The organism is Pseudomarimonas salicorniae, assembly GCF_023156535.1.
Lineage (GTDB): Bacteria > Pseudomonadota > Gammaproteobacteria > Xanthomonadales > Xanthomonadaceae > Pseudomarimonas > Pseudomarimonas salicorniae.
The window spans coordinates 1-51,469 of sequence record NZ_JALNMH010000017.1; the positions used below are offsets into that span (position 1 = coordinate 1).

At 69.4% G+C, this 51,469-nt stretch carries 46 protein-coding genes and 1 tRNA gene; 26 read left to right on the plus strand and 21 right to left on the minus strand.

All coding sequences use genetic code 11. From position 1 onward, the window contains the following. Window positions 1-213: 213 nt before the first annotated feature. Genes M0G41_RS17060 through M0G41_RS17080 form a run of 5 tightly spaced genes read right to left on the minus strand, consistent with a single transcriptional unit; the run spans window position 214 to window position 3,586 of the window. On the minus strand, window positions 214-1,029 hold the full coding sequence (locus M0G41_RS17060) for a DUF4097 family beta strand repeat-containing protein (RefSeq protein ID WP_248211266.1): 816 nt from the start codon (window positions 1,027-1,029) through the stop codon (window positions 214-216). 28 nt (window positions 1,030-1,057) lie between these two features. Then, window positions 1,058-2,020 carry an ABC-2 transporter permease gene (locus M0G41_RS17065; protein ID WP_248211269.1) on the minus strand — a complete coding sequence of 321 codons (963 nt, stop codon included), beginning with the start codon at window positions 2,018-2,020 and terminating at the stop codon, window positions 1,058-1,060. Next, window positions 2,017-2,874 carry an ABC transporter ATP-binding protein gene (locus M0G41_RS17070; protein WP_248211270.1) on the minus strand — a complete coding sequence of 286 codons (858 nt, stop codon included), beginning with the start codon at window positions 2,872-2,874 and terminating at the stop codon, window positions 2,017-2,019. Before M0G41_RS17070 ends, M0G41_RS17065 begins: the two co-directional genes overlap by 4 nt. After that, complete coding sequence (locus M0G41_RS17075; protein WP_248211272.1) at window positions 2,871-3,245, minus strand: GntR family transcriptional regulator; 375 nt, start codon at window positions 3,243-3,245, stop codon at window positions 2,871-2,873. Before M0G41_RS17075 ends, M0G41_RS17070 begins: the two co-directional genes overlap by 4 nt. Then, entirely contained in the window at window positions 3,242-3,586 is a 345-nt protein-coding gene (locus M0G41_RS17080) for a hypothetical protein (protein ID WP_248211274.1), read from the minus strand. Before M0G41_RS17080 ends, M0G41_RS17075 begins: the two co-directional genes overlap by 4 nt. Window positions 3,587-3,758: 172 nt before the next feature. Here M0G41_RS17080 and M0G41_RS17085 point away from each other — a divergent pair, with 172 nt between their 5' ends. After that, window positions 3,759-4,322, plus strand: coding sequence for a glutathione peroxidase (locus tag M0G41_RS17085; protein ID WP_248211276.1), 564 nt, complete (start codon window positions 3,759-3,761; stop codon window positions 4,320-4,322). Window positions 4,323-4,505: 183 nt separating this feature from the next. Here M0G41_RS17085 and M0G41_RS17090 read toward each other — a convergent pair whose 3' ends face one another. Then, window positions 4,506-5,006, minus strand: coding sequence for a nuclear transport factor 2 family protein (locus M0G41_RS17090; RefSeq protein WP_248211279.1), 501 nt, complete (start codon window positions 5,004-5,006; stop codon window positions 4,506-4,508). A 125-nt stretch (window positions 5,007-5,131) separates the two neighbouring features. Between M0G41_RS17090 and M0G41_RS17095 the strand changes: the two genes are divergently transcribed. After that, entirely contained in the window at window positions 5,132-5,290 is a 159-nt protein-coding gene (locus M0G41_RS17095; RefSeq protein ID WP_248211281.1) for a hypothetical protein, read from the plus strand. A 6-nt stretch (window positions 5,291-5,296) separates the two neighbouring features. Here the strand turns inward: M0G41_RS17095 and M0G41_RS17100 are convergent, their stop codons facing one another. Beyond that, window positions 5,297-6,184: a tetratricopeptide repeat protein gene (locus M0G41_RS17100; RefSeq protein WP_248211284.1), complete on the minus strand. Its 888-nt coding sequence runs from the start codon at window positions 6,182-6,184 to the stop codon at window positions 5,297-5,299. A gap of 127 nt (window positions 6,185-6,311) precedes the next feature. After that, window positions 6,312-8,351 (minus strand): elongation factor G, encoded by a 2,040-nt coding sequence (gene fusA / locus M0G41_RS17105; protein WP_248211285.1) that lies wholly within the window; start codon window positions 8,349-8,351, stop codon window positions 6,312-6,314. Window positions 8,352-8,490: 139 nt separating this feature from the next. On the opposite strand from fusA, the gene M0G41_RS17110 reads away from it, so the two are divergent. After that, entirely contained in the window at window positions 8,491-10,302 is a 1,812-nt protein-coding gene (locus M0G41_RS17110; protein WP_248211288.1) for a DUF885 domain-containing protein, read from the plus strand. A 657-nt stretch (window positions 10,303-10,959) separates the two neighbouring features. On the opposite strand, the gene M0G41_RS17115 is transcribed toward M0G41_RS17110, so the two are convergent. The 3 genes from M0G41_RS17115 to M0G41_RS17125 all read right to left on the minus strand — a co-directional run bounded on the left by M0G41_RS17115 (window position 10,960) and on the right by M0G41_RS17125 (window position 15,742). After that, complete coding sequence (locus M0G41_RS17115; RefSeq protein ID WP_248211289.1) at window positions 10,960-13,122, minus strand: M3 family metallopeptidase; 2,163 nt, start codon at window positions 13,120-13,122, stop codon at window positions 10,960-10,962. A 647-nt stretch (window positions 13,123-13,769) separates the two neighbouring features. Continuing rightward, entirely contained in the window at window positions 13,770-14,417 is a 648-nt protein-coding gene (locus M0G41_RS17120) for a DUF924 family protein (protein WP_248211292.1), read from the minus strand. Beyond that, window positions 14,417-15,742 carry an HD-GYP domain-containing protein gene (locus M0G41_RS17125; protein ID WP_248211294.1) on the minus strand — a complete coding sequence of 442 codons (1,326 nt, stop codon included), beginning with the start codon at window positions 15,740-15,742 and terminating at the stop codon, window positions 14,417-14,419. The genes M0G41_RS17120 and M0G41_RS17125 overlap by 1 nt, the downstream gene beginning before the upstream one ends. A gap of 227 nt (window positions 15,743-15,969) precedes the next feature. Between M0G41_RS17125 and M0G41_RS17130 the strand changes: the two genes are divergently transcribed. Both M0G41_RS17130 and M0G41_RS17135 read left to right on the plus strand, forming a co-directional pair. Further along, a complete protein-coding gene (locus M0G41_RS17130; RefSeq protein WP_248211297.1) occupies window positions 15,970-17,991 on the plus strand; it encodes an amidohydrolase family protein in 2,022 nt (673 codons plus the stop codon). Next, complete coding sequence (locus M0G41_RS17135; protein ID WP_248211299.1) at window positions 17,988-18,599, plus strand: DNA-3-methyladenine glycosylase I; 612 nt, start codon at window positions 17,988-17,990, stop codon at window positions 18,597-18,599. The genes M0G41_RS17130 and M0G41_RS17135 overlap by 4 nt, the downstream gene beginning before the upstream one ends. Window positions 18,600-18,608: 9 nt before the next feature. Here M0G41_RS17135 and M0G41_RS17140 read toward each other — a convergent pair whose 3' ends face one another. Both M0G41_RS17140 and cysS read right to left on the minus strand, forming a co-directional pair. Beyond that, a complete protein-coding gene (locus M0G41_RS17140) occupies window positions 18,609-19,073 on the minus strand; it encodes a SufE family protein (protein WP_248211301.1) in 465 nt (154 codons plus the stop codon). Then, a complete protein-coding gene (gene cysS, locus M0G41_RS17145) occupies window positions 19,070-20,437 on the minus strand; it encodes a cysteine--tRNA ligase (RefSeq protein WP_248211303.1) in 1,368 nt (455 codons plus the stop codon). Before cysS ends, M0G41_RS17140 begins: the two co-directional genes overlap by 4 nt. Window positions 20,438-20,638: 201 nt before the next feature. On the opposite strand from cysS, the gene M0G41_RS17150 reads away from it, so the two are divergent. Next, the gene (locus tag M0G41_RS17150) at window positions 20,639-21,196 is read left to right on the plus strand and encodes a glycine zipper 2TM domain-containing protein (protein ID WP_248211304.1); all 558 of its coding nucleotides are present in this window, start codon (window positions 20,639-20,641) and stop codon (window positions 21,194-21,196) included. Window positions 21,197-21,208: 12 nt separating this feature from the next. Here M0G41_RS17150 and M0G41_RS17155 read toward each other — a convergent pair whose 3' ends face one another. Beyond that, on the minus strand, window positions 21,209-21,688 hold the full coding sequence (locus tag M0G41_RS17155) for a TerB family tellurite resistance protein (RefSeq protein WP_248211305.1): 480 nt from the start codon (window positions 21,686-21,688) through the stop codon (window positions 21,209-21,211). Window positions 21,689-21,821: 133 nt separating this feature from the next. Here M0G41_RS17155 and M0G41_RS17160 point away from each other — a divergent pair, with 133 nt between their 5' ends. Continuing rightward, window positions 21,822-23,234, plus strand: a complete 1,413-nt coding sequence (locus M0G41_RS17160; RefSeq protein ID WP_248211306.1) for a wax ester/triacylglycerol synthase family O-acyltransferase — start codon at window positions 21,822-21,824, stop codon at window positions 23,232-23,234. Between the two features lie 65 nt (window positions 23,235-23,299). After that, window positions 23,300-24,085 carry an alpha/beta fold hydrolase gene (locus M0G41_RS17165; RefSeq protein WP_248211309.1) on the plus strand — a complete coding sequence of 262 codons (786 nt, stop codon included), beginning with the start codon at window positions 23,300-23,302 and terminating at the stop codon, window positions 24,083-24,085. Between the two features lie 466 nt (window positions 24,086-24,551). On the opposite strand, the gene ypfJ is transcribed toward M0G41_RS17165, so the two are convergent. After that, a complete protein-coding gene (gene ypfJ, locus M0G41_RS17170; RefSeq protein ID WP_248211311.1) occupies window positions 24,552-25,418 on the minus strand; it encodes a KPN_02809 family neutral zinc metallopeptidase in 867 nt (288 codons plus the stop codon). 126 nt (window positions 25,419-25,544) lie between these two features. Between ypfJ and M0G41_RS17175 the strand changes: the two genes are divergently transcribed. The 15 genes from M0G41_RS17175 (at window position 25,545) to M0G41_RS17245 (ending at window position 41,020) form a co-directional block, all read left to right on the plus strand. After that, window positions 25,545-25,619, plus strand: a tRNA-Val gene (locus M0G41_RS17175). 166 nt (window positions 25,620-25,785) lie between these two features. Beyond that, complete coding sequence (locus M0G41_RS17180; protein ID WP_248211314.1) at window positions 25,786-26,538, plus strand: Lcl C-terminal domain-containing protein; 753 nt, start codon at window positions 25,786-25,788, stop codon at window positions 26,536-26,538. Then, entirely contained in the window at window positions 26,535-29,045 is a 2,511-nt protein-coding gene (locus M0G41_RS17185) for an Lcl domain-containing protein (RefSeq protein WP_248211318.1), read from the plus strand. Before M0G41_RS17180 ends, M0G41_RS17185 begins: the two co-directional genes overlap by 4 nt. A 98-nt stretch (window positions 29,046-29,143) precedes the next feature. Next, a complete protein-coding gene (locus M0G41_RS17190) occupies window positions 29,144-29,497 on the plus strand; it encodes a YerC/YecD family TrpR-related protein (RefSeq protein WP_248211321.1) in 354 nt (117 codons plus the stop codon). Window positions 29,498-29,507: 10 nt separating this feature from the next. Continuing rightward, window positions 29,508-30,407, plus strand: coding sequence for an ATP phosphoribosyltransferase (hisG, locus tag M0G41_RS17195; protein WP_248211323.1), 900 nt, complete (start codon window positions 29,508-29,510; stop codon window positions 30,405-30,407). Further along, on the plus strand, window positions 30,404-31,717 hold the full coding sequence (gene hisD / locus M0G41_RS17200) for a histidinol dehydrogenase (RefSeq protein WP_248211325.1): 1,314 nt from the start codon (window positions 30,404-30,406) through the stop codon (window positions 31,715-31,717). The genes hisG and hisD overlap by 4 nt, the downstream gene beginning before the upstream one ends. Then, window positions 31,714-32,784, plus strand: coding sequence for a histidinol-phosphate transaminase (gene hisC, locus M0G41_RS17205; protein ID WP_248211327.1), 1,071 nt, complete (start codon window positions 31,714-31,716; stop codon window positions 32,782-32,784). Before hisD ends, hisC begins: the two co-directional genes overlap by 4 nt. After that, complete coding sequence (gene hisB / locus M0G41_RS17210; protein WP_248211329.1) at window positions 32,781-33,881, plus strand: bifunctional histidinol-phosphatase/imidazoleglycerol-phosphate dehydratase HisB; 1,101 nt, start codon at window positions 32,781-32,783, stop codon at window positions 33,879-33,881. Before hisC ends, hisB begins: the two co-directional genes overlap by 4 nt. Further along, window positions 33,878-34,468: an imidazole glycerol phosphate synthase subunit HisH gene (hisH, locus tag M0G41_RS17215; protein ID WP_248211332.1), complete on the plus strand. Its 591-nt coding sequence runs from the start codon at window positions 33,878-33,880 to the stop codon at window positions 34,466-34,468. The genes hisB and hisH overlap by 4 nt, the downstream gene beginning before the upstream one ends. Beyond that, window positions 34,465-35,193 (plus strand): 1-(5-phosphoribosyl)-5-[(5-phosphoribosylamino)methylideneamino]imidazole-4-carboxamide isomerase, encoded by a 729-nt coding sequence (locus tag M0G41_RS17220; RefSeq protein ID WP_248211335.1) that lies wholly within the window; start codon window positions 34,465-34,467, stop codon window positions 35,191-35,193. The genes hisH and M0G41_RS17220 overlap by 4 nt, the downstream gene beginning before the upstream one ends. Then, window positions 35,187-35,963: an imidazole glycerol phosphate synthase subunit HisF gene (hisF, locus tag M0G41_RS17225; RefSeq protein ID WP_248211336.1), complete on the plus strand. Its 777-nt coding sequence runs from the start codon at window positions 35,187-35,189 to the stop codon at window positions 35,961-35,963. The genes M0G41_RS17220 and hisF overlap by 7 nt, the downstream gene beginning before the upstream one ends. Then, window positions 35,953-36,558, plus strand: a complete 606-nt coding sequence (hisIE, locus tag M0G41_RS17230) for a bifunctional phosphoribosyl-AMP cyclohydrolase/phosphoribosyl-ATP diphosphatase HisIE (RefSeq protein ID WP_248211339.1) — start codon at window positions 35,953-35,955, stop codon at window positions 36,556-36,558. The genes hisF and hisIE overlap by 11 nt, the downstream gene beginning before the upstream one ends. Before the next feature lie 960 nt (window positions 36,559-37,518). After that, window positions 37,519-38,565: a GGDEF domain-containing protein gene (locus M0G41_RS17235; RefSeq protein WP_248211341.1), complete on the plus strand. Its 1,047-nt coding sequence runs from the start codon at window positions 37,519-37,521 to the stop codon at window positions 38,563-38,565. Beyond that, entirely contained in the window at window positions 38,562-40,127 is a 1,566-nt protein-coding gene (locus tag M0G41_RS17240) for a calcineurin-like phosphoesterase C-terminal domain-containing protein (RefSeq protein WP_248211344.1), read from the plus strand. Before M0G41_RS17235 ends, M0G41_RS17240 begins: the two co-directional genes overlap by 4 nt. Continuing rightward, entirely contained in the window at window positions 40,124-41,020 is an 897-nt protein-coding gene (locus M0G41_RS17245; protein WP_248211346.1) for a glycerophosphodiester phosphodiesterase family protein, read from the plus strand. Before M0G41_RS17240 ends, M0G41_RS17245 begins: the two co-directional genes overlap by 4 nt. A gap of 448 nt (window positions 41,021-41,468) precedes the next feature. On the opposite strand, the gene M0G41_RS17250 is transcribed toward M0G41_RS17245, so the two are convergent. From M0G41_RS17250 to M0G41_RS17265, 4 genes are read right to left on the minus strand one after another with little or no spacing between them, the layout of a single operon-like run. Then, the gene (locus tag M0G41_RS17250) at window positions 41,469-42,908 is read right to left on the minus strand and encodes a C13 family peptidase (protein WP_248211349.1); all 1,440 of its coding nucleotides are present in this window, start codon (window positions 42,906-42,908) and stop codon (window positions 41,469-41,471) included. Then, entirely contained in the window at window positions 42,889-43,587 is a 699-nt protein-coding gene (gene mtnC / locus M0G41_RS17255) for an acireductone synthase (protein ID WP_248211352.1), read from the minus strand. Before mtnC ends, M0G41_RS17250 begins: the two co-directional genes overlap by 20 nt. Then, window positions 43,584-44,138: a 1,2-dihydroxy-3-keto-5-methylthiopentene dioxygenase gene (locus M0G41_RS17260; protein ID WP_248211354.1), complete on the minus strand. Its 555-nt coding sequence runs from the start codon at window positions 44,136-44,138 to the stop codon at window positions 43,584-43,586. Before M0G41_RS17260 ends, mtnC begins: the two co-directional genes overlap by 4 nt. A gap of 35 nt (window positions 44,139-44,173) precedes the next feature. Next, a complete protein-coding gene (locus M0G41_RS17265; protein WP_248211355.1) occupies window positions 44,174-44,815 on the minus strand; it encodes a methylthioribulose 1-phosphate dehydratase in 642 nt (213 codons plus the stop codon). Between the two features lie 153 nt (window positions 44,816-44,968). Between M0G41_RS17265 and M0G41_RS17270 the strand changes: the two genes are divergently transcribed. After that, a complete protein-coding gene (locus tag M0G41_RS17270) occupies window positions 44,969-45,307 on the plus strand; it encodes a high-potential iron-sulfur protein (RefSeq protein ID WP_248211356.1) in 339 nt (112 codons plus the stop codon). A gap of 96 nt (window positions 45,308-45,403) precedes the next feature. Beyond that, window positions 45,404-46,897 (plus strand): DNA recombination protein RmuC, encoded by a 1,494-nt coding sequence (locus M0G41_RS17275; protein ID WP_248211357.1) that lies wholly within the window; start codon window positions 45,404-45,406, stop codon window positions 46,895-46,897. A 605-nt stretch (window positions 46,898-47,502) separates the two neighbouring features. Here M0G41_RS17275 and M0G41_RS17280 read toward each other — a convergent pair. Both M0G41_RS17280 and nhaC read right to left on the minus strand, forming a co-directional pair. Further along, complete coding sequence (locus M0G41_RS17280) at window positions 47,503-48,864, minus strand: sodium-dependent transporter (protein WP_248211358.1); 1,362 nt, start codon at window positions 48,862-48,864, stop codon at window positions 47,503-47,505. 52 nt (window positions 48,865-48,916) lie between these two features. Beyond that, window positions 48,917-50,389 (minus strand): Na+/H+ antiporter NhaC, encoded by a 1,473-nt coding sequence (gene nhaC, locus M0G41_RS17285; protein ID WP_248211359.1) that lies wholly within the window; start codon window positions 50,387-50,389, stop codon window positions 48,917-48,919. Between the two features lie 68 nt (window positions 50,390-50,457). Between nhaC and M0G41_RS17290 the strand changes: the two genes are divergently transcribed. Beyond that, window positions 50,458-51,024: an NUDIX hydrolase gene (locus tag M0G41_RS17290; protein WP_248211362.1), complete on the plus strand. Its 567-nt coding sequence runs from the start codon at window positions 50,458-50,460 to the stop codon at window positions 51,022-51,024. Window positions 51,025-51,469 lie beyond the last annotated feature (445 nt).

Genomic DNA, 51,469 nt, shown 5'->3' on the forward strand with positions numbered 1-51,469 from the left:
CGCCTCCGCGGTCGCGCCCAAGGGCACTCCCACAGTTTGACTACGGCAGGGCCTGCTTTGCGGCGCCAACCGGACCTGGCAACGCCGTTGCGTGTGTAGGAGCCAGCTTGCTGGCGATCGTCCCATCCGGGGCGACTATCGCCAGCAAGCTGGCTCCTACAGCGGGACCGGGGCGAATGCGAACTTCGCGCCCGAAGCCGTCTTTCGACCTGCTCAATCGTCGGGGAGGGTCACCTTGCCTGCGACGTTGCGATGGTCGACATCACCTGAGCCGATGTCGTCGACGACCAGGTCTCCGGCGAGATCGCGCACCGAGAGGTCGCCCGAGCCGATGTCCTCGACGTGCACGTTGCCGGCGACGCCATCCAGCTTGATGTCGCCGGAGCCGAGGCGCTCGATGCGGACATCACCGCGCACCCGCTCGGCTTCAAGGTCGCCCGAGCCGACCCGGGTCACCAGCAGCTGGCCGGCGTCGCGGATGATGGCGTCGCCCGAACCGACCTCGACCACCACCTCGCCTGCGATCCGGATCAGCTCGGCATCGCCCGAGCCGACGCCCAGCCGAACGCGGTCGGCCTCGCGCACCGCAAGGTCGCCCGAGCCCACATCGGCGTCGACCTGACGGATGCCTTCCAGCGTGGCATCACCGCTGCCCAGCTCGATGGCCACGGGCAGGTCGGCAGGCAACTCGGCGTTGATCCGCAGGTAGGCGTAGGTGCGTCCGAAGAAGATGCCGGAGAAGTTCGACTCGGTGCGCATCTCGACGCGCAGCTCGTTGCCGACCCGGCGCTGTCGCAGGACGATCCCGTCGAGCCGGTCCGGGTCCGAACTGCAGGCCTGCCCCGCTACGACGGGTGCGCCCTTGGCTGGCACGACGACCAGCTCGCCGTTGCCCACTTCGAAGCGCACCGATTCGACGTCGCGCAGGTCGAGGTCGAGCGTGCGCGGCGCGCTGTGCTTGCAATCGTCGGCCAGGGCCAGGGCCGGAGCCAGGGCGAGCAGGGCGACAGCGGTCAGGTTCGCTTTCATCTTGGAATCTCCGGAAACAGGGGAGGGCTCAGCCCTCGTCGCGCCAGCGGCGCAGGCGGGTGGCGGCAAACAGCATGGCGATGCCGACGATCACGCCTACCCACAGGTGCGGACTGGCCATCGACGCATACACCGTGCCGAGGTTGACCAGTTCGGCCAGCTGCTCGGGCGATTCGACGTCCTCCATCTGCTCGAAGCTGCCGTTGAACCAGGTGCCCGGGAACATGCTGAACAGGGCGCGGGCGACCACGTGCTGCCAGAACCAGGAGTCGGGCACCGAGACGGCCTTCATCAGGTCGAACCAGCTGACCGCGATGCCGGCGCCCACCGGGATGCCCACCGCCCAGAGGAAGGGCTTGCTGCGGGCGAAGGCCGAGCAGAGCATCAGCCAGCCGACCGAGGGCAGGGCCCACAGTGCGGCCACCGGCAGGCTGGCGAGCAGCATGAACATGGCGCGCAGCGGGCTGGCATTGCCGAACAGGATGCCGAAGAAGTTCTGGCCGTTGAAGGCGAAGAACACGCCGATCACCAGCAGGGTCAGCAGGGCCGTGACCATGCCGGCGGCCATGCCGATCAGCGGGGCGACGACCAGGGCACTGGCCACCTTGCTGAGCACGGTGTCACGGTCGGAGATCGGCAGCGACTTCCAGAACAGCACGCTGCGGTCGCGGCGGTCGTCGTAGAGCGCGCCCAGGCAGTAGAAGAAGACCACCACGGCGGTGACGATGCCGACCATCGAGGTGATCATCATCAGGGTCAGGTCGATGCCGGCGGCCAGATGCTCCTGCGCTTCCGGCGGCATGTTCTTGATCACGCCGTCGAGCTTCACCAGGCCGATCTTGATGTGATTGCGGTCGGCCGCTGCGCTGGTCACGGCCAGGGCCATGATGTTGAGCAGGGTGAAGATTCCGCCGGCGACGATCGGCGCCCAGAAGAAGCCGCCCTTGTTCTCCCAGAACTCGCGCTTCAGCAGCCACTTGATGCTATTCATGCGTAGGCTCCCTTCATGGTGGCCACGAACAGGTCCGAGACGCTCGGCGTGCGGGTTTCTCCGATCGCCGCCAGCTCGCCGCGCGGAACCCCGTCGAACAGGAAGACCGACTTGCCGAACACCTGACGCTCGTCGATCGGCTTCAGGGCGCGGGTCGCCTCGGCGCGGTCGGCCGGGACCATGACCTCGCAGAAGCGGTCCGCCACCGCATCCATGCTGGCATCGAGGATGATCTTGCCGTCGCGGATGAACAGCAGGTCGGTGAGGATGTGCTCGATTTCCTCGACCTGGTGGGTGGTGATGATGATCGTCTTCTCTTCGTCGAAGTAGTCGTTGAGGAGGTTCTGGTAGAACTCCTTGCGATACAGGATGTCGAGGCCCAGGGTCGGCTCGTCCAGCACCAGCAGCTTGGCGTCGATGGCCATCACAAGAGACAGGTGCAGCTGCACGATCATGCCCTTGGACATCTGCTTGACCTTCATCTCGGGCTTGAGCTTGGTCTTGGACAGCAGGGCCTGGCAGCGCGCCCGGTTGAAGCGGGGGTGCACGCCCTCGACGAAGTCGACCGCCTCGCGCACCCGGATCCAGCGCGGCAGGACGGCGACATCGGCGATGAAGCAGACGTCCTTCATCAGCGCGTCGCGCTCGGTGCGGGGGTCATGGCCCAACACGCGCAGATCGCCGTCGAAATGGGCGAGGCCGAGGATCGCCTTCAGCGCGGTGGTCTTGCCGGCGCCGTTCGGGCCGATCAGGCCGACGATGCGGCCGGCCGGGATGTTGAAGTCCGCGCCGTCCAGGGCCGGTTTGCCGTTGTAGCTCTTGCGCAGGCCGCGCGCTTCGATCACGCCGCTCATTGCGCGGTCTCCTTGGGCTGGGGGGGAATGCGCAGCAGTTGCTCGGCCGACAGGCCGAGGCGTTCGATCCGCACCAGAACGGCCGGCCACTCCTCGCGCAGGAAGCGCTCTCGTTCGCTGGCCAGAAGTTTCTCCGGTGCCCCGTCGGTCACATACATACCCAGTCCCCTGCGTTTTTCGACCAGCGACTCGTCGGCCAGCTCCTGATAGGCGCGCGAGACGGTGATCGGGTTGAGTTGGAAGTCGGCGGCCACCTGCCGCACCGAGGGCAACGCATCCCCGGGCTTGAGCACGCCATCGAGCATCATCGCCACCACCCGCTCCTTGAGCTGCAGGTAGATGGGCGTGTTGTCATTCCACTGCACGCTCATGCACCGGGCTCCGGACGGCGGGCCGCCTTGGCGGCGAACGAATAGAACGGCATCCGCACCGCCGAGAGGACGCGGCGCGACGGCGTTTCGTGACGGGCCCCCTCCGGCTTGTCGGCAGCCTCGCGGGCGGTGTCGACCGCGGCGTCGATGGTCAGGGCGGTGAGGGTGACGGCGAGCTGGTAGGCGGCGCGCTCCTGCTCGCTGCTAAGGCCGGTGAGGCCGTACAGCGGGCTGGCCGGCTCGACGGCCTCGACCGCAGGTTCAGCCACGGCCATGAAGCTCAGGACCAGTACCGTCGCGACCAGGGCGGTCAGAAGCGAGCTTTTCAGTCGGTACCACATGAGGCCTCTCCCTTGGTGAGGTATTGCGTCGGTGTTGTAGCGAACTATAACACCAAAGACGGCGGGCGCAAGCCCCCGCAGCAGGGCGTTGTCGGCCGTTCAGTCGCCCCGGCTTCACACCGGCCGGATCGCCCGCCGGATAGCCTTGCTCAACCCAGACCGGAGACCGCCCATGAATTCGCCCGCCCGCCTGATCGGCCTTGTCCTGGCCGTGTGCCCTGCCGCCGCTTTCGCAGACTGCGCGCCGCTGCTGGACCACAGCTACCGCCCGCTGGCCGGCAAGCAGCCGGTGCACCTGTGCGAGGCCTATGCGGACAAGGTCGTGCTGGTGGTGAACACGGCCAGCAAGTGCGGCTTCACGCCCCAGTACGAGGGTCTGGAAGCCCTTCATCAGGAACTTGGCGAGCGTGGCTTTGCGGTGATCGGCTTCCCGTCCAATGACTTCATGGGCCAGGAGCCGGGCAGCGAGGAAGAGATCCGCGACTTCTGCACCAACACCTACGGCGTGAAATTTCCGATGTTCGAGAAGGTCAGCGTCACCGGCGACGAGGTCACGCCGCTGTATCGCGCGCTTGCCGAGGCCTCCGGCGAGGCGCCGGGGTGGAATTTCCACAAGTACCTGATCGACCGCGACGGCAAGTTCGTGGCCAGCTACGGCTCCCGCACCAAGCCCGACGACGCCGCCCTTCGCGAGCGCATCGAGGCACTGCTGGCGGCGCCGGCGGCGAAGGACTAGGGCCGAGCTTCGGCACCCAAGCTCAGCGGGCTTAATGGGCGCCAATTGGACGTTACGCAAATCCCGCCTGTAGGAGCCAGCTTGCTGGCGATCGTTCCATCCGGGGCGCCCATCGCCAGCAAGCTGGCTCCTACAAGGGGACCGGGGGAGCGCGAACTTCGCGCCCCCTCCTTCCGCCGCGGCTCAGAGCCTGCGCTTGATCGCCCGGATCATCCAGCCGAGTACTGGAATGTGCTGGAAGAGGCCGTCGGCGGCGTTCCAGTAGTCCTGGTGGTAGATGACCCGCCCCTCGGCGTCGAAGCGCAGGTGGCTGGCGCCGATGGTCCAGGTCTCGACACCGCGGCGGAAGCGCTTGAAGCGGATCATCATCTTCCAGCGGACGATGAACTCGCCGGGCTGGACCGGAGTGCTGGAGACGATCTCGACCCGGCAGTCCTCGACGGCCTCGGCACTTTCCGAAAGATAGAGGATGAGAGGCGCGCGGCCGCGCACGGATTTCAGGGTGTCGTTGAAATACACCGCGTCGGCATAGGTCTGCGGCACCAGCCGTTCGACGCGGTCCGGGGTGAAGCTGGAGAAGAAGGTCGCGAATCGCTCCAGCGCCTCGCGCTCGGCGTCGCTGCCCGGAGCGGGCACATCCGGATGGCTGCGACGCAGTTCGTCCAGGACTTCGAATGATTCCATGCTCGACACTCCGTTGGGACTGGCCTCACGATAGGGCAGGTGGAGTGAACGTGCTGCGCGCGGTCACGTCGCGCGCGCGGCTGCGTCCCCTCCACTGACCGGTTGGCCATCCCAAGGAAGACCGCATGATCCGCATCCTCATCCTGCTGGTCCTGCTCAGCGTGCTGGCGCTTTCGCTGCGGGCGATCTTCGCCGATAGCGATCCCCGCCGGCTGCGCGCGGCCGGCTGGGGCGCGCTGTCCGGCGGGCTGATCGTCCTGGGCCTGTGGATGATCCTGAGCTGAGTCGGTTCAGCCCTTGGCACTGGCCAGGCGCTTGAGGTCGGCCTCGGCCATCTGCTTGACCGAGGGATCGGCCTTGCCCAGTTCGTAGGCAGCGCGGGCCTCCTCGATGCGACCGAGCTTCTCCAGCAACTGGCCGCGGCGCCAGTGGGCGGCGGGCAGGGACAGCTCGTCCGGCACCTCGCCGGCGGCGATGAAGGCGTCGATCAGGGCGAGGCCCTCCTCGATCTTGTCGTCGCGGATCGCCGCCAGCCGGGCCAGCTGGTAGCGCGCCATGGCATCTCCCGGCACGCGGGCCAGGCGCGCGCGCCACAAGGCCTCCGACTCCGCCCATTTCTCGCCGCGCTGAAGGGTGCCGCTGTAGGCGAGCAGGACGCGGCCGTTGTCCGGAGACAGCTCGGCGGCCTCGCGCTGCAGCGCTTCGCCGCGGGCGGCATCCTTGTCGGAGAACGCCAGGATCGAGGCGGCGAGCTTGCCAAGGCCGGCGTCGCGCTGACCGATGGCCGCCACCTGGGACTCGGCCTTGTCGCGCCCACCGCCGAGGAAGCCCGGCGCCTGCAGGTAGTACTGGATCAGGTCGAAACGTGCATCGAGCATGTCCGGATCGATCTCGACGGCGCGCTCCCAGGCATCCCGGGTGCGTCCGGCCCACTTGGCCTGGGTAAACACGCTGGCCTGTACCGCCTGGCGGCCGTAGGCGCGGCCGGCCCAGACCAGCACGCGCGCGTCCTTCGAGTCCTCGCTGGCGGCCTCGGCGATCTCCACCGCGCGGTCGAGGTCGTTGCCGCGCAGCGCCTCACGGATCTGCTGGGCCTGTGCGGGCAGGGTATCGGCGAAAAGGGCGGGCGAGGCGAGGGCGAGCAGCAGACAGCAGGCAGCGCGGTGCAGCGTGGGCATGAACGGTTCCCCTTGGTTGGTGGGCGCATTGGAGCCGAGACCCGGGGGGCGCCGTGTAAAGGAATCGTTGCGCGGGAACGGGGAGTTGCAACCCCGTTCATCCGCGTCCCGCCACGCGTGATGGCGCTCAGTCCTCCTCGTGGCGCGGCCGGTAGGCCTCGGTCAGCTGCTTCTGCACGGGCGGCGGCACCGGTTCGTAGTGGCTGAACTCGATGGTGTAGCGGCCCTGGCCGGCCGTCGCGGCCTTCAGCTCGTTGGGATAGTCGCCGAGCTCGGCCAGCGGCACCTGCGCCTTGATCACCAGTTCGCCGCCGCGCAGCGCGTCGGTGCCGTTGATGCGTGCGCGCTTGCTGGCGAGTCCCCCGGTGATGTCGCCGACCGCGGCCTCGGGCACGCTGACATCGAGATTCACCACCGGTTCGAGCACGATCGGTCGGCCCTTGCCGATGGCGTCGAGGAAGGCCTTCTTGCCTGCGGTGACGAAGGCGATCTCCTTGCTGTCGACCGGATGGAACTTGCCGTCGTAGACGATCACCCGCACGTCCTGCAGGGCATAGCCGGCGACCGCCCCGGTCTCCAGCACCATGCGCACGCCTTTCTCCACCGCCGGGATGAACTGGTGCGGGATGGTCCCGCCCTTGACCTCATCGACGAACTCGAAGCCGGTGCCGCGGGGCAGCGGCTCGATGCGCAGGAAGACCTCGCCGAACTGTCCTGCGCCGCCGGTCTGCTTCTTGTGCCGATGGTGGCCGTCGGCGCGGCTGCTGATGGTTTCGCGGTAGGCGATGCGCGGGGGGCGGGTGGTGACGTCGACGCCGTAGCGCTCCTTCATCCGCTCCAGCATCAGCTTGAGGTGCAGTTCGCCCAGCCCGCGGATCACCGTTTCATTGAGCTCGCTGTGGTGTTCGACGCGGAAGCAGGGGTCCTCCTCGCCGAGCTTGTGCAGGGCGTTGGCGAGTTTCTGTTCCTGGCCCTTGCTGGCTGGCTCGATGGCGAGGCCGAACATCGGCTGCGGCAGGTCCAGGGGTTTCAGGTGGATGTGGTCCTCGTCATGGCTGTCGTGGAGCACGGCGTCGAAGTGGATCTCCTCGACCTTGGCGACGGCCGCGATGTCACCCGGGATGGCGTCCTCGATCTCGATGTGCTCCTTGCCGCGCAGCTTGAACAGGTGACCGACCTTGAACGGCTTCTTGCCGTCATCGACGAACAGCTGCGTATCGCGCCTCAGGGTGCCCTGGTAGACGCGGAAGATGCTGAGCTTGCCGACGAAGGGATCGTTGACGATCTTGAAGACGTCGGCGATGACATGCTTGTCGGCGTCCGGCTCGGCAAGGAACGGCTCCCCGTTGCGCTGGAAGGGTGGTGGGTTGGCCTCGTAAGGATTCGGCATCAGGTGCTCGCAGAGGTCGAGCAGTTCGGCTACGCCCACCCCGCTGCGCGCGGAGACGAAGCAGATCGGGACGAGGTGCTGTTCGCGCAGGCATTGCTCGAAGGCGTCATGCAGCTCCTTTCCGGAGAGCCCTTCCTCGCCCTCCTCGAGGTATTGGCCCATCACCTCTTCGTTGATCTCAACCACCTGGTCGATGATCTGCTGGTGCCAGTCGGCGACCGGCCCCAGATCGCTGTCGCCTTCGGCTTGCCGGAAGCAATCGACCACCTGGGCGCCGCTGGCGGCCGGCAGGTTGATCGGCAGGCACTCGCGGCCGAAGGTCGCGCGCAGCTCCTCGACCAGGGCTCCGAGATCGATGTCCGCGCTGTCGATCTTGTTCACCACCAGCAGCCTGCACAGCCGGCGTGCCTTGGCGTACTCCATCATCCGCTGCGTGCTGTACTCGATGCCGTTTGCGGCGTTGACCACGATGGCGACCGTCTCGACTGCGGCCAGCGCCGACAGCGTCGGCCCGCGGAAATCGGGATACCCGGGGGTATCGATCAGGTTGAGATGGGCGCCGCCGTGGTCGATCGAGGCGATGGCGCTGTTGATCGAGTGGCCGCGGCTCTTCTCCTGAGGGTCGAAGTCGGACAGGGTCGAGCCCTTCTCCACGCTGCCTGCCATCTGCAGGGTGCCGCCGGCATGCAGCAGGGCTTCGAACAAGGTGGTTTTGCCGGCGCCCGCGTGGCCCGCCAGGGCGATATTGCGGATGTCCTCGGTGGTGTAGCTCGGCATACGTGTTCCCTCCCCAGAGTCGACGTTGGCAGGACAAGCATGCACCCGTCGTCGGCGGGCCGCCACCGCGGCGGCGCGGGCCCCTGGCGCTGCCGGGGGTGCTACCTTTGCGCCTTTGATCCGGGGAAAGGAGTGGGCTATGTGGCGATGGTTGCGTTGGCCGGTCCGGCTGATGGCGCTGCTGCTGGTGGTTGCGGCGGGTCTGGTCTGGCACCAGTGGAACTTCAAGCCATGGTCGCTGGACCTGTTCTATCAGCGCGCCTTCCTGCAGTACGCCATCGACGACCCGCAGATGCTCTCCAGCATGCGCATCCTGCCGCCCTGGCTGGACTGGTACAGCGATGAGCTGACCGACGTCTCCCTGGAGCGCCAGGACGCCCTGCGCGAGAAGCTCAAGGACGATCTCGCCACGCTGCGCAGCTATGACCGCGAGGCGCTGAGCGAGGACGAGAAGCTCAGCTATGACGTGCTGGAGTATTTCCTCGCCATCCAGGCCGAGGGTGAGCCATTCCGCTTCCACAACTACCCGGCGAACCAGCTGTTCGGCTTCCAGAGCGGGTTGCCGACCTTCATGGCGACCCAGCATCCGGTGCGCTCGCAGGGCGATGCCGACGATTACAACGCGCGCCTCGACCAGTTCGACACCTTCTTCGCTCAGCAGATGGAGGGCGTCCGCCTGCGCGTGGAGAAGGGCATCGTGCCGCCGAGCTTCGTGGTCGAGAAGGTGCTCGCCGAGACCCGCAACTTCGTCGCCACGAAGCCCGAGGACAACATCCTCTACACCGCTCTCGCCGAGAAGCTCGACGCCATCGAACCGAGGGTCGAGGCCGGCCAGCGCCAGCGGATCCTGGCCACCACCCGGCAGCGCATCGAGCAGGTCGTCTATCCGGCCATGCAGACCCTGGTCGACTACTACGCCCAGCTGCTGCCCTCGGCGCGGCCCAACAACGGCGTCTGGGATCTGCCCCAAGGATCCGAGTTCTACGCCTATGCGGTGCGCCAGCACACCACGACGGACATGACACCCGATGAGGTCCATGAGCTGGGCCTGGCCGAAGTCGCGCGCATCGAGGCGGAGATGGACGCCATCCTGCAGGGCGAGGGTCTGGTCGAAGGCACCATCGGTGAGCGCGTCGACCAGATCGCCAGCCGTCCCGACCAGCTTTACCCGGACACCGAGGAAGGTCGTCAGCAGATCCTGGCCGACTACCAGGCGATGATCGACGAGATCGACGCCGGGATCGCCCCCTATTTCGGCAAGCGGCCAAGGGCCGGCGTGATCGTCGAGCGGGTGCCGGTGTTCCGCGAGAAGACCGCCCCGGGTGCCTATTACAACTCCCCGGCCTTCGACGGCTCGCGCCCCGGCGTGTTCTACGCCAATCTGCGCTCGGTCAAGGAAATTCCCCGGTTCGGGATGCGCACCCTGGCCTACCACGAAGGCATTCCCGGACACCATTTCCAGAAGGCCCTGCAGCAGGAAGCCACCGGCGTGCCGTTCTTCCGCAAGGTGCTGGGGTTCACTGCCTTTGCCGAAGGCTGGGCGCTGTATGCCGAGCGCCTGGCCTGGGAAATGGGCTTCCAGGACGAACCGCTGAACAACCTGGGTCGCCTGCAGGCAGAGATGTTCCGCGCCGTGCGCCTGGTGGTCGACTCGGGCATGCACCACAAGCGCTGGACCCGGGAGCAGGCGATCGACTATATGCGCGAGAAGACCGGCATGCCGCCCACCGACGTGACGGCCGAGATAGAGCGCTATCTGGTCAACCCTGGCCAGGCCCTGGCCTACAAGGTTGGCATGAATACGATCCTGCGCCTGCGCGAGGAGGCCAGGGCCGCGCTCGGCGAGCGCTTCAGCCTGAAGGATTTCCACGACGTGGTGCTGACCGGCGGCGACATGCCGCTGACCCTGCTCGAACGCCGGGTGAAGCGCTGGGTGGCGTCGCAGGGGTAACAGGCCGGGGCGCGCCCTTCGCTGGCAAGGCGCGAGGGGCGCCTTTGCGCGCAAAGCAGACATTCATAGGGTGCGGCTGGCCGCACCGGGCATACCGTTCGAACGCCCGAATCGGTGCGCCCAAGCCACACCCTATGAGGCTTCGCTGAAGCCCAACGAAGCCCGACTGCAGGAGCGCACATGGGCGCGACCGCGGCGTTCCGCTCTGGCCGCGGTCTGTGGTGAATCCGTAGCGCTGCGGTCGCGCCCAAGGGCCGTCCCACAATCTGACTCAGGCAAGGCCTACTTGGCGGCGCAAACCGGGCCTGGCAACGCTGTTGCACGTAGGAGCCAGCTTGCTGGCGATAGGTGCCCCGGAAGGGACGATCGCCAGCAAGCTGGCTCCTACATTCGGGCTCTGCGGAAGGTCTGCTTCGCGCCCGAATCGCGCATTGCCTGCTCCCTGCATGTGGCCGCGGACTTGCCCGCGACCGCGGCGGCGCCGTTCTGCCGGAGACGGTGGCCGGAGCACATCCTGGCGGGCGCGCCCGAGTGCACTCCGACAGGAGGCACCCGGGCGGGGCCGGGCCCGGCGAGCGGCTGCAATGCGCAGTCTAGGACCTTTCGCCAGACCCCCTCCGGCATCGCGCCGCGCGATGCCGGAGGGGGCGAGGGCGACTACGGCTGGGCCGGCTTCTTCGGCTCCAGGCCGCGGCGCTTGAGCAGCGGCGCGATGTCCGGGGCGCGGCCACGGAAGTCCTCGAACAGCTCCATGGCCGGCTTGCTGCCGCCGCGGGAGAGCAGGGTCTTGCGGAAGTGGTCGCCGTTCTCGCGCTTCAGGCCGCCGTTCTCCTTGAACCACTCGACGCTGTCGGCGTCCAGCACCTCGCTCCACATGTAGGAGTAGTAGCCGGCCGAATAGCCGCCGGCGAAGATGTGGTTGAAGTAGGTGCTGCGGTAGCGCGGCGGCACCGGCTCGAAGTCGAGGCCAAGCTTCTTCAGCGAGGCCGCCTCGAAGGCCAGCACGTCGGTCGGTACCTGGTCGGCGGTGATCTGGTGCCAGGCCTGGTCAATCACCGAGGCGGCGAGGTACTCGGTGGTCGCATAGCCCTGGTTGAACTGCTCCGCTGCCAGCACCTTGTCCAGCAGGGCCTTGGGGATCGGCTCGCCGGTCTGGTAGTGCACCGCGTAGTTGGCCAGCACCGACGGCCAGGTCGCCCACATCTCGTTGACCTGCGAGGGGTACTCGACAAAGTCGCGGGGAACCTGGGTGCCGGCGAAGCGCGGATAGTGCACGTCGGAGAACATCCCGTGCAGGTTGTGGCCGAACTCATGGAACAGGGTGGTGACCTCGTCGAAGGTCATCAGGGTCGGCTCGCCTTCGGTCGGCTTGGGAATATTCAGGTGGTTGCCCATCACCGGCTGGGTGCCAAGCAGGCCGCTCTGCAACACGTAGGAGTTGGCCCAGGCGCCGCCGCGTTTGCTCGGCCTGGCATAGAGATCAAGCAGCAGGATGGCCAGGCGCGAGCCGTCCTCGTTGAACACCTCGAAGACGCGCACGTCGGGGTGGTAGGTCGGCAGGTCCTTGCGCTCCTTGACGCCGAGGCCATACAGCTCCTTGGCGGCGTGGAAAACGCCCTTGAACAGCACGTTCTCCAGCTCGAAGTAGGGGCGCAGCGCGGCCGCATCGAATTCGAACTTCTGCTGGCGGACCTTCTCGGCGTAGTACGGCCAGTCCCAGGCGGCCAGCTTGAACTCGCCCCCCTCGGCCTCGATCACCTGCTGGATGTCGGAGGCTTCGGCGCGCGCATTGGCCACGGCGGCGGGGGAGAGGTCGGAGAGCAGCTTGTTGACCGTGTCGACCGAGCCTGCCGTCTGCTCTTCCAGCTGATAGGCGGCATGGTTGGCGTAGCCGAGCAGGGCCGCACGCTGGGCGCGCAGGCGGACGATGTCCCGGACCAGCTCGCGGTTGTCGTGTTCGCCACCCTGGCTGCTGCGGGTGATCGAGGTCTTCAGCAGGGTCTCGCGGAGGCTGCGGTCATGCAGGGAAGACAGCGCCGGCTGGCTGGAGGTGTTCTGCAGGGTGATGAGGTAGGGCGCCTCGACGTCCTCGGCCTGCTTGGCGGCCGCTTCGGCTGCCGCGATCGCGCCGCTGGCGAGGCCGTCCAGACGCTTCTTGTCGTCGACCGCCACGGCCGAGGCATTGGTCGAGGCCAGCACGTTCTGGCCGAAGGCGGTCTGCAGCCTGGCCAGCTCGGCGTTGTAGGTCTTGAGGGTCTCCTTGTCCCCGGCGCTGAGCTGGGCGCCTGCGCGGACGAAGTCGGTGTAGTAGCGCTCGATCAGCTGCTTCGACTCGGCGTCGATGTCGAGCGTCTCGCGGTTCTCGTGGAGGCTGCGCAGGCGCTGGTAGAGCTTGTCGTTGAGGGTGATCGCATCCTGGTGCGCGGCGAAGCGCGGCGCGAACTCGCGTGCGACCTTCTGCAGCTCGGGATTGGTGTGGGCGCCATTGAGGTTGCCGAAGACGGCGCCGACCCGGCGCAGCACGTCGCCGCTGCGCTCCATGGCCACCACGGTGTTCTCGAAGCTGGGCGGCTCGGGGTTGTTGGCGATCGCCTCGATCTCGGCCAGGTGCAGGCGCATTCCATGGTCGAGGGCCGGGGCGAAGTGCTCGTTGCGGATGCGGTCGAAGTGCGGCATGCCGAGCGGCAGGGTGCTCGGCGCGACCAGCGGGTTGGCCTCGATCGATTCGCCGGCGGCGACGGCTGGCGCGGTGTCCTCCGCCAGCAGCGGGGGTGACAGGGCGAGGGCGATGGCGAGGGCAAGCACGTGGGTCGGTTTCATCATCGGCAGGTCCGCGTTGGGGAAGCGGGCAGGATACCCGTGCAGCCGGGCAAGGCCGCGTGCAGGCGGGATGATCGACAGGAGGCTGCGATGGATCGCGCGCCGGGCGCGACGAGCCGACCCGGGTGGCCCACCGGCAAGACGGCCGTTCGCCCTGAGGAATCGAAGTGCGAAGCCGCGTGCCTGTGTGGGCCGTTCGTGCTTCGATACCTCAGCACGAACGGGTTCAGGCGGAACCGGGCCTTGGGGTTTGAGGCGGATTGGCGCCAGCGATCCGCCAACCTGCAAGCCCACCGCTCGCCCTGAGGTATCGAAGGGCGAAGCCGCATGGTTGCGAGCGCCGTTCGTGCTTCGATACCTCAGCACGAACGGCTTGGGATCTCATCGCGGACGGCTCCTATCCCGCCGCAGAAGCAGCTTCGGTACGAACCGGACGTCGGGGGCCTGAGGCGGGCTCGAATCATCCCGGGGGCGAGGTGGCCTCATACGCTCCACCCGTGCGCCAACCTGCAAGCCAACCGTTCGCCCTGAGGTATCGAAGGGCGAAGACGCATGATTGCGATGGCCGTTCGTGCTCCGGCACCTCAGCGTGGAGGGCATCGGGCCGGGCAGGGTGGCTACGCGGCGATGCAGGCTCCGGTGCCTGCTCAGAAGCCGGCGGGATGCGCCTCCAGCCAGCGCGCTTCCTCGGCGGTGGTGGTTCGCCCCAGCACCCGGTTCCGGTGCGGGAAGCGGCCGAAGCGCTCGATCGGCTCGGCGTGCCGGCGGGCGTAGTCCAGCCAGCCGGCGGTGTGCGTGGCCAGTTCGGCATCGGCTGCCTCGTGCAGGGCGCCGAATGCAGCTAGCGAGCGGGCCTGCATGGACCGGTCCTCGGCATGCTCGAACGGCAGGTAGCAGAACAGGCGCGTGGCAGCGGGCAGGGCGGTATCGAATCCGGACGCGCAGCCGCGCAGGGCCGCGCGCTGTGCCTGCGGGTCGTGGGCGAAGGCCCGGGGGCTGCCCCGGTAGAGGTTACGAGGGAACTGGTCGACCGCAATCAGCCAGGCGAGCCAGCCGACCGGGGTATCGAGCCATGCGGCGCGCTGTTCCTTGACCGCGGCCTCGACGACCCCGGTGAAACGCTCGGCGATGATCCGGTCGACCGCGGCGTCGGAGGAGAACCACAGCGACTGCCGCTCGCCGGCCCAGCGGGCGTCGTAGGGGCCGTGGCCGAGCCAGAAGGCGAGCACCTCGGCGGCTTCGGAATCGGGTGCGCGATCGGGAAGCGGATCTGCGGGCGGGCCGCCGGGCTTCATCAGAAGCTGGCTTCCGACTCGCGCTCCTCCTCGCCCCAGCAGCGCCATTCGGGCGAAGGGGCCGGCTCGAAGAAGAAGGCCGCCCGGGCCAGCTCGCGCGAGCGTTTCGCCCAGAGCGGATCCAGCTGGTCCGGGCGCACGCTGCGGTTGATCTTGAACGGAGCGTCGGCGTCGATGTCGATCGCGGGGGACAGCTCCTCGGCATCGGGGCGGACTACGATCCGGACCCGTGGCGTCAGGGCCGCACCCGGCCGCGAGGCGACCACCAGGGCGATGCGCCGGTCGCTCAATTCGACCAGGGTGCCCGGAGGGTAGACCCCCAGCAGGCGGACGAAGCGGGCCAGCAGCGAGGCGTCGAAATGCGCGCGCTCCTGTCCGTACATCTGCTGCAGGGCCTGGTGCGGGGTGATGCCCGCATCGGCCTGCGCCGGGCAGACCAGGTTCATGTAGCGATTGGCGATGGCCAGGACCTGGCCGGGCAGGGAAAGCTGCTCGCCCCGCAGACCGGCGGGCAGCCCGCTGCCGTCGGCGTGCTCGCGATGCTCGGCAATGCCGCGCAGCACCGACTCGTCCAGACCCATCTGCCGGGCCAGTTCCACGCTGTCGCGAATCCGTCGCGAAAGCGCTTCGCGGGCGGCCGGGGTGGACGGGTCGGGCGGACGCGACTCGGGATCCTCCCCGCGAATCCGCCCGATGTCGTGGAGCAGCCCCGCCATGGCCAGCGGTCGCAGCGCCTCCTCGTCCATGCCGGCATCGCGGCCCAGAAGCAGGGACAGGGCGACGACGGCGACCTCGTGCCCGGCTTCTTCCTGCCCGGCCTTGTCGGTCAGCAGGCGCACCGCCGGACGGTCGCACTCGCTGACCGCGGTGCTGACCATCTCGGCCAGCTGCTCGGCGGGCTCGCGCGCAGCGCCCGGGTCCTCACGCAGCGTCTGCAGCAGGGAGGCGTGGCGGCTGGCGACATCGTCGTACTCGTTCTCGATCCAGTGCTCGGAGAGGCTTTCCCACTCGTCGAGGCTGACCGGCTCCATGACCTTCTGAACCGCGGGGGCGGGCGGCGCCTGCGCCGGGGAGGAGGCAGGCGGCGCAGCTTCCTCGGCGGCTTCGGCGGTCGCGGGCGCCGGCAGCGGCTCGACGCTGGAACGCTCCGGCGACCAGCGGATGCGGGTCATGCCCAGCGCCCGCAGCTGGGCGATCTGCTCCTCGCTGCGGAGGGTGAAGCGGCTGCGCAAGAAGGGATGATTGCTCCAGCCGACGTCGAGCACGATATGCATGCCTACGCGCAGGCGGTCGACATCGATCAGCGGCAGCTCGGATGCAGCCATGCTCGGCCCCGGGGGTTGGACCCCACGGAGCATACCGCCGGAACGGGGCCATGGCATGTGACGCAGGCCGCCGAACCGCCCCTCCATGCGGGTCTTGCTGACGGAACAGTTGGCTATCCGTTCCCCGGTCGGGGCGAATCGCCTCTACGGCGGCTTGCCTGCGGGCCTTGCAGCGCAGCCCGGGACTGCGCACAGTCCCGGGCTGCCCTGCAAGGAAACCACCCGCCATGCGCCTGCTCCTGCTGCTTGTCGTTTCGCTGTGTCTGCCTGACGCCGAAGCCTCGCCTTCCAACCAGCGCTATCGGGTGATCACCGGCGGCAATGTGGTCGGCCATGTGCTGGCCACGCAGCGGGCCGATGCGCTTGGCATCGAGTACGACGTCAAGAACAACGGTCGCGGGCCGACGATCAGCGAGTCGATCGTGCTCGACGAGCAGGGGCGGCCGGTGCGCTGGTCGATCATGGGCAACACCACGTTCGGCAGTCCGGTGAACGAGGATTTCGCGGCTGGTGAGGGTCGGGTTCGCTGGCGCGATGCCACCGGCAGCCAGGACCAGCCGATCGGCGAGCGTCGGCTGTACGTGGCGCAGTCGGCCAGTCCCTACGCGCTTGGCCTGTATGCCCGGGCCCTGCTCGAGGCGCCGGGCATGGCACTGGACGTGTTGCCCAACGGGCGGCTGGCGCTGGAGCGCGGTGAGACCCTGCAGCTCAACGGCGAGCCGGGGCCGCTGGCGGCGACGGTCTATTCGCTGTCCGGTCTTGATCTCGCCCCGAGCTATTTCCTGCTCGATGCCGATCAGCGTCTGGTGGCCAGCATCAGTCCGCGCTCGGTGGTGGTGCGCGAGGGTTACGAGGCCGAGGAGGAACGTCTGCGCGAGCTGGCGGCGCAGCTGGCCGCCGATCGACTGCAGGCGATCAGCCAGCGCCACACCCATCGCTTCGACGCGCCGCTGCGGCTGCGCAATGTCCGGGTCTTCGACCCGCGCTCCCTGTCGGTCGGCGAGCCGGTCAGCGTGGTCGTGCACGACCGGCGGATCAGCGGCGTACAGCCGGCCGATGCGCCGGCCAGCGCAGGCGAGCTGGAGATGGACGGCGAGGGTGGGGTGCTGGTGCCCGGCATGTTCGAGATGCACGCCCATACCGGCGAGAGCAGCGCCCTGCTCAATGTGCTGGCCGGGGTTACCTCGATGCGCGACATGGGCAACAACAACGAGGTGCTCGATGCGCTGATCCGGCGCATCGAGTCCGGGGAGCTGATCGGCACGCGGATCACCCGCAGCGGCTTCATCGAGGGCCGCAGCCCGTTCAACTCGAACAACGGCCGCCTGGTGGCCAGCGAGGCCGAGGGCCTCGATGCGGTGCGCTGGTACGCCGCCCGAGGCTTCTGGCAGGTCAAGCTCTACAACAGTCTCGATCCGTCCTGGTCGCCGGCGCTGATCCGCGAGGCCAAGCGCCTCGGACTGCGCGTCGCCGGCCACGTGCCGGCCTTCTCCAACGCCGACGCGATGATCGCCGCCGGCTACGACGAGCTGACCCATATCAACCAGATCATGCTGGGCTGGGTGCTTGAGCCCGATGAGGACACCCGCACCCTGCTGCGGATCACGGCGCTGAAGCGCTTTGCCGGCATGGACATCTCCAGCGAGCGCGTGCAGCGCACGATCGGCGCCATCGTCGAGCGCAAGGTCGCGGTCGAACCCACCCTGGTGATCCACGAGGCGGCCATGCTCGGCCGCGAGGGCGAGGTGCCGGTGGGCCGCGTCGACTACCTGGACCACATGCCGATCGGCACCCAGCGCGATGCCCGCCAGGCCTGGCTGAAGTTCGAGTCGCCCGAGGACGATGCCGCCTACCGGAAGGCCTACGGGGTGATCGTGGCGACCCTGCGCGAGATGCACGCCCGCGGCGTGCTGCTGGTGCCGGGCACGGACATGGGCGGCGCCTTCACCTACCACCGCGAGCTGGAGCTGTTCCAGCAGCTCGGCATGAGCCCGGCCGAGGTGCTGCGCCGGGCAACCCTGGACATGGCCGAGTACCTTGGCCAGTCGGCCCGGCTCGGCAGCATCGAGCGCGGAAAGCTGGCCGATTTCTTTCTCGTCGCCGGCGATCCGACCCAGGATCTCAAGGCGATCAAGGCGGTGCGCCTGGTGGTCAAGGATGGGGCGGTGTTCCTGCCCGACCAGGTCTATCCGGAGTTCGGCATCCGGCCCTTCGCCAGCTCGCCTGCGCTGCCGGAGAAGGAACGGTGAGCGAGCGGCACTGGACCGGGCCCGACGGCGCGCCGCGCTGTCGCTGGTGCGCGGGGGCGCCCGAGTTCCTCGACTACCACGACCGCGAGTGGGGCTTTCCGGTCGCCGATGATGTCCGGCTGTTCGAAAAGATCTGCCTCGAGGGCTTCCAGTCGGGTTTGAGCTGGCGAACCATCCTCGCCAAGCGGGAGAATTTCCGCGCCGCGTTCGACGGCTTCGACTTCCGCCGGGTGGCCGGCTACGGCGAGGCCGAGGTGCAGGGCCTGCTGCAGGACGCCGGCATCGTCCGCCACCGCGGCAAGATCGAGGCGACCATCAACAACGCCGCGCGGGCCTGCGAGATGGTCGAACAGGAAGGTTCACTGGCGGCCTTCTTCTGGCGCCACGAACCCGAGCCGTTGCCGGCGGGACAGGCTCAGACGCTGACCTGGTCGGCGACCTCGGAGGCGATCTCGAAGACGCTGAAGAAGCGCGGCTGGCGCTTCGTTGGTCCGACCACGGTGTTCGCCTTCATGCAGGCGATGGGCCTGATCAATGATCACGTCGAGGGCTGCGTCGTCCGCGATCGCGTCGAGGCGGCGCGCAAGGCCTTCCGCCGGCCGGGCTGAGCCGGCTGATCAGCCCTCGAAGCGCTGTCCGCCGCGGGCTGCCTCGGCGCTGGCGCGGATGAAGGCGAGCAGGGCGGCCAGGCCATTGCTGCGTGTCGGCGAGAGGTGCTTGGCAAGGCCGATGCGGGCGATGTAGTCGGCCTCGGTGGCAAGAATGTCCTCGGCGCTGCGCCCCGAGTAGACGCGCAGGGCCAGGTAGACCAGTCCGGAGACGATGGCCGAGTCCGAGGCCGCCGCGTACTCCAGGCGCTCGGCATCGCCCCGCGGCACGATCCAGACCATCGACTGGCAGCCGGTCAGGCGGTGGGTCTCGTTCTTCCACTCTTCAGGGAACTCCGGCAGTCGCCGGCCGAGGTCGATCAGGTACTGGTAGCGCTCCGACCAGTCGCTGAAGAAGGCGAACTCCTCGGCAATCGCCGCCTGGGCCTCGGCGCTGCCGGATTCTTCCGGCTGCAGGAAGGGCGCGTCGCTCATTGCCGCCGCCAGCGCACGCCCTGCGGCGTGTCCTCGAGCAGGATGCCCTCGGCGGCGAGCTGGTCGCGCAAGGCATCAGCGCGGGCGAAGTCGCGGGCCTTCTTGGCCGCGCTGCGCTCGGCCACCAGGGCATCGATGCGCGCATCGTCGGTGTCGGCGCCGCGGGCGAACCAGGCCTGCGGGGCCTGCTGCAGCAGGCCGAGCGCGCGGCCGCCGGCGAGCAGGCGGGCGGCGGCCTCGCGGCGCGCTTCGTCGGTTTCGGCGCGGCGCAGTTCAGCGCCGAGCTGGGCCAGCGCGGCCAGCGCCTGCGGCGTATTGAGGTCATCGCAGAGCGCGTTCTCGACGCTGTCCGGCACCGGGCCGTTGGCCGCGGCCTCGACACCGGCATCGCGCAGGCTGCCGTAAAGCCGGTCGAGCGTCTTCACGCTCTGCTCGATCAGGCCTTCCGACCAGTCCAGCGGCTGCCGGTAGTGGGCCGAGAGCAGGGCGTAGCGCAGCGCCTCCGGCGGGTGCAGGCGCAGCAGGTCGTGGACCAAGAACACGTTGCCGAGGGACTTGGACATCTTGGTCCCGTCCATGGTCAGCATGCCGTTGTGCAGCCAGTAGCGGGCGAAGATCCGGCCGCCGTGGGCGCAGGTGCTCTGGGCGATCTCGTTCTCGTGATGCGGGAACTGCAGGTCGACGCCGCCGGCGTGGATGTCGATGGTCTCGCCGAGGTGGGCCGCGCTCATGGCCGAGCACTCGATGTGCCAGCCCGGGCGGCCGCGGCCCCAGGGGCTGTCCCAGCCGGGCAGGTCGTCGCTGCTCGGCTTCCAGAGCACGAAGTCGCCCGGATCGCGCTTGTACGGGGCCACCTCGATCCGCGCGCCGGCCAGCATGTCCTCCGGCGAGCGCCGCGACAGCGCGCCATAGGCGGGATAGCTTGGAACGCTGAAAAGCACGTGGCCCTCGGCGGCGTAGGCGTGGCCGCGCTCGATCAGCTGCCCGATCATGGCAATGATCTGCGGCACATGCTCGGTGGCATGCGGCTCGAGGTTGGGGCGCACCACGCCCAGGGCATCCATGTCCTCGCGGTAGGCCGCAGCGAAACGGTCCGTGATGGTGCGGATCGGCACCTTCTGGTCGCGGGCGGCCTGGTTGATCTTGTCGTCGATGTCGGTGATGTTGCGGGCGTAGTCGAGGCCGCCAAAGTGCCGGCGCAGCAGCTCGGAGAGCACGCCGAACACCACCGGTGGCCGGGCGTTGCCGATGTGCACGAAGTTGTAGACGGTCGGCCCGCAGACGTACATCGTCACCCGGTCGGGGTTCTGCGGCACGAACTCCTCAAGCTCGCGGCTGAGGTTGTTGTAGAGCTTGATGGGCATGCAGGGGTCCAGAGGACGTTGCCGCCCCGCTGTTGCGGTGCAGCAAGCGGAAGCCAGCCGCAGAGTGTAGCCTGCGACGCGCTTTTGCCAATGCCCGGCCGTGGCGGCCTCAGCCTCTAAAGCGCGGATTCAGCCGTTCGGTGCTGGAATGCCAGTCACGGCGCGTATTTGGCAGCGCCCGCAAGATTCACGGAGACCCGGATGCATCGAATCCTTACCCTCGGTTTGCTGGTGGCTGCGGCGCCGGCCATGGGCCAGTCCGGCTATCGGGACGGGGGCTTCCCGCCGCAGGCGGGCCCGGAGAGCGTGAAGTACGCCTATGCGGACGTCTTGCGGGTGGACCCCATCTACGAGACCGTGCGCTATCGCGAGCCGCGCGAGGAATGCCGCGACCAGCAGGTCGAGCGTGTCGAGCGCACCGGCGGCGACGGTACCGGTGGCACGATCGTCGGCGCCATCATCGGCGGCGTGATCGGCAGCAATGTGGGCAGCGGCAACGGCCGTCGCGCGGCCACCGCCGCGGGGGCGGTGATCGGCGGCGCGGTCGGTCGCGACATCGACAAGAACCGTGGCGGCCCCGAGCGTCGCTACGTCAGCACCGAGCAGCGCTGCCAGGTTGTCGATGTCGAGCGCGAGGAACGCCGCATCGCCGGCTATGACGTCGAATACCAGTTCAAGGGTGACGTCTACATGTCACGGCTGGCCTACGACCCCGGCAACAAGCTGCGGGTGCGGGTGGCGGTCAGCCCTGCCGATTGAGTGACCGGGGCCTCAGCCGCCCACCTTGCTGAGGGCCAGGCGACGGTCCAGCTCGTCGACGTCGAAACCGAGTTCCACCGCGGCCTGCTCGAGGAAGGCGCGCTCCTTCGGCCGCAGCCGCTCGTCCGCGGCAGCCAGCCGGATCAGCGCATCGAACAGCTGGTTGCACTGCTCGCCGCCGGGTTTGTGGATCGAGCGGAAGCGGGCGTAGCTCTGGGTCAGGTCGATGCCGCGGGTGCGGCCCAGTTCCAGCGCGGCCGAAGCCACTTCGCGCTCGCGGATGTTCAGCTTCAGCTGGTCCATCAGGCCGTTGATGAAGTCGGCCTCGTGGCTGGTGATCAGGCTGTCCAGCTTGGCAAGGTAGCCAAGCAGGCCGAACAGCACCTCGAGGGTGGTCTGCTGCTCGGGTTCGAGATGGCCTCCGCCGAACAGCCCGCCCAGGCTGTGGCCGAGATCCTTGAGCATGCTGCCGAGTCCGCCTTCACTGCTCATGCCGTCCTCCTGTCGCCCGTCGGGCCTACGGTTGCCTGAGAATACGCCAGCGGTGCGGCGGACGGATGAGTCAGATTCCCGATCTGACGCACTGCAGCATGTCCTGCACCGTGTCGACCGCTAGGCTGGAGCCATGAGCCCACCGACCCGCCCCCCATCGGAAGCTGCGCAGCGCAAGGCGCTGACCGGGCTCGATGCGCTGTTTCTCTATCTGGAGTCGGCCGGCACACCGATGCATGTCGGCAGCGCCATGCTGATCGACAAGCCGAAGGGGCGCCGCCAGTTCACTGCCTCCCTGCGCGACCACCTGATCGCCCGGCTGGCCCCGCTGCCGATGTTGCGCTGGGTGCTGGAGGAGGCGCCGATGGCGCTCGATCATCCGAGCTGGCGCGATGGCGGCGAGATCGACTGGCAGGCGCACCTGCGCAGCTCCCGTCTGCCCTCGGCGGGCGCCGCGGCGCTGGCCAGGCGCCTGGCCGAACTGCACGCCGAGCCGCTGGATCGCGACCGCCCGCTCTGGCGCATCGAGATCATCGACGGTCTGCCCAAGGGGCAGGTCGCCCTGTACATGAAGTCCCACCACGCCCTGGTCGATGGCCAGGCCGGCGTCGCCCTGACCCGGGCCCTGGTCGATCTCGAGGCCGGGGCCGGCGCCGCCGAGGGTGGTGCTCCGGACAAGGCCTCGGCGCCCGCCGGCAAGTCCAAACGCGCCCGGCTGCGCGCCTCGGCCGCCCAGCTCGGGCGCATGCTTCGCGGGCTTCCGGAGGGCGTTCGGCAGATCCGTGAAGGCGCTGCCTCCGACTGGCTGGGCCGGCTGCGTGACAGCGTCTGGCTGGCGCCGAAGACGCCCTTCAATCGCACCATCGGCGAGGCCCGCCGGGTCGGCCTGGTCTCGCTGCCGCTGGCCGACCTCAAGCGCTGCGCCAAGGGCTTCGGAGTGAGCCTGAATGACGTGGTGATGTGCGTGGTCGCCGATGCCCTGCGCGCGGACCTCGCTCGCCGCCGCTGCCTGCCCGAGGATCCGCTGGTTGCGGCCATGCCGGTGTCCCTGCGCGAGCCGGGCAAGGAAGGCGGCAACGAGGTGTCGATGGTCCAGTGCCCGCTGGGCACCGACGTCGCCGATCCGGTGGATCGCCTGCATGCGATCCGCGAGGCGACCCGCGCCATCAAGGGCCGGGTCAGTGCCTTCCGCGGCCTGATTCCCACCGACTTTCCTGGCCTCGGCGCGCCGCTCTGGGTCTCGGGCCTCGGTCAGCTCTGGCACCGCGGCCGGCTGACCGAGCGGCTGCCGGCGCTGGCCAACCTGGTCATCTCCAACGTGCCCGGGCCGCCGGTGCCGCTGTTCATCGGCGGAGCGCCGATCCGCCACTGGTATCCGCTGTCCATCGTCACTCACGGCCTCGGCCTCAACGTGACCCTGCTCAGCTACGCCGATTCGATGGAAGTGGGTGTGGTGTCGGCGCCGGAATGCCTGGCGCGGCCCGAGACCCTGTGCCGCGGCATCGAGCGCGGACTTGCCAGGCTGCTCAAGGCGGTGCCCGGATGAGTGCGCGGATGAAGCCGTCGCCGCGGCGGCAACGTGCCCGTCATCGAGTCGCCGATGCGCCGCCCATGCCGACCGCGGCCGAGATGGAGGCGGCCGCGCCGCCCTGGTGGCTGCTGGCGCTGGAGGGCAGGGCGGTCTTCGAATGGGGAGCGTGGTGGCTGTCCAAGCCCTGGTTCCAGCATGCGCCGCGGGGCAATGCCCACCCGGTTCTGGTCCTGCCCGGGCTGATCGCGGGTGACCCCAGCACCTGGCCGCTGCGCCGCTTTCTAGGCGAGCTGGGCTACCACGCCCGGCCCTGGGAGGAAGGCATCAACCGTGGCCCGCAGCCCGGCTTGCAGGAGCGCCTGCTGAGGCGCATCGAGGCCTTGGCGGACGAGCACGGCGAGCAGGTCAGCCTGGTTGGCTGGTCACTCGGCGGGCTGATGGCCCGCGCCCTGGCCTGGCATCGCCCGGAGCTGGTGCGCACCGTGATCACCCTCGGTTCGCCGCTGTCCGCGCTGCCGGGCCAGACCAATGCGGCCAGGGTCTTTCGCCTCGCCAGCGGGCTCGACCCCGAGGATCCCGACCTGCGCCGTCTGCTGGGTGGCGATCCGCAGGTGCCGCTGACCTCGATCCTCAGCCGTACCGATGGCGTTGTGCATTGGCGTGCCAGCCTTGCCCCGCAGGGCGAGCGATGCGAGAGCATCGAGGTACCAGCCAGCCATCTTGGGCTCGGGGTCAATCCGTTGGCGCTATATGCCATCGCCGACCGCCTGGCCCAGGACCCCGCGCTCTGGCAGCCCTTCGAACACAGCGGCTGGCGACGCCTGGTGTTCCGCAATCCGCAGCTGGAGCGTCTGTTCGGCGGCTAAGCCCGGCGTCGCCCCGGCCGGAGGCCCGAGGGAAGGCGAATTCGGGCGCGAAGTAGACATGCATAGGGTGCGGCTTGCCGCACCGGGCATACCGTCCAAACGCCCGTATCGGTGCGTCCAAGGCGCACCCTATGGGGCTTCGCCGACGCCCAACGAAGCCCGACTGTGGGAGCGCCCTTGGGCGCGACCGCGGCGTATCGGATTCACCACAGACCGCGGCCGGAGCGAATCTCCGCGGTCGCGTCCAAGGGCACCCCACAAATTGACTGCGCCAATGCCTGCTTTGCGGCGTAAACCGGAGCTTGCAGCACCGTTGCGTGTAGGAGCCAGCTTGCTGGCGATAAGCGCCCCGGACGGGACGATCGCCAGCAAGCTGGCTCCTACAATCGGGTTTTGCGGAAGGTCTGCTTCGCGCCCAAGGTACGCATCCCCGAATTTTCGCCGGGTATGTCCGGCGTTTCGGCGGCTACAGCTGCGCTGCGGCGAAGGTGTCGCAGCGCTCGGCCTGGCCGCTTTCGAAGCCGATCCGGAACCAGCGCACCCGCTGGGCCGAGGTGCCGTGGGTGAAGGAGTCGGGGACCACCGTGCCCTGCGACTGTCGCTGCAGCCGGTCATCGCCGATCGCGCTGGCGGTGTTCATTGCCTCTTCCAGATCGCCGGCCTCCATCCAGGCGTGGCGCGCCTGCGCGGAGTGCGCCCAGACCCCGGCGTAGCAGTCGGCCTGCAGCTCCTGACGGACCAGCAGCCCGCCTTCGCCCTCGACGTTCTCGCCGCGGCGGCGCGCTTCGTTTACCCGCTGGCTGATCCCGGTCAGGGTCTGGATGTGGTGACCGACCTCATGCGCGATCACGTAGGCCTCGGCGAAATCGCCACCGCCACCGAGTCGCCGTTCCATCGCATCGAAGAAGCTGGTGTCGAGGTAGACGTCGCGGTCGGCGGGGCAATAGAACGGCCCCACCGCAGCGCTGGCCGAGCCGCAGGCGGAGCTGACCCGGCCGGTGAACAGAACAAGGGTGGGGGGCTCATATCGGGCGCCGCGGCGGGCGAACTCGGCCGTCCATACGTCCTCGGTTTCGCCAAGGATCGATTCCACGAATTGCAGGGTGGCGTCATTCGCCGGTGTCGCGCCCGGTGTGCTGGTTCCTGGCGGCGTACTTCGCTGTGCCTCACCCAGCAGGCCGAGGATCTCGATCGGGTCCTTTCCCATCAGCAGGCCGACCACGACGACGATGGCGATGCCGCCCAGCCCCAGCCCTCCGGCGGCGCGAACCCCACCGCCGCGACCGCGACGATCATCCACATTGCTGCTGCGCCGCGCAGATCGCCACTTCATGTCCACTCCGGGGTCCAGGCAGGGAGGCCATTATGCGTGGCGCGTGCGGGTCGCCAAGACGCCCGGCCCGAGCCGTTCAGGCGATTGACAGGGGCGGGCCCTGGGCCTAGCATGCGCGGCTCGTTTGGGCGGTTAGCTCAGCGGTAGAGCACTGCCTTCACACGGCAGGGGTCACAGGTTCGATCCCTGTACCGCCCACCAACGAAACGCAGCAAGGCCCGCCTCGGCGGGCCTTGTGCTTTCGGGCGACCGGTGACTTGCGGTAGATCCTTCGACTTCGGTCAGCTTCGAACTTCCGGCATGATTCGGCTACGAACGCGCAGGGGTGCTGATGAAGCAAGCAAGTTGGACCCTCTTGGACGCGCCCTTGGGGCGACTTGGATGGATGCTGGCGCTGCTGGCGAGTGCGCCGTCCGTCCTCGCCGACTCCGGGCAGATTGCCTGCCACAACGCCAACGGTCTCACCGGCACCGTGTCCGCCAGCCTCCCCGATCCGGAGGCCGCCGGCTTCGATCGCCAGGACTGCACCCTGGGCTCCTCTGCAGCCCAGGCGCTCGGCGTGGGCTTCGCGAAGGGGATTGCCGCGCGCGGCCGCGACTGGACCAAGCTTGATGGCAGTGGCGCCGCGCTGCCCGATACGGCGGCCAGCTGGGCCTGCCTGCGCGACAACGAATCCGGCCTGGTCTGGGAGATCAAGACCGACGATGGCGGTCTGCGCGACAAGGATCACACCTACGCCTGGCGAAGCACCGACGCCAGCCAGAACGGGGGAAATTCGGGTCCCCTGGGCAGTGATACCTGTGCCGGCACGCTGCCTGCCGGGCAGTGCAACACCGAGGCCTACGTCGCCGCGGTCAACGCCGCGGGGCTCTGCGGCGCTTCCGATTGGCGGATGCCGAGCATCGTCGAACTGGATTCGCTGAGCGACCTGGGGATCAATCCGCGGCCCGCCATCAATCCCAGCCTGTTCCCGAACTCCCTCAGCGTTGCCTATTGGAGCGCCACCAGCCGCGCCTCGAATTCCAACGGGGCCTGGGTCATCGTTCTCGATGGAGGTCGCAGGGAGGCGGTGACCAAGAGCGGCCCCGCCGCAATACGTCTGGTCAGGAGCTCGCCATGAAGCGTCTGACCGCATGGGCGATGGCCGGCCTGCTGGTCGCGCCGCTGCCGGCCCTGGCCAACTGCAGCATCGTCCCGGGCAATCCGGAGACAGCCCCGGACTCGCGCTTCGTGCGCAGCGAGCCGGTGGCCGGGCAGCCCGTGGTCGAGGATCTGTCGACCGGATTCATCTGGCAGGGCTGCGAGGCGGGCTTCAGCGGCAGCGACTGCGCCACGGGCTCGGCATTGACCTTCGACTGGGGCGGCGCGCTGCAGCACGCCAAGGCCTCCACCTATGCCGGCTTCAGCGATTGGCGGCTGCCCAATGCCAGGGAGCTGAGCAGCCTGATCGAGACCGCCTGCAGCTCGCCCACCCTCAACACCACCCGTTTCCCTGTCGATACCGGCGCCGCGCTGTGGTCGGCCAGCGGTGTGGCCCAGGGGCCCTTCGCCGTCTACCCGGATGCCTGGAAGGTCGACTTCTCCAACGGCGAGCGCCAGCCTGTGGCCAAGACCAGCCTGCTGCGCGTCCGGCTGGTGCGCGGCGGCGGCGGCCTGGCCACCTTCGACGCCGGTGCCGACTACACGCCCGATCCGATCAGCCTCGCCGCGCGCGAAGGCCAGCAGCAGTCCCAGGTGGTCGAGTTCGGCCCGGTGGCGGTCAGCGGCATCGACACCCCGATCGGCGTCAGCGTCTCCGGTGACGGGTCGCCGGTCTTTTCGATCAATGGCGGCAGCTTCCAGGCGGTCCCGGCTGTGGTCAGGGCCGGGGACCTGCTCAGGCTGCGCCACCTCAGCGCTTCGGGCGCCCATCTCGCGGTGACCAGTCATCTGCGCGTGGGGCCGATGCAGGTCGAGGCCCGGTCGGTGACAGCCAACGACGATGCCTCCCTGTCCGGCCTGTCGCTGGACCCGGGAGCACTGCTGCCGGCCTTCCAGGCGGGAACGCTGGCCTATAGCGCCAGCGTGGCCAACCCGGTCACCAGCGTGCGCGTGACGGCCACCCTGTCCGATCCGGCGGCCACGCTGGAGATCGCCGGGACTCCGGCGACGTCGGGGGCGCAAAGCCCACCGATTGCCCTGATGCCCGGCTCCAACGCCATCGACGTCGACGTGTTGGCCGAGGATGGCGTTGCCGCACGTCGCTACACGGTCACCGTGCAGCGCGCCCTCGCCAGCACCACCACCTCGCTGTCCAGCAATGCGGCGAGCGTGCTGCCGGGTGATCCGGTCACCCTGACGGCGACGGTGAGCGGCGATGCGCCGACCGGCAGCGTGCGATTCCTGTCCAACGGCTCGGAGATCGCGGGCTGCGCGGCGCGTCCACTCTCGACCGGGTCGCCTCGCACCGCGAGCTGTACGACCAGCGCGCTGCCTTCGGGCGAGGTGACCGTACGTGGCGAGTATTCGGGCGATTCGGCCAACCTGCCGAGCAGCGGCGAACTGGCGCAGACGGTCAACACGCCGCCAACGCTTTCCGTCGCCACCAGCGTGGCGCTGGATGAAGACGCCGCGCTCGATCTGCCGATGAGCATCGGTGATGCAGAGTCGCCGGCCACGGCACTGGTGATCGAGGTGGCCGCGTCGCCGGGCACGCTGTTCGATCAGGCGGCCCTCGCTGCCGCGGTGGCGGGCAGCGGCGCTGCGCGCAGCCTGCGGCTGGCCGCGCGCGCGGATGCCTTCGGCGCCGGCACCCTCAGCCTGGCCGTGGTCGACCCGCAGGGCGGCCGCACCGAGGTCCCGGTCGCGGTCGAGGTGCGTCCGGTCAATGACCCGCCCTCGGCGTCCATGCCGCTGCGGCGGGTGCATCCGGCCGGCAGCGCGGGCGCGATCAGCGTGCCGGGCTTTGCCAGCGGGCTCAGCGTCGGGCCGGCCAACGAGGCTGGGCAGACGATCGGCTTCGAGGTTGTCGAACTGTTCGACGCCCAGGGCGTGGTGGATGCATTCGGGATCGACGCCAACGGTACCCTGGACTATGTGCTCAGCGGCCGCTCCGGCGTCGCCCGACTGCGCGTGGTGCCGACCGACGATGGTGGGGTCGAGCGCGGCGGCCTTGACCGCGGCGAAGCGCGTGTGGTGCGGGTCTTCGTCGGCGCCGGCAGCGATATCGAGACCACCCTGGAGCGCAGCCTGCCGGCCACCGACGATCTGCCGGCGGCGATCATCGGCGGCACCGTCAATGGCGAGTACCGGGTCCGCGTGCGCAACCACGGTCCCGGGGCGGTTTCCGGCATCCGCGTGGATGCCTTCGCCGCCCGCGGCCTGTCCGACCTGCTCTGGCAGTGCGAGCCGCCGGCCAGCTGCCAGCCGGGCAGTGGGGCAGGTCGGGTCGTGCTGGACGCGCCGATCGGGGTCGATGAGACCCTCAGCCTGACCCTGTCGGGGCGCTACCGGCCCGAGCAGTTCCACCTCGATCTGCAGGCCGCGGCGACCGCCGCGACTGGCGTGCTGGTCGGCACCGGCGACGACCGCAGGGTCCTGGTCGAGGCCCTGCACCCCTCGGCGATTTTCTACTCCGGCATGGAGTGAGCCGGTCGCGCGTCGTGCCCCCGGCGGGGCGCGGCGCCGCCGCTTGCCCTTGGGGTCCGCGTCTGGTGTAATGTAACAACGTATTAGTACACCAGCCCATGAAACGTCGCGCCCTTCCCCATGAAAGCGAGTCCCGCCCGGCCGTCGAGGCCCTGGCTTCGGCCTTTGCCGGGCTGGGCGATGCCGCCTCGGTCCGCGCCTTCCTCGCCGACCTGTGCACCCCGGCCGAGATCGAGGCCATGGCTGACCGCTGGGCGGTGATCCCGCTGCTGTTGGCCGGCCAGTCCTATCGCGACATCCACGACGCCACCGGGGTCAGCGTGACCACCATCGGCCGGGTGGCGCGCTGCCTTGCCGAGGGGCGCGGCTACCGGCTCGCCGCCGAGCGCATGGGCTGGGACTGCGAGCGCCTCAGCGATTCCGCCGACCCGGCACCCCCATCCCGAGCCTGACAGGACATCTATGAAACCGCGTGACCGACTGCGCATCGCAGCGCAGAAATCCGGCCGGCTCTCCGATGCCGGACGCGACCTCCTCGCCCGCAGCGGACTGCGCTTCCGCGAAAGCCGCGACCGCCTGTTCTGCTACGGCGAGACCGAGCCGGTCGACCTGCTGCTGGTGCGTGACGACGACATCCCGGGCCTGATCGCCGAGGGCGTCTGCGACCTCGGCATCGTCGGCCGCAACGTGCTCCGCGAGCAGTCGCTGGAGTACGCCCGCCGCGGCGAGCGCGCGCCGTTCTCCGAACTGCGCACGCTGGGCTTCGGCCGCTGCCGGCTGTCGATTGCCGTGCCGCAGGACTTCCTCTACACCGGCCCGGCCTCGTTGGCTGGCACCCGCATCGCCACCAGCTACCCGGCCCTGATGGCGGACTGGCTCGACCGCAACGGGGTCAAGGCCGAGGTGGTCACCCTGTCCGGCTCGGTGGAGATTGCGCCCAAGCTCGGCAAGGCCGACGTGATCTGCGACCTGGTCTCGACCGGCGCCACGCTGGCGGCGAACCAGCTGCGCGAGGTCGCCTCGATCCTCGACAGCGAGGCGGTGCTGGCAGGTCCTGCCGAGGCCCTGCAGGACGAGCGCGGCGAGCTCGCCGCCCAGCTGCTGCGTCGCCTTGACGGCGTGCTCGAGGTGCGCGACAGCAAGCTGGTCATGCTCCAGGTCGATCGCGCCGAGCTTGATCAAGTGGTTCAGCTGCTGCCCGCGGCCAATGCGCCGACGGTGATGGCCATCGAGGGCAATGCCCAGGCGGTGGCGCTGCAGGCGCTGTGCCGCGGCGCGTTCTCGTGGCAGCAGCTCGAGGACATCAAGCGCGCCGGGGCCCGCGGGCTGATGATTCTTCCGGTGGAGCAGATGCTGGCATGAAGCTCGAGCCGATCATCTGGAACACCCTCGACGTGGCCGCCCAGCGCCAGGCGCTGGAGCGCGCGGTGCTGGCCGAGGACGACAGCGTGCGCCACGCCGTCGCCCGGGTCATCGCCCAGGTCCGCGCCGATGGCGATGCGACGCTGCGCGCGCTGACCCGGCGCTTCGACGGCTGCGAGCTGGCTGAACTGGCGGTTTCGCCGGCCGAGTTCGAGGCGGCCGAGGCCGAGGTCGGCGCCGAGTTGAAGCAGGCGATGATCAGCGCCGCTGGCCGAATCGCGGCCTTCCACCGCGCCGGCGCGCCGCAGCCCTATGCCCTCGACACCGCCGAGGGCGTGCGCTGCGAGCGCCTGCTGCGCCCGCTCGACCGGGTCGGCCTGTACGTGCCGGCCGGCAGCGCGCCGCTGCCGTCGACCGCCCTGATGCTCTGCGTGCCCGCGCAGATCGCCGGCTGCCCCGAGGCGGTGCTCTGCTCGCCGCCCACGCCGGAGGGCCGGGTCGACGCCGCGGTGCTGGTGGCCGCACGGCTCTGCGGGGTGTCGCGGGTGTTCAAGCTCGGTGGCGCCCAGGCGATTGCCGCCATGGCCTTCGGCAGCGAGTCGGTGCCGGCCTGCGACAAGCTGTTCGGCCCCGGCAATGCCTACGTCACGGAGGCCAAGAAGCAGGTCTCGGCCATGATGGGTGGCCCCGCCATCGACATGCCGGCCGGGCCCTCCGAGGTGCTGGTCATCGCCGATGACGCGGCCGACCCGGTCTTCCTCGCCGCCGACCTGCTCTCGCAGGCCGAGCACGGCCCGGATTCGCAGGCCATCCTGCTCACCGATTCCGAGGCCCAGGCCCGGCGCGTGGCCGATGAGATGGACCGCCAGGCCGCCGAGCTGCCGCGCTCGGAGATCGTCGGCCGCTCGATGCAGCACGCCCGGCTGATCGTGATGCCGGATCTGGCCGCCGCCTTCGAGGTCTCCAACCGCTACGCGCCCGAGCATCTGATCGTCAACGTCGCCGATGCCCGCAGCTGGCTGCCCAAGGTGCGCGCCGCAGGCTCCGTCTTCCTCGGCCCCTGGTCGCCCGAGGCGCTGGGCGACTACTGCAGCGGCACCAATCATGTGCTGCCCACCTATGGCGCCGCGCGCGCCTACAGCGGGGTGTCGGTGCAGAGCTTCCTGCGCCAGATCACCGTACAGGAGGTCAGTCCGGCGGGCCTGCGCGCCATCGGCAACGACGCTGCCGTGATGGCCCGGGCCGAGCGCCTGGTCGCCCACGAGCGCGCGGTCACCCTGCGCCTGTCGAGACTGGGGGACGCAGCATGAGCGTGCTGGATCTGGTCCGCGAGGACCTGCGCGGATTCGCCGGTTACTCCTCGGCGCGCAAGGAGGCCTCTGGCGGCCGTGTGCTGCTGAATGCCAACGAGTCGCCCTGGTCGGTGGCCGGCGACGCGCTGGCCCTCAACCGCTATCCGGACCCGCAGCCCGCGGCGCTGATCGAACGGCTGTCGGCGCTATACGGCGTCCCGGCCGATCGGCTGCTGGTCGGCCGCGGCAGCGACGAGGCCATCGACCTGATGGTGCGCGCGCTGTGCAAGGCGGGCGAGGGCGAGGTGCTGGTCTCGCCGCCGACCTTCGGCATGTACCAGGTCTGCGCCCGGGTCCAGGGTGCGGCGGTCAGCTGCGTGCCGCTGCGCGCCGAGGACGACTTCGCTCTCGACGTCGAGGCCGTGCTGGCCGCGCTGACCCCGGCGACCCGCATTGTCTTCGTCTGCAGCCCGAACAACCCGACCGGCGGCAGCGTGCCGCGGGCTTCGCTGGAACGTCTGGTGGAGGCGCTGCGCGGCCGCGCCCTGCTGGTCATCGACGAGGCCTATGCCGAATTCTCCGAGGCCGCCGAGGGCATCGCCCTGGCCCTGGCCCACGAGCACGTCGCCGTGCTGCGCACCCTGTCCAAGGCCTATGCCCTGGCCGGGGCGCGGATCGGTACGCTGATTGCCGCGCCCGAGCTGATTCGCGTGCTGCGCGCGATCATGGCGCCGTATCCCTTGCCGACGCCCAGCGTCGATGCCGCGCTGAAGGCGCTCACTCCCGGTGCGCTGGCCTTGGCCCGCAGCCGCATCGGCCTGATCCGCGAGGAGCGGCGCCGCCTGGCCGCAGCCCTGCCGGGGCTGCCGGGCGTGCGCCGGGTGCTCGATTCGGAGGCCAATTTCCTCGCCGTCGAATTCGACGACGCCGCGCCGGTCTACCGCGCCGCGCTCGCCGCCGGCATCGTCCTGCGCGCACCCAACCCCGGCAACGGTCTGGACCGCTTCCTGCGCGTGTCGATCGGCACGCCGGCCGAGAACGACGCCCTGCTGACCCTGCTGCAGTCCTGGAGGGAAGCCGCATGAGGCGCATCGCCTTCGTCGACCGCGACGGCACCTTGATTGCCGAGCCGCCCGACTTCCAGATCGACGCCTACGACAAGATCCGCTTCGTCCCGGGCATGCTGGCCGGGCTGCAGGCCCTGCAGGCGGCCGGCTTCGAGCTGGTCATGGTCTCCAATCAGGACGGGCTCGGCACCGCCTCCTTTCCCCAGGAAACCTTCGATGGCCCGCACGCCCTGCTGATGCAGCTGCTCGAATCGCAGGGCGTGCGCTTTGCCGAGGTGCTTATCGATCCCTCGCTGCCCGAGGAGAAGTCGCCCAATCGCAAACCCGGTGTCGGCATGCTGATGCACTACCTGCGCGACCGCAACGTCGATCTGGCCGGCTCGGTGGTGATCGGCGACCGCGACACCGACCTCGAGCTGGCCCGTAATCTCGGCGCCCGCGGCTACAAGATCGGCGAAGGCCAGTGGGACTGGCCGGGCCTGGTCCGCGACATCCTCGGCCGCCCGCGTCGCGCGGTGGTCGAGCGCAACACCCGCGAGACCCGGATCCGCGTCGAGGTCGACCTCGACGCCAAGGCCGACCCGATCGCCGCCACCGGCCTCGGCTTCTTCGACCACATGCTGGAGCAGCTCGGCAAGCACGGCGGTTTCGCCCTGTCGCTGACCTGCGCCGGCGACACCCATATCGACGAACACCACACCATCGAGGACAGCGCGCTGGCCCTCGGCCAGGCCCTGCGCCAGGCGATCGGCGACAAGCGCGGCATCGGCCGCTACGGCAGCGCCGCCGAGGGCGAGTCGGCGGCCGACGCCGTCGACCTGGTCCTGCCGATGGACGAGACCCTGGTCCGCGCCTCGCTGGATTTCTCCGGCCGGCCGTACTTCGTCTTCGACGGCGAGTTCCCGCGCGAGCGGGTCGGCGATCTGCCCACCGAGCTGGTGCCGCACTTCTTCCGCTCGCTGTGCGAGACCGCCGGCCTCAACCTGCACCTGCAGGTGCGCGGTGACAACGCCCACCACATGGTCGAGGCCTGCTTCAAGGCCACCGCCCGCGCCCTGCGTCAGTCGGTGGCCCGCAGCGGCAGCGAGCTGCCCAGCACCAAGGGTGCGCTGTGAGCCGGGTGGTCCTGATCGACTCCGGTGGCTCGAACATCGGATCGGTGCGTTATGCGCTGCAGCGCCTCGGCGTCGATGCGCCGCTGACCCGCGATGCCGAAACCATCCGCGCCGCCGAGCGGGTCATCCTGCCCGGCGTCGGCGCGGCGGCACCGGCCATGGCGCGGCTGCGCGAGGCGGGCCTGGTCGATCTGGTGCGCTCGCTTCGCCAGCCGCTGCTCGGGGTCTGCGTCGGCATGCAGATTCTTTTCGAGCACAGCGAGGAAGGCGACGTCGAATGCCTCGGCCTGCTTCGCGGCGCGGTGCGCAAGCTGCCGGCCGGACCCGGCGTGCGCATCCCGCACATGGGCTGGAACCGGCTACGCCACGCCGGCGATGAGCCGCTGCTCGAGGGTATCCGCGACGGCGCCCATGCCTATTTCGTGCACAGCTACGGCGTTGCCGACAGCCCCGATGCCATCGCCACCTGCGGCCACGGCCAGCCCTTCGTCTCGATGGCGCGCCGCGGCAGCGTGGCCGGCGCCCAGTTCCACCCCGAACGTTCGGCCTCGGTCGGCGCGCGACTGCTGGAGAACTTCATCCGATGAGCTTCACTGCCTATCCGGCCATCGACGTGCGCGATGGCCGCGTGGTGCGCCTGCGCCAGGGCGACTACGCGCAGGAGACCCGCTACGACTTCGACCCCGAGGCGCTGGCCCGGCGCTACGCCTCCGAGGGCGCGGCCTGGCTGCACCTGGTTGACCTCGATGCGGCCCGCGCCGGCGGCTATACCCTGCGGCCCCTGCTTGGCGCGCTGCGCGACAGCGGCCTGTCGGTGCAGACCGGCGGCGGCGTGCGCAGCGAGGCCGATGTCGAAGCGATCCTCGAGGCAGGCGCCGCGCGCGTCGTGATCGGCTCGCTGGCGGTGCGCGACCCGGAAACGGTCTGCCGGTGGATCGATCGGTTCAGCGCCGAGCGGATCACCGTCGCCCTCGACGCCCGCGAGGCGCAGGGCCGCTGGACCCTGCCCGTGCATGGCTGGACCGAGGGCAGCGGCCAGGCGCTGGAGGCGCTGGTCGAGCGCTACCTCGACAGCGGGCTGATCCACGTCCTGTCCACTGACATCAGCCGCGACGGCATGCTGGCCGGGCCCAACCTCGGCCTCTACGCCACCCTGCAGAAGCTGGCGCCGCGCTGGCAGGTGCAGGCCTCCGGCGGCGTCCGCGGCATCGACGACGTCCGCGCGGTCAAGGCGCAGTGCCTCGGTGGCGTGGTGCTCGGCAAGGCCCTGCTCGAGGGTCGGCTGGATCTGCCGGAGGCGCTGTCATGCTGAGCCGCCGGCTGATTCCCTGCCTCGACGTGCGCGACGGCCGCGTGGTCAAGGGCGTGCGCTTCCGCGACCACGTCGACATGGGGAGCATCGAGGAGCTTGCCCTGCGCTACCGCGACGAGGGCGCCGATGAGCTGGTCTTCTACGACATCACCGCCAGCCCCGACGGCCGCGACGTCGATGTCGCATGGGTCGAGCGCGTGGCGCGACTGATCGACATCCCGTTCTGCGTTGCCGGCGGCATCCGCAGCGTCGATACCGCGCGGCGCGTCCTGCACGCCGGCGCCGACAAGGTCTCGGTGAATTCGCCGGCGCTGGAACGGCCGGAGCTGGTCGACGAGCTGGCCGCGGCCTTCGGCGTGCAGTGCGTGGTGGTCGGCATCGACAGCCTGCGCGACGAGGATGGCGAGTGGCGGGTGCGCCAGTACACCGGCAACCCGGACAAGACCCGCTCGCTGCCGCGCCGCACGCTCGACTGGGTCGACGAGGTGCAGGGCCGCGGCGCCGGCGAGATCGTGCTCAACTGCATGGGCTCGGACGGCGTGCGCACGGGTTATGACATCGAGCAGCTCGCCGCGGTGCGCAGGCGCTGCAGCGTGCCCCTTGTCGCCTCCGGCGGGGCCGGCGCGCGGGAGCACTTCGCCGAGGTGTTCCGGCGGGCGGATGTCGACGCCGCGCTCGCGGCCAGCGTCTTCCACAGCGGCCAGGTGCCGATTCCCCAGCTCAAGGACTTCCTCGCCGGCGAGGGCATCGAGGTGCGACGTGACGCCTGAACAGATCGATCAGCTGGACTTTGCCAAACAGGACGGCCTGCTGCCGGCCGTGGTGCAGGACGCGCGCAGCGGCCGGGTGCTGATGCTCGGCTACATGAATCGGGAGGCGCTTGAGCTGACGCTTTCCGGAGGCAAGGTGACTTTCTTCAGTCGCGGCCGCGAGCGTCTGTGGACCAAGGGCGAATCCTCCGGCCACTTCCTCGAGCTGGTCGCCATCGAGACCGACTGCGACCGCGACACCCTGCTGGTCCAGGCGATCCCGAAGGGCCCGACCTGTCATCTCGGCACGGTGAGCTGCTTTCCCTCCGCACCCGCGCGCTTTATCGGCGAGCTGGATGCCCTGGTCGCCGAGCGCGACGCACAGCGCCCCGAAGGCAGCTACACCACCCGCCTGTTCGAGGGGGGCACCCGGCGCATCGCGCAGAAGGTCGGCGAGGAGGGGGTCGAGACGGCGCTGGCCGCAGTGGCCGAATCCGACGAGGCCCTGCTCGGCGAAGCGGCCGATCTGGTCTACCACCTGCTGGTCCTGCTCCGCGCCCGCGGCCTGTCCCTGGCCGACGTCGACCGCCTGCTGGCCGAACGCCACGCCGGCTAGACCAGCAAGAGAGTCCCCAGCATTGCCGGGCACCGTGCAGGGATACCGGCTTCACGCGATCAAGCAGCGAGACCGTTCACCCTGAGCATTCGAAGGGCGAACCCCGCACGTTGCCGCAGGCCGTCCATGCTTCGATACCTCGGCACAAACGGCTCGCGTGAGCGCGCGGTCTTGTACGGGCAGCGGTCAGAACCGATCTCCGCGGTCGGGCCCAAGGACCCTCCCACAATGGCGGCGAAGCGCTTCTCCTGTAGGAGCGGGCCTTGCCCGCGACCGCAGCGCCGCGAATCTGCCACGGTTTGAAGCGGGGGCGAACATTCGCAGTCGCGGCCTACGCGGACTTCCACGCAGCCCGTTCGCCCTGAGGTACCGAGGGGCGAGTTCCACGTTGCCGCAGGCCGCTCATGCTTCGATACCTCAGCACGAACGGCTTCAGGGAGCGTGTGGTCTTGTACGGGCCGCGGTTAGAACCGATCTCCGCGGTCGGGCCCAAGGACCCTCCCACATCGGCGGCGAAGCGAAGTTTTTGTGGGAGTGGGCTTGCCCGCGACCGCGGCGCCGCCGGTCTGCCACAGTTTGAGGTTGGGGCCATCCTTCGCGGTCGCGGCCTACGGGGACTTCCACGCAGCCCGCTGGCCCTGAGGTATCGATGGGCGACCTCCACGCTGCCGCAGGCCGATCGTGCTTCGATACCTCAGCACCAGCGGCTCGGGCCCTTGGCGTGCGCTGGCCGCTCAGGACTCGATAACCCAGTCCCAACAGTCCCGGGGCATACGCAGCAGGGTAGGGGACAGACCGAGCCGCCAAATCCGCGAACGCCAGCGCCGAAGGCGTGCCCGGGCTGTGCTAGCGTTCCACGGTTGGGCAACGGAGCGCCTGGGGGGACATGCTGTCCGGCTGGATAGTCAAACGGAATGAGCGGCGGGTCCGGGTTCTGCCGCCGGGGGGCGGGCGACACTGATGCTCGATTCTGTCGTGGCCGTACTGGCTCTGGGGCTGGCCTGCGTGCTGGCAGTCTCCTTCCACCGCTATCGGGCGGCGCAGCTCAGCCTGGTCCTTGCGTTGATGGCGGCCGCCCTGGCTTTTGGCGAGGCGCGGGAGATCTTCGCCGCGCAGCGATTCGGCCCCCTGCTGCTGCTGGTCTGCGCGGCCATGAGCGAGCCTCGGCTTGCCTCGCGCCGGCATGCCGCGCTTCTTGCCGCCATCCTGCTGATCGTCGGTCCGGTGATGCTGGCCCCGCCGCGCCTGTTCGAGGCGATGGGCGATGCCGCGGCCTTCCCGCTGGGCGGGCAGGCGCCAAGGGTTTCCGGTTTCGTGTTCTGCTTCGTTGCCAGCATGGTCTGCCTCGGGCGCTGGGTCTGGCGTGGGCAGCCCATCGATCTCGGACTCACCCTTGCCCTGCTGCCCGCGGCTGCGGCAGTCGGGCGCGGTCAGTCGGCTGGCGTGCTCTACCTCGCCGCGGCAGTGCTGATCATCGTCGCCATCCTCTACCACAGCTACCGGATGGCCTTCATCGATACCCTGACCGGCCTGCCCAATCGGCGCGCGCTGGATGAGACGCTGTCCCGGCTTTCCGGTCCCTTCAGTCTGGCGATGATCGACATCGACCACTTCAAGGGCTTCAACGACACCTATGGCCACGATGCCGGCGATATCGTGCTGCGCGAAGTCGGCGGCCTGCTGCGCCGGCATGGCGGCGGCAACGTGTTCCGATACGGGGGGGAGGAGTTCTGCGCGGTGTTCCCGCGAGGCGATCTGCGCTCGGCGATGCGCACGCTGGAAGGTGCCCGCGGTGCGGTCGAGGCGGCCCGGGTGGCCGTGCCCGCGCCGCGCAAGCGACGCAGCGAGCAGGCCGCGGCCGCCACCAAGGATGTCAGCGTGACCATCAGCGCGGGCTGCGCCGACCGCGGCGAGGAGCGACGCAGCGCCGGCGAGGTACTCAAGCTGGCCGACCAGGCGCTCTACAAGGCCAAGGAGAAGGGCCGCAACCGGGTGGAGAAACGATGAGCCGGATCAGCGCCGCATGCGTCCTGCTGCTCCTGCTGTGCGCTGGCGGTCCGGCAACGGCCGGAACCGCAACGCGTGTCCTCGAAGGTCGCGTACTCGCCGATCGCGATGGCGACGGCCGCGCCGACCGGCCGCGCGAGGGCATCGGCGGCGTCGCGCTGTCCAACGGCCGCGAGCTGGTCCGCTCGGGCCCCGACGGGCGCTACCGCATCACGCTTCGCGACGGTGACACCCTGTTGCTGATCAAGCCTGCCGACTGGCAGCCGGCCTTGCGCGCCGACGGTCTGCCGGACATCTGGCAGCACGAACGGCGCAAGGCGAGCAGGGGGCTGCGCTACGGTGGCCTGCCGCGCTCGCGGGCCAGCGGCACGTTCGTACTGCGCCCGGCGCCTGCGGTCCACGATCCGTTCGAGATCCGCGTGTTCGGCGACCCGCAGCCGAAATCGGCCCTCGAGGTCGAGCACTTCCGTCGTGACATCGTCGAACCCCTGATCGGCCGGCCGGCACGCCTTGGCATCACGCTCGGCGACATCGTCGACGACGACCTCTCCCTGTATCCATCGATGCTGGCCGCGATGCGGCGGCTGGACACTCCCTGGCTGCATGTGCCGGGCAACCATGATCTGGACTTCGACGCGGCCACCGATGCCGGCTCGCTGGAGACCTTCCGCGCCCACTTCGGACCCGACACCCTTGCCTGGGAAGAGCCCGGCGTCTCCGTGATCGGGCTGGACGACGTGATCTACGATCCCGAATCGAGGCGCTACGCAGGCGGCCTTCGGGAAGACCAGCTCGCCTTTCTCGAGGCCTATCTCGGCGCGCTCCCCGCCGATCGGCTGGTGGTGCTTGCAGTCCACATCCCGCTGTTCGGCAGTTTCGACGCGGCGGACCGCCAGCGCCTGTTCGCCCTGCTTCGTCGCTTCGACAAGGTGCTGGTGCTCAGCGCACACAGCCACACCCAGCGGCATGTCTTCTACGGCGAAGCCGAGGGCTGGCACGGCGCCGAGCCGCTGCACGAGTACAACGTCGGCGCCACCTGCGGCGGCTACTGGGGCGGCCTGCCGGATGCCGAGGGCGTGCCCGATGCACGGATGGCCGACGGCACCCCCAACGGCTACGCCACCCTGATGGTCGAGCCTGGCGGCGACTATCGCCTGCGTTGGACCGCGGCGCGCGACGCCGACGACCCCGCGATGCACCTGCACGCGCCCAAGGTGCTGCGGCGCGGCGCCTACCCCGGCGTGCCCGTGGTGGCCAATGTCTACATGGCCGACTCGGACAGCCGGGTCGAGGCGCGAATCGGCGACGGGCCCTGGCAGCCGATGCGCCGGGTCGAGGCAGCCGACCCCGTCATGCTCGCCATCAACCTGGCCGACGATGCGGCCGGCGAGCTGCGCAGCTTCAATCGACTGCCTCAAGCGGTCGACTCGACTCATCTGTTCATGCTCAACCTGCCGACCGATCTCGAGCTCGGCGAGCACCGGATCGAGGTCCGCGTCTTCGATCGCTGGCGCGGCGAGCTGCGCGCCGAAACCCGCTACCGGATCGCCGACTGGCCATGAACGGCTTCCGAACCCTCGACGGCAGCGCGCCGAAGATCATCGCCCACCGCGGCGCCAGCGGCGAGTATCCCGAGCACGTGATCGCCGGCTACCGCGCGGCGCTGGCCCAGGGCGCCGACATCATCGAGCCGGACCTGGTGATGAGCCGCGACGCCCGGCTGATCTGCCGCCATGATCTCGGCCTTGCCCGCAGCACCGATATCGCCGGCCGGGCTGCGTTCGCCGGCCGCGCTCGCGAGGGTGACTGGTGGTGCTGGGACTTTGATGCCGAGGAGATCAGCGGGCTCGGCGCCCTCCAGCCGTTCCCGCTGCGCGAGCAGGGCTACAACGGCCGCTTCCCGCCGCCGACCTTTGCCCAGATGATCGAGTGGGCGGCCGGCGAGGCGGCCTCGCGCGGGCGCCCGGTGGTGCTGTACCCAGAGCTGAAGCATCCGCTGGAGCTGGCCGAGCGCGGGCTTGATCCGGTGCCGCCCTTCATGGAGGCGGCGCGGTCGCTGCCTGAAGGGGTGGAACTTTTGGTTCAGTGCTTCGAGCCCGTCACCCTGCGCCGGGTGGTCGACGCCACCGGGCTGCCCGGCATGTTGCTGGTCGACTCCAGCGGCGATCCGCAGGCGGCGCTTGAGGCCCACGGCAGCTGGCTGTCTGGCCTGGCCCTCTCGCGGCGCCTGCTGCTGGCGGGCGAAGGGCAGGGCGAGGCCCTGGTCGCGGCGCTCCATGCCCGCGGCCTCACCGTCGACGCCTGGACGATCCGCGATGACCAGCCCCTTACCGGTTTCGCCAGCGCCGCCGAGGAAGTCGCTGCCTTGGCCCGCATGGGCGTTGACCGCCTGTTCTGTGACTACCCCGCCAGCGCGGTGCGAGTGATCCGGACGATGTCCACGGCGAGCGTGTAGGGCGTCGCACGAGTCACCTCTCCGGTAGGAGCAGACATGGCCGCGACCGCAGCGCTGCGGGTTCACATGAGACCGAGGCAGAACGATGCTCCGCGGTCGCGCCCATGTGCGCTCCTACAACCGCTTCGAGGCGCTTCTTTGTGCAGCGGAGATGGCCGCGCCTGCAGCGTTGCGGATTCACCTGAGAGGGGGGCAGTACGACGCCCAAGTGTCGCGCCCAAGGACGCTCCCACAAGGGCCAGGAAGCACTTCTTGTGTAGGAGCGGACATGGCCGCGACCGCAGCGATTCGACCTTTCGCAGCCCGCGGGGGGCCCGCAACTTCGCAGGCGCGGTCTAGGGGACTTCCACGCAGCCCGTTCGCCCTGAGGTATCGAAGGGCGAAGCCGCACGAAGGCAGCTTCCTTCATGCTTCGATACCTCAGCACGAACGGCTAGGCGGCGATGCACTACTCCCCGCCGGGCGCCACCGGCATCCCGGTCTCGAATTCGACCCGGGGCGAATCCCCGAGCGTCGCGCGCCAGGCCTCGAGCCGTGGGGCGATGGCCTGGCCGAGGGCGATCTGCGGATAGGAAGGCCGCTCTTCCTCCTCGCGCTCGCGCTCGCGGATGCGCCGGCGCGCCTCGCGGTAGGCCGCGTCGAAGCCCAGCCCCTGGTTCAGCGCCTCGACCAGGAAGGCCTCGCCGAACCAGGTGATCTGGCTTTGCACGCCGCAGCCGAAGGAGGGCCGATCAGCGCGCGCCGCGGTGATCAGCAGGCTGTGCTCGTCGCGCAGCGGCTCGATGAATCCGCCGGAGTAGCAGGCCGAGACCACGATCACCCGCCAGCGGATGCCGGCCTCCTCGAGCAGCTGGCGCAGGGTGGCGGGATCGAGCCAGTCCAGCGGCAGAGGATCAAGGCCGAGGTAGAGCTGATGGTCCTCGCTGCCGTGGCTGGTCATGAACAGCCAGAGCAGGTCCTCCTCGGTGTCCATGACCCGCGCCAATCCCTGCAACGCGCGGCGCAGGTTGCTGACGCTGGCGATCGGCGCGGCGTCGAGGGTATCGGGATGGTTGACCAGACTCAGCACCCGGTCCTTTGCGCCCAGGCGCTGTTCGGCAAGCCGGCGTACGTAGCCCACCTCGTTGCGGAAGACGTTCTCGTTGCCGTCGCCGGCCAGCGCCAACACATAGAGGTCCACGTTGTCGGGGCGCTGGGGCGCGAGCCGGGCCAGCGCCGCATCGAGCATGTCGGGCTGGGTCTGCCAGAGCTGCTCCGCGCTGATGCCGTCGAGGCTGGGCGAATCCTCTTCGACAAAGGCCGCCTCGTCGTCCTCGGGCTCCGATGTCCACCACCAGGGCGAGTCGGGAACCAGCATCCAGGCGGCCAGCAGCAGGCCTGCCGCGCTCAGCGCCGCGCCGCCGCGGCGCCAGGACGGGGCCGCCGCGCCGGCCCAGCGCGCAAGCTGGACGGCAAACAGGACGAGGTACAGCATGGGCAGGCGGGCGAGCCATCCGCCGGGCTCGAATCGTGCCTGCACCCAGATCCACAGCAAGGTGCCGGGCAGCAGAGCGAGCAGGACGATGCTGGCAAGGCCCAGGGCCACGCCGGAACGACGCAGCAGGGCGCAGACCAGGGCGGCGCCGGCCAGGGCCAGCAGCAGCGGGAAGCTGCGCTCGGTCAGCGCCCACTCGCTGAACACCCGCGGGGTGTCGATCAGCAGATCGTCGAGCAGCAGGCCGGCCAGCAGCCAGATGGCCGCGGCCACGGCAAACCTGCCGAGGTCGCCCGGCCCGAGCCGCTGCCGCGGCCGGCGGAGCACGGCCAGCTGCAGCGCGGCGGCGATCCATCCGGAGCGCGGGCCGCGGCCTCGCGCGGGAACGGGTTGCTCAGTCCAGGCTGAGCTCATCGAAGCGTTCGACGCGCCGGTGGTCGTGGGTGGCCTCACCAAGGCGGGGGGTGGGGTAGTCGCTGCGCCGGTCCAGCAGCACGGTGGCAAGTCCGGCATCGCGGGCGGCGTCCAACTCCTCGACGACGTCGGAGAGGAAGACCACCTCTTCGGCCGGCCGTTCCAGCCTGCCGAGGATCTGCCGGTAGCTGTCGGCCTCGCGCTTGCCGCCGATCTCGGTGTCGAACCATTGGCTGAACAGCGGGCGCAGGTCGCCCGCCTCGCTGTGCCCGAAAAACAGCTTCTGCGCCGGCACCGAGCCCGACGAATAGACGCTCAGGTCGTGGCCGCGCGACTTCCACAGCTGCAGCCGGGCCACCGCGTCGGGGTAGACGTGCGCCTTGAAGTCGCCCCGCCGATAGCCCTCTTCCCAGAGCAGGCCCTGCAGCGCCTTCAGCGCGGTGTGCTTGCGGTCCTCATCGATCCAGCCGAGCAGCACCTCGGAAATCATCGCGTCACTGCACAGGCCGCCGTTCTCCGCCGCCACCTGGTCGAGCCAGCGGCGGACCTCCGGCTCGCGGCCATGGCTGGCGACGTACTGCGGCAGCACGCGGCGCGCGTAGGGAAAGAGGACTTCCTTGACGAAGGCGATACTGCTGGTGGTGCCTTCGATATCGGTGAGGATGGCGCAGGGCTTCACGCGGCCTGGCCCAGCTCGAAGCGGGGGAAACGCTCGGCGATGTCGTCGCCGGTGAAGTTCGCCACCCAGCCCGCGGGATTGGTGAACAGGCGGATCGCGACGAAGTGCGGGGTCGGGCCCATGTCGAACCAATGCCGGGTGCCGTGCGGCACGCTGATCAGGTCACCGGCCTCGCAGAGCACCTCGAAGACCTTCTCGCCGATATGCAGGGTGAACAGGCCCGATCCGGCGACGAAGAAGCGCACCTCGTCCTCGCTGTGGGTGTGCTCGTTGAGGAACTTCTTCCGCAGCGCCTCGCGGTCGGGATGCTCGGGGTGCAGGCTGACCACGTCGACGGCCTGGTAGCCGCCTTCGTCCTTCAGCCGCTGGATGTCTTCGGCATAGGCTTCGATGGCCTGTTCCGGGCTGGGTTTCTCCGGCAGGGGGCGCAGCGGCCACTGCTCGAAGCGGACCCCGGCCGCGCCCAGCTGGTCGGCGATGGCCGAGGCCTCGCGGCTGGCGAACAGCGGCACGTGGGAATCGGATTCGGAAAAGATGCGCAGTCGGCTCATGTCGGGTTCCGTATTTCGTGGGCGCGGAGCAGGGCTCAGACGCTGGCGCGCAGCCGGCGCAGGTCGAGCTCTGCCGCGAGGAGGAAGTCGAAGGCTTCGAGGTGGCGGCGCGCGGCATCCAGGTCCGCGCCCCAGGCGTACAGCCCGTGGCCGTCGATCAGGTAGCCGGGCAGGGAGTGATCGTCGAGCATGCGGTCGACCTGGTCGGCCAGGGCCGGCATGTCCTGGCTGTTCGGCAGCACCGGCAGTTCCACCGCGGTGTCATGGCTGTCCTGCCCCGGGAACGCTTTCAGCAGCTCGTAGCCGGCCAGCCGGACGCTTCCGGCCTCGGCGAACAGCCTGGAGGCCACGGTCTGTGCATGCGAGTGGGTGTGCAGCACGCAGCCGACGTCCTCGAAGCGCTCGTACAGCCGCGTGTGCAGCAGGGTCTCCGCCGAAGGGCGGTGCTCGCTGGCCACGGCCCGGCCGCGCCAGTCGACCACCATGAAATCGGCCTCGGTCAGCCGGCCCTTGTCGCGGCCCGACACCGTGATGACGGCGTGGCGGTCGTCAAGGCGCAGGGAGAAGTTGCTGCTGGTCGCCGGCGTCCAGCCGCGGGCCGACAGCTCGCGGGTGGTTGCGATCAGCGCCTGGGCGCAGCGGTGGAAGTCGTTGGCGGAAAAGGGGAGGGTAGCCATCGCCAAAGTGTACCGTTCCATGTTGAAAGGCGCATGATTCGCGGGCGGGCGATCCGCTTGCTCCGGATCAAGGCGCCGCCCGGTTTCTTCGCGCGATCATCGCCATCGGGCGACTACCCTTTCGCCATCCTAAGCCGCCGCCAAGGAGATGCCATGAACCGTTCCGATTCCCAGTCCCGTCGCCGATTCCTGGTGGGCGCTGCCGCGGTTGCGGCCAGCCTGCCCATGGTGATCCGCGAGCTGGGCCGTCCGGCCCTTGCCCAGGACAAGGACCTGCCCAAGCTGCCGCTCGACAATGCCCAGGCCAAGGCGCTGGCGTATATCGAGGACGCCAGCAAGTCCACCCATCCGAATTTCAAGCCGGGCAGCAACTGCGCCAACTGCCAGTTCATCCAGGGACCGGACGGCGCGGCATGGCGCCCCTGTCAGCTGTTCCCTGGCTACAACGTCGCCTCCGACGGCTGGTGTTCGGCCTGGGCCAAGAAAGCCTGATCCGGAAACCAGCCTCACTTCCCGCGCCCGGTCTCGCCGGGTGAGAAAAGGGCCGCGCTACACTGCGCGGCCCTTTTCGTTTGTGCGGAGCCCGGCTTGGCGATTGACATCCAACTGCTCTGGTGGACGGCCGGCGGCCTGATCGCGGGCCTGCTGATCGGCGCCCTCTTCCTGCGCGGCCGGGCCGCGGCCGAGTACCGGCGCGGCCAGCTGGAGAAGGAGCCCGAACTGGAACGCCTGCGCGGCCGCGTCGAGGTGCTGCAGGACGAACTGTCCCGCGAGCAGCAGATGGCCCAGCGCAACGAGGCGCAGATGAGCGCCCTGCGCGAGGAGCTGGACGAGGTCTCCGAGCGCTACGCCGCCGACCGCGCGCGGCTCGAGCAGATCCCCCCGCTGCGCGAAGCGCTGGATGCCGCCCAGCAGCAGCTTACGCAGAGTCGCGCCGAGATGGCCTCGCTGCAGGCGCGTCACGCCGAGGGCGAGGCGAGGGCACAGACCTGGCTGCAGGCCAACGAGGAGAAGCTCGCCCTGCTGGCCGCCGCCGAGCAGCGCCTGCGCGACAGCTTCCAGAGCCTCGCCCAGCAGCTTCTGGACGAGCGCAGCAAGCGTTTCGGTGAGCAGAGCCAGAAGGAGATCGGTGGCATCGTCGAGCCGCTCCGCGAGCAGCTCAAGCAGTTCCGCGAAGCGCTCGCCGCCACCCACGCCGCCGAGGCCCGCGAGCGCGGCGCACTCAGTCAGGAAATCCAGTCGCTCAAGCAGCTGAACCAGAAGATCAGCGAGGACGCGATCAACCTGACCCGCGCCCTGCGCGGCGACAGCCAGGCCCAGGGCGCCTGGGGTGAGCTGGTGCTGGAGCGCATCCTGCAGGCCTCGGGCCTGCGTGCCGGCAGTGAGTACCTGGTGCAGACCAGCTTCAGCGACGAGGACGGCGGCCGTTCACGCCCCGATGTCATCGTCCGCCTGCCCGAGGAGCGCGACCTGGTCATCGACTCCAAGGTCAGCCTGGTCGCCTACGAGCGCCACGTGGTTGCCGAGGGGGACGCCGCCCGCGAGCAGGCCCTGCGCGAACATGTCGCTTCGCTCAAGCGACATGTCGACCAGCTCAGCGGACGCAACTACGCCGAGCTTGGCGAGCTGCGCACGCTGGACTTCGTGCTGATGTTCGTCCCGGTCGAGGCCGCCTTCGTCGAGGCCATCCGCCGCGACGAGGGACTCTACGTCTACGCGCTGGAGCGCAATGTCGCCCTGGTCAGCCCGAGCACCTTGTTGGCCACCCTGCGCACCGTCGCCCATCTGTGGAAGATCGAGCGACGCAACCTCAACGCTCAGGAGATCGCCCAGCGCGCCGGCCGCCTCTACGACTACTTCGTGTCCCTGGTCGAGGAGATCGAGACCATCGGCCAGCAGCTGGACAAGGCACAGAAGGCGCAGGCCAAGGCCCTGCGCCGGCTCACCGAAGGCGGCAAGGGCAGCATCGTCCTGCAGGTCCAGACCCTGGCCGACCTCGGCGCCCAGTCGCGCAAGCAGCTCCCCGACGCATTGGTCCGCCAGGCCGGCAGCGACGAGCCTGGCGACCCCGGCGAGGACTAGCGGCGCCCGGGCGCTCGGCCCCCATAGGGTGCGCCCCGGCGCACCGACGTACCCCCAGATCTCGCCGAACCGCCCCACGGCAACGGCCACGCCCCCAGCGCCGCGGATTCACATAAGACCGTGGCAGAACGACGCCCGCGGTCGGGCCCAAGGACCCTCCCACAAGGGCGGAGAAGCGCATTTCCTGCAGGAGGGGGCTTGGCCCCGACCGCGGCGCTGCGGAGTCACCTGAGACCGCGGCAGAACGACGCCCGCGGTCGGGCCCAAGGCCCCTCCCACAATGGCGGAGAAGCGCATTTCCTGTGGGAGGGGGCTTGCCCCCGACCGCGGCGCCGCGGATTCACATGAGACCGTGGCAGAACGACGCCCGCGGTCGGGCCCAAGGCCCTCCCACAAGGGCAACGAGGCGCTTCCTGTGTAGGAGCGGACTTGGCCGCAACCGCAGCGATTCAACCCTCCGCAGTCTGCAGTTTGTCCGCGCCTTCGAAGTCGCAGCCTACGCGGCCTTCCACGCAGCCCGTTCGCCCTGAGGTATCGAAGGGCGAACCCGCACGATGGCATCGCCGTTCATGCTTCGAACCCTCAGCACGAACGGCTTGCCCGACTCAGGCGCCCAGCTTGTCCATCACCCCTCGCACCAGGACCACGCCGACGAGAATCGGCGAGATGTAGCGCACCAGCACGGTCCAGCCCTTGAAGACGATGTCCGGCACGTCCTCGAACTCCTCGCGGACGATGCGGTGCGACAGCACCCAGCCGGCGAAGATGGCGGTCAGCAGGCCGCCGAGCGGCAGCATGAAGTCGTTGGCCAGCAGCTCGATGAAATCCATGATCGCGAAGCCGGCGATGCGCACCTCGGACCAGTGGTTCAGCGAGAGCACCGAGGCCAGCCCGACGATCCAGGTCAGCACCGCCACGCCGGCCGCACAGACCTTGCGGGAGAACGGCGTGCGCTCGACCAGGAAGGCCGTGGCCGGCTCCAGCAGCGAGATCGAGCTGGTCCAGGCGGCAATCGCCAGCAGTGCGAAGAAGATCAGCCCGAAGATCGCGCCCATCTGGGCAAAGGCTGCCGGCAGCGAGGCGAAGATCAGGCCCGGGCCACCGCCGGTGGGCGTGCCGAGGTACTGGATCACGATCGGGAAGATCGCAAGGCCCGCCAGCAGGGCGACACCGGTATCGGTCAGCGCCACGCTGACCGATACCCGCGGGATCGAGATATTGCGCGGCAGGTAGGCGCCGTAGGTCATCATCGTGCACATGCCAAGGCTCAGGCTGAAGAAGGCCTGGCCCATGGCCGAGAGGAACACCCCGCCGTCAATCTTGGAAAAGTCCGGGGTGAACAGGAAGGCCGCGGCCTCACCGAGATGGCCGGTGGTGGCGCCATAGCCGACCAGCACCAGCAGCATCACCAGCAGGGCCGGCATCAGGAACTTCACCGCACGCTCAAGGCCCTTTTCCACGCCGAGGCCGACCACGACGAGGGTCATGACCATGAAGATCGCGTGCCAGAAGGTCAGCTCGCCGGCGTTGCCAAGCAGTGCGTTGAAGGTGGCCCCGGCATCGGTGATGCCCTCACCGCCGAACACCTCCTGCACGTAGAGCCAGGTGTAGTGCAGGGTCCAGCCCGCGACCACGCTGTAGAAGCTGAGGATCAGCACGCCGGCGAGCATGCCCATCCAGCCGATGCCCGACCAGGCGCGGCTGCTGCCGGTTTCCTTGGCGATCGACTCGAAGGTGTTCACCGGGCTGTGCCGGCCGTGGCGGCCGATCAGGATCTCGGCGATCAGCACCGGCAGGCCGCAGAGCAGGATGCAGGCGAGATAGACCAGGACGAAGGCGCCGCCGCCGTTGTCCGAGGTCAGGTAGGGAAAGCGCCAGATATTGCCCAGCCCTACGGCCGAGCCCGCCGCGGCGAGGATGAATGTCAGTCGCGAGGACCACATGCCGTGGACGGAGGACTGCTGCATGGTGTCGGTGCTCCCTGTGTGTGCGAGGTGCGGCGTTCTGGCGTTGCCGGGGTCAGGCCCGCTGTTGGACCTGCGCCTCCGGCTGGATGCGGAGGATCTTGAATCCGGCGTAGGCGAAAACCACGGCCACCAGCGGATTGATTAGGTTGAACAGTGCGAAGGGCAGGTAGTCGAGGGTGGCTACGCCCAGCGTCGCCGCCATGTAAGCACCGCAGGTATTCCACGGCACCAGCGGCGAGGTCAGGGTGCCGGCATCCTCCAGCGCCCGCGACAGGTTCAGCGGATGCAGGCCGCGGCGCTCGTACTCGGGGCGGTAGATGCGCCCGGTGAGCACGATCGACATGTACTGGTCGGCCGCCAGGATATTGCTGCCGAGCGCGGTGCCCAGCGTCGCCGAGATGAGCGCGCCGGTGCTGCGCGCCAGTCCCAGCACGCCGCGGATCAGCCGTTCGAGCAGGCCGGTGCGTTCCATCACCGCGCCGAAGGCCATGGCGCAGAGAATCAGCCAGATCGTATTGAGCATGCTAGACATGCCGCCGCGGCTCAGCAGCTCGTCGACCGACTTAACCCCCGATTCCGACGTGTAGCCGTCGGCCAGCGTCAGCCAGGCCCCGGCCAGCATCGCCCAGCCGCGGTCCAGCGCCTCGTTGCCGGCGCGCGCCACCACCAAGTCGGGCTGGAAGATCACCGCGAATACGGCACCGGTCAGCGCGCCGATCAGGATGGTCGGGAAGGCTGGCACGCGGGCCACGGCAAGACCGAACACAAGCAGCAGCGGCAGCAGCAGGTGCCAGCCGAGCGTGAACTGCTGGGCCAGCGCCGTCGGCAATTCGCCGAATCCGGCCGCGCCGCTGCGGGTCTCGACGCCGGCGCCGAGGATGGCGAATCCGATCAGGGCCAGCACGATGCTCGGCACCGTGGTCCAGGTCATGTTGCGCACATGGGCGAACAGCTCGCTGCCGGCTGCGGCCGGGGCGAGGTTGGTGGTGTCCGACAGCGGCGACAGCTTGTCGCCGAAGTAGGCGCCCGAGATCACCGCGCCGGCGGTGATCGCCGGCGACAGCTCAAGACCATGCGCCACGCCGATCAGGGCGACGCCGAGCGTGCCGGCCACGGTCCACGAGCTGCCAATGGTCAGCGCGACCAGGGCGCAGACGAAGCAGGTCGCCGGGTAGAACCAGGACGGATCCATGATCTGGATGCCGTAATAGATCATCGTCGGCACCGTGCCGCTGAGGATCCAGGTGCCGATCAGCGCGCCCACGGCCAGCAGGATGAACACGGCGCTGGTCGCCAGGGTGACGCCGGAGACCATCGCCTCCTCGATGTCTTTCCAGCCCAGGCCGTTGCGCAGGCCGATGATGCCCGCAAGGCAGGCGCACAGGAGCAGGGCGATCTGGTTGGGGCCGGCGGACGCGCTGTCCGAAAACAGCCAGACGGAACCGCCCAGCATCAGGACCAATGCCAGCAGCGGGATCAGGGCCTGCAGCAGGCTCGGCGCGCGGGGTGTCGACGACTCGCTCATGGGGGCCCTGCGATGGGAAAGGGCGTGAGTCTATCCTGTGTGGCTCCTGAACGAGAGATCCCTTGCCCATGCCCCACGCTCCCTTCGACCTGCAGGCCGCCCTCGAGGACTTCGCCCGGCGCTGGCCGACGCGGCGCCCCGAGGTCGACCTGTTCCTCGAGTTCCTGCAAGGGGAGGGGGCGGTGTTCGAACGCAGTCATCTCGTCGGCCATTTCACCGGCTCGGCCTGGATCGTCGACCCGTCAGGACAGCGCAGCCTGCTCACCCTGCATGCCAAACTCGGCCGCTGGCTGCAGCTCGGCGGCCACGCCGACGGCGATCCCGACCTGCGCGCCGTCGCCCTGCGTGAGGCAGAAGAGGAATCGGGCCTGACCGGCCTCAGCGTCGAACCGGCCATTTTCGACATCGACCGCCACGCCATCCCCGCCCGCGGCGCCGAGCCCGAGCACTGGCACTACGACGTGCGCTTCGTCGTCCGCGCCGGCGCCAGCACCGACTTCGTGGTCAGCGAAGAATCCAGCGCCCTGGCCTGGCGCGAGGTGGCCGAGCTTGTCGACGAGGACAGTCTCGACCCCTCCCTGAGGCGCATGGCCCGACAATGGCTGACCCGCGATAGGGCCGACGCCGCTGACTGAGGTGGCCAGCGCAGCAAGCTGCGCCCTGCGGGATCGCCGGGACGCCCGTAGGTGCCGAGCCTGCTCGACACGCAGCTGCCACCGAACCGCCGTCCAGATCGCTGAATCGCAGCGCACCTCCTGTAGGAGGGGGCTTGCCCCCGACCGTAGCGATTGGACCTTCCGCAGCGTTTCGACCTTCCGTCACCTACGGTGTGCTCCCGCCCCACGGTCGGGCCCAAGGGCCCTCTCACAATGGCGACGAAGCGCTTCTCCTGTAGTAGGGGGCTTGCCCGCGACCGCGCCGCTGCGGTCTCATGCCGCACCGCGGCAACACGACGCCCCGCGGTCGCGCCCATGTGCGCTCCTTCTATGTGCCGTCCACTGTCAACCTCTGGTTGCTTGCTTCTTTGCTTTCCTGATGTCTGGCGTGGCGGTTGCTGTTCGGGCGTTCGACCGTGTGCGT

Excerpts from the sequence above, each read along its gene's own strand:
- M0G41_RS17060 (WP_248211266.1), bottom strand. The coding sequence starts at position 1,029 with ATGAAAGCGAACCTGACCGCTGTCGCCCTGCTCGCCCTGGCTCCGGCC.
- M0G41_RS17065 (WP_248211269.1), bottom strand. The coding sequence starts at position 2,020 with ATGAATAGCATCAAGTGGCTGCTGAAGCGCGAGTTCTGGGAGAACAAG.
- M0G41_RS17070 (WP_248211270.1), bottom strand. The coding sequence starts at position 2,874 with ATGAGCGGCGTGATCGAAGCGCGCGGCCTGCGCAAGAGCTACAACGGC.
- M0G41_RS17075 (WP_248211272.1), bottom strand. The coding sequence starts at position 3,245 with ATGAGCGTGCAGTGGAATGACAACACGCCCATCTACCTGCAGCTCAAG.
- M0G41_RS17080 (WP_248211274.1), bottom strand. The coding sequence starts at position 3,586 with ATGTGGTACCGACTGAAAAGCTCGCTTCTGACCGCCCTGGTCGCGACG.
- M0G41_RS17085 (WP_248211276.1), top strand. The coding sequence starts at position 3,759 with ATGAATTCGCCCGCCCGCCTGATCGGCCTTGTCCTGGCCGTGTGCCCT.
- M0G41_RS17090 (WP_248211279.1), bottom strand. The coding sequence starts at position 5,006 with ATGGAATCATTCGAAGTCCTGGACGAACTGCGTCGCAGCCATCCGGAT.
- M0G41_RS17095 (WP_248211281.1), top strand. The coding sequence starts at position 5,132 with ATGATCCGCATCCTCATCCTGCTGGTCCTGCTCAGCGTGCTGGCGCTT.
- M0G41_RS17100 (WP_248211284.1), bottom strand. The coding sequence starts at position 6,184 with ATGCCCACGCTGCACCGCGCTGCCTGCTGTCTGCTGCTCGCCCTCGCC.
- fusA (WP_248211285.1), bottom strand. The coding sequence starts at position 8,351 with ATGCCGAGCTACACCACCGAGGACATCCGCAATATCGCCCTGGCGGGC.
- M0G41_RS17110 (WP_248211288.1), top strand. The coding sequence starts at position 8,491 with ATGTGGCGATGGTTGCGTTGGCCGGTCCGGCTGATGGCGCTGCTGCTG.
- M0G41_RS17115 (WP_248211289.1), bottom strand. The coding sequence starts at position 13,122 with ATGAAACCGACCCACGTGCTTGCCCTCGCCATCGCCCTCGCCCTGTCA.
- M0G41_RS17120 (WP_248211292.1), bottom strand. The coding sequence starts at position 14,417 with ATGAAGCCCGGCGGCCCGCCCGCAGATCCGCTTCCCGATCGCGCACCC.
- M0G41_RS17125 (WP_248211294.1), bottom strand. The coding sequence starts at position 15,742 with ATGGCTGCATCCGAGCTGCCGCTGATCGATGTCGACCGCCTGCGCGTA.
- M0G41_RS17130 (WP_248211297.1), top strand. The coding sequence starts at position 15,970 with ATGCGCCTGCTCCTGCTGCTTGTCGTTTCGCTGTGTCTGCCTGACGCC.
- M0G41_RS17140 (WP_248211301.1), bottom strand. The coding sequence starts at position 19,073 with ATGAGCGACGCGCCCTTCCTGCAGCCGGAAGAATCCGGCAGCGCCGAG.
- cysS (WP_248211303.1), bottom strand. The coding sequence starts at position 20,437 with ATGCCCATCAAGCTCTACAACAACCTCAGCCGCGAGCTTGAGGAGTTC.
- M0G41_RS17150 (WP_248211304.1), top strand. The coding sequence starts at position 20,639 with ATGCATCGAATCCTTACCCTCGGTTTGCTGGTGGCTGCGGCGCCGGCC.
- M0G41_RS17155 (WP_248211305.1), bottom strand. The coding sequence starts at position 21,688 with ATGAGCAGTGAAGGCGGACTCGGCAGCATGCTCAAGGATCTCGGCCAC.
- M0G41_RS17160 (WP_248211306.1), top strand. The coding sequence starts at position 21,822 with ATGAGCCCACCGACCCGCCCCCCATCGGAAGCTGCGCAGCGCAAGGCG.
- M0G41_RS17165 (WP_248211309.1), top strand. The coding sequence starts at position 23,300 with ATGCCGACCGCGGCCGAGATGGAGGCGGCCGCGCCGCCCTGGTGGCTG.
- ypfJ (WP_248211311.1), bottom strand. The coding sequence starts at position 25,418 with ATGAAGTGGCGATCTGCGCGGCGCAGCAGCAATGTGGATGATCGTCGC.
- M0G41_RS17185 (WP_248211318.1), top strand. The coding sequence starts at position 26,535 with ATGAAGCGTCTGACCGCATGGGCGATGGCCGGCCTGCTGGTCGCGCCG.
- M0G41_RS17190 (WP_248211321.1), top strand. The coding sequence starts at position 29,144 with ATGAAACGTCGCGCCCTTCCCCATGAAAGCGAGTCCCGCCCGGCCGTC.
- hisG (WP_248211323.1), top strand. The coding sequence starts at position 29,508 with ATGAAACCGCGTGACCGACTGCGCATCGCAGCGCAGAAATCCGGCCGG.
- hisD (WP_248211325.1), top strand. The coding sequence starts at position 30,404 with ATGAAGCTCGAGCCGATCATCTGGAACACCCTCGACGTGGCCGCCCAG.
- hisC (WP_248211327.1), top strand. The coding sequence starts at position 31,714 with ATGAGCGTGCTGGATCTGGTCCGCGAGGACCTGCGCGGATTCGCCGGT.
- hisB (WP_248211329.1), top strand. The coding sequence starts at position 32,781 with ATGAGGCGCATCGCCTTCGTCGACCGCGACGGCACCTTGATTGCCGAG.
- M0G41_RS17220 (WP_248211335.1), top strand. The coding sequence starts at position 34,465 with ATGAGCTTCACTGCCTATCCGGCCATCGACGTGCGCGATGGCCGCGTG.
- hisF (WP_248211336.1), top strand. The coding sequence starts at position 35,187 with ATGCTGAGCCGCCGGCTGATTCCCTGCCTCGACGTGCGCGACGGCCGC.
- M0G41_RS17235 (WP_248211341.1), top strand. The coding sequence starts at position 37,519 with ATGCTCGATTCTGTCGTGGCCGTACTGGCTCTGGGGCTGGCCTGCGTG.
- M0G41_RS17240 (WP_248211344.1), top strand. The coding sequence starts at position 38,562 with ATGAGCCGGATCAGCGCCGCATGCGTCCTGCTGCTCCTGCTGTGCGCT.
- M0G41_RS17245 (WP_248211346.1), top strand. The coding sequence starts at position 40,124 with ATGAACGGCTTCCGAACCCTCGACGGCAGCGCGCCGAAGATCATCGCC.
- M0G41_RS17250 (WP_248211349.1), bottom strand. The coding sequence starts at position 42,908 with ATGAGCTCAGCCTGGACTGAGCAACCCGTTCCCGCGCGAGGCCGCGGC.
- M0G41_RS17260 (WP_248211354.1), bottom strand. The coding sequence starts at position 44,138 with ATGAGCCGACTGCGCATCTTTTCCGAATCCGATTCCCACGTGCCGCTG.
- M0G41_RS17265 (WP_248211355.1), bottom strand. The coding sequence starts at position 44,815 with ATGGCTACCCTCCCCTTTTCCGCCAACGACTTCCACCGCTGCGCCCAG.
- M0G41_RS17270 (WP_248211356.1), top strand. The coding sequence starts at position 44,969 with ATGAACCGTTCCGATTCCCAGTCCCGTCGCCGATTCCTGGTGGGCGCT.
- M0G41_RS17280 (WP_248211358.1), bottom strand. The coding sequence starts at position 48,864 with ATGCAGCAGTCCTCCGTCCACGGCATGTGGTCCTCGCGACTGACATTC.
- nhaC (WP_248211359.1), bottom strand. The coding sequence starts at position 50,389 with ATGAGCGAGTCGTCGACACCCCGCGCGCCGAGCCTGCTGCAGGCCCTG.
- M0G41_RS17290 (WP_248211362.1), top strand. The coding sequence starts at position 50,458 with ATGCCCCACGCTCCCTTCGACCTGCAGGCCGCCCTCGAGGACTTCGCC.